General features: G+C 68.2%; 56 protein-coding genes (2 of these 56 running past the window's edge). 16 read left to right on the top strand and 40 right to left on the bottom strand.

Features of this window, described 5'->3' with window-relative positions; translation table 11 throughout:
* The 4 genes in view from AU195_RS17605 to AU195_RS17590 are tightly spaced (at most 20 nt apart) and all read right to left on the bottom strand, a layout consistent with a single transcriptional unit that may run on beyond the window.
* Positions 1-507, bottom strand: the 5' portion of a protein-coding gene (locus AU195_RS17605) for an acyl-CoA thioesterase (RefSeq protein WP_059160337.1). The gene continues 309 nt to the left of window position 1, outside the view; the window shows 507 of its 816 coding nt (coding positions 1-507); its start codon is at positions 505-507; its stop codon lies beyond the left edge, outside the window.
* Positions 504-1,724, bottom strand: coding sequence for a CoA transferase (locus AU195_RS17600; protein WP_059160336.1), 1,221 nt, complete (start codon positions 1,722-1,724; stop codon positions 504-506). Before AU195_RS17600 ends, AU195_RS17605 begins: the two co-directional genes overlap by 4 nt.
* Positions 1,725-1,744: 20 nt before the next feature.
* Positions 1,745-3,943 (bottom strand): thiamine pyrophosphate-dependent enzyme, encoded by a 2,199-nt coding sequence (locus AU195_RS17595; RefSeq protein WP_059160441.1) that lies wholly within the window; start codon positions 3,941-3,943, stop codon positions 1,745-1,747.
* A 4-nt stretch (positions 3,944-3,947) separates the two neighbouring features.
* Complete coding sequence (locus AU195_RS17590) at positions 3,948-4,721, bottom strand: HAD-IIA family hydrolase (RefSeq protein ID WP_059160335.1); 774 nt, start codon at positions 4,719-4,721, stop codon at positions 3,948-3,950.
* A 76-nt stretch (positions 4,722-4,797) separates the two neighbouring features.
* Between AU195_RS17590 and AU195_RS17585 the strand changes: the two genes are divergently transcribed.
* Entirely contained in the window at positions 4,798-5,967 is a 1,170-nt protein-coding gene (locus AU195_RS17585) for a serine hydrolase domain-containing protein (protein WP_502687356.1), read from the top strand.
* A gap of 12 nt (positions 5,968-5,979) precedes the next feature.
* Here AU195_RS17585 and AU195_RS17580 read toward each other — a convergent pair whose 3' ends face one another.
* The 4 genes from AU195_RS17580 to rplS all read right to left on the bottom strand — a co-directional run bounded on the left by AU195_RS17580 (position 5,980) and on the right by rplS (position 8,407).
* Positions 5,980-6,285 carry a DUF2469 domain-containing protein gene (locus AU195_RS17580; RefSeq protein ID WP_011559372.1) on the bottom strand — a complete coding sequence of 102 codons (306 nt, stop codon included), beginning with the start codon at positions 6,283-6,285 and terminating at the stop codon, positions 5,980-5,982.
* Positions 6,286-6,360: 75 nt separating this feature from the next.
* Positions 6,361-7,080, bottom strand: a complete 720-nt coding sequence (locus AU195_RS17575) for a ribonuclease HII (RefSeq protein ID WP_059160440.1) — start codon at positions 7,078-7,080, stop codon at positions 6,361-6,363.
* 88 nt (positions 7,081-7,168) lie between these two features.
* Positions 7,169-8,014, bottom strand: a complete 846-nt coding sequence (lepB, locus tag AU195_RS17570) for a signal peptidase I (protein WP_059160333.1) — start codon at positions 8,012-8,014, stop codon at positions 7,169-7,171.
* A 51-nt stretch (positions 8,015-8,065) separates the two neighbouring features.
* Positions 8,066-8,407 carry a 50S ribosomal protein L19 gene (gene rplS / locus AU195_RS17565; RefSeq protein WP_059093674.1) on the bottom strand — a complete coding sequence of 114 codons (342 nt, stop codon included), beginning with the start codon at positions 8,405-8,407 and terminating at the stop codon, positions 8,066-8,068.
* Between the two features lie 321 nt (positions 8,408-8,728).
* Between rplS and AU195_RS17560 the strand changes: the two genes are divergently transcribed.
* Complete coding sequence (locus AU195_RS17560; protein ID WP_059160332.1) at positions 8,729-9,655, top strand: hypothetical protein; 927 nt, start codon at positions 8,729-8,731, stop codon at positions 9,653-9,655.
* Here AU195_RS17560 and trmD read toward each other — a convergent pair.
* The 4 genes from trmD to rpsP are packed head-to-tail and all read right to left on the bottom strand — an operon-like array spanning position 9,652 to position 11,647.
* A complete protein-coding gene (trmD, locus tag AU195_RS17555; protein WP_059160331.1) occupies positions 9,652-10,335 on the bottom strand; it encodes a tRNA (guanosine(37)-N1)-methyltransferase TrmD in 684 nt (227 codons plus the stop codon). The two genes, AU195_RS17560 and trmD, sit on opposite strands and share 4 nt — an antisense overlap.
* 13 nt (positions 10,336-10,348) lie before the next feature.
* Positions 10,349-10,870, bottom strand: a complete 522-nt coding sequence (gene rimM / locus AU195_RS17550; protein ID WP_059160330.1) for a ribosome maturation factor RimM — start codon at positions 10,868-10,870, stop codon at positions 10,349-10,351.
* Between the two features lie 16 nt (positions 10,871-10,886).
* Positions 10,887-11,129 (bottom strand): RNA-binding protein, encoded by a 243-nt coding sequence (locus tag AU195_RS17545; RefSeq protein ID WP_005148848.1) that lies wholly within the window; start codon positions 11,127-11,129, stop codon positions 10,887-10,889.
* Positions 11,130-11,137: 8 nt separating this feature from the next.
* Complete coding sequence (gene rpsP, locus AU195_RS17540; protein WP_059160329.1) at positions 11,138-11,647, bottom strand: 30S ribosomal protein S16; 510 nt, start codon at positions 11,645-11,647, stop codon at positions 11,138-11,140.
* Positions 11,648-11,829: 182 nt separating this feature from the next.
* Between rpsP and AU195_RS17535 the strand changes: the two genes are divergently transcribed.
* On the top strand, positions 11,830-12,468 hold the full coding sequence (locus AU195_RS17535; protein ID WP_059160328.1) for a class I SAM-dependent methyltransferase: 639 nt from the start codon (positions 11,830-11,832) through the stop codon (positions 12,466-12,468).
* Positions 12,469-12,484: 16 nt separating this feature from the next.
* Here AU195_RS17535 and AU195_RS17530 read toward each other — a convergent pair whose 3' ends face one another.
* Positions 12,485-12,904, bottom strand: coding sequence for a nuclear transport factor 2 family protein (locus AU195_RS17530; protein WP_059160327.1), 420 nt, complete (start codon positions 12,902-12,904; stop codon positions 12,485-12,487).
* Between the two features lie 32 nt (positions 12,905-12,936).
* On the opposite strand from AU195_RS17530, the gene AU195_RS17525 reads away from it, so the two are divergent.
* Positions 12,937-13,812 (top strand): D-alanyl-D-alanine carboxypeptidase family protein, encoded by an 876-nt coding sequence (locus tag AU195_RS17525; RefSeq protein ID WP_059160326.1) that lies wholly within the window; start codon positions 12,937-12,939, stop codon positions 13,810-13,812.
* 142 nt (positions 13,813-13,954) lie between these two features.
* Positions 13,955-14,749: a D-alanyl-D-alanine carboxypeptidase family protein gene (locus tag AU195_RS17520; protein WP_059160439.1), complete on the top strand. Its 795-nt coding sequence runs from the start codon at positions 13,955-13,957 to the stop codon at positions 14,747-14,749.
* Between the two features lie 14 nt (positions 14,750-14,763).
* Here the strand turns inward: AU195_RS17520 and AU195_RS17515 are convergent, their stop codons facing one another.
* From AU195_RS17515 to ftsY, 6 genes are all read right to left on the bottom strand, one after another.
* Entirely contained in the window at positions 14,764-15,870 is a 1,107-nt protein-coding gene (locus AU195_RS17515) for an amidohydrolase family protein (RefSeq protein WP_059160325.1), read from the bottom strand.
* Positions 15,870-17,432: a signal recognition particle protein gene (gene ffh, locus AU195_RS17510; RefSeq protein ID WP_059093725.1), complete on the bottom strand. Its 1,563-nt coding sequence runs from the start codon at positions 17,430-17,432 to the stop codon at positions 15,870-15,872. The genes AU195_RS17515 and ffh overlap by 1 nt, the downstream gene beginning before the upstream one ends.
* A gap of 63 nt (positions 17,433-17,495) precedes the next feature.
* Positions 17,496-20,006 (bottom strand): [protein-PII] uridylyltransferase, encoded by a 2,511-nt coding sequence (locus AU195_RS17505; RefSeq protein WP_059160324.1) that lies wholly within the window; start codon positions 20,004-20,006, stop codon positions 17,496-17,498.
* 67 nt (positions 20,007-20,073) lie between these two features.
* On the bottom strand, positions 20,074-20,412 hold the full coding sequence (locus AU195_RS17500; RefSeq protein ID WP_011559357.1) for a P-II family nitrogen regulator: 339 nt from the start codon (positions 20,410-20,412) through the stop codon (positions 20,074-20,076).
* A 33-nt stretch (positions 20,413-20,445) separates the two neighbouring features.
* Complete coding sequence (locus AU195_RS17495; protein ID WP_059160323.1) at positions 20,446-21,786, bottom strand: ammonium transporter; 1,341 nt, start codon at positions 21,784-21,786, stop codon at positions 20,446-20,448.
* Between the two features lie 176 nt (positions 21,787-21,962).
* A complete protein-coding gene (ftsY, locus tag AU195_RS17490; protein WP_059160322.1) occupies positions 21,963-23,390 on the bottom strand; it encodes a signal recognition particle-docking protein FtsY in 1,428 nt (475 codons plus the stop codon).
* 73 nt (positions 23,391-23,463) lie between these two features.
* Here ftsY and fni point away from each other — a divergent pair, with 73 nt between their 5' ends.
* Positions 23,464-24,465 carry a type 2 isopentenyl-diphosphate Delta-isomerase gene (gene fni, locus AU195_RS17485; protein ID WP_172800619.1) on the top strand — a complete coding sequence of 334 codons (1,002 nt, stop codon included), beginning with the start codon at positions 23,464-23,466 and terminating at the stop codon, positions 24,463-24,465.
* A gap of 108 nt (positions 24,466-24,573) precedes the next feature.
* On the opposite strand, the gene smc is transcribed toward fni, so the two are convergent.
* From smc to AU195_RS17415, 14 genes are all read right to left on the bottom strand, one after another.
* The gene (gene smc / locus AU195_RS17480) at positions 24,574-28,161 is read right to left on the bottom strand and encodes a chromosome segregation protein SMC (protein ID WP_059160320.1); all 3,588 of its coding nucleotides are present in this window, start codon (positions 28,159-28,161) and stop codon (positions 24,574-24,576) included.
* A 15-nt stretch (positions 28,162-28,176) separates the two neighbouring features.
* Positions 28,177-28,464, bottom strand: coding sequence for an acylphosphatase (locus tag AU195_RS17475; RefSeq protein WP_059160319.1), 288 nt, complete (start codon positions 28,462-28,464; stop codon positions 28,177-28,179).
* Positions 28,448-28,864 carry an OsmC family protein gene (locus tag AU195_RS17470; RefSeq protein WP_059160438.1) on the bottom strand — a complete coding sequence of 139 codons (417 nt, stop codon included), beginning with the start codon at positions 28,862-28,864 and terminating at the stop codon, positions 28,448-28,450. Before AU195_RS17470 ends, AU195_RS17475 begins: the two co-directional genes overlap by 17 nt.
* Positions 28,865-29,003: 139 nt before the next feature.
* Positions 29,004-29,864: a bifunctional DNA-formamidopyrimidine glycosylase/DNA-(apurinic or apyrimidinic site) lyase gene (mutM, locus tag AU195_RS17465; protein WP_059160318.1), complete on the bottom strand. Its 861-nt coding sequence runs from the start codon at positions 29,862-29,864 to the stop codon at positions 29,004-29,006.
* Positions 29,865-29,870: 6 nt separating this feature from the next.
* Positions 29,871-30,575 carry a ribonuclease III gene (gene rnc / locus AU195_RS17460; RefSeq protein ID WP_059160317.1) on the bottom strand — a complete coding sequence of 235 codons (705 nt, stop codon included), beginning with the start codon at positions 30,573-30,575 and terminating at the stop codon, positions 29,871-29,873.
* Positions 30,572-31,138 carry a YceD family protein gene (locus AU195_RS17455; protein ID WP_059160316.1) on the bottom strand — a complete coding sequence of 189 codons (567 nt, stop codon included), beginning with the start codon at positions 31,136-31,138 and terminating at the stop codon, positions 30,572-30,574. The genes rnc and AU195_RS17455 overlap by 4 nt, the downstream gene beginning before the upstream one ends.
* Positions 31,139-31,194: 56 nt before the next feature.
* Positions 31,195-31,932: a cell division protein SepIVA gene (sepIVA, locus tag AU195_RS17450; protein ID WP_059093655.1), complete on the bottom strand. Its 738-nt coding sequence runs from the start codon at positions 31,930-31,932 to the stop codon at positions 31,195-31,197.
* Between the two features lie 144 nt (positions 31,933-32,076).
* On the bottom strand, positions 32,077-32,643 hold the full coding sequence (locus tag AU195_RS17445; protein ID WP_059160437.1) for a hemerythrin domain-containing protein: 567 nt from the start codon (positions 32,641-32,643) through the stop codon (positions 32,077-32,079).
* Positions 32,644-32,722: 79 nt separating this feature from the next.
* Positions 32,723-33,199, bottom strand: a complete 477-nt coding sequence (gene coaD / locus AU195_RS17440) for a pantetheine-phosphate adenylyltransferase (protein ID WP_059160315.1) — start codon at positions 33,197-33,199, stop codon at positions 32,723-32,725.
* Between the two features lie 36 nt (positions 33,200-33,235).
* Positions 33,236-33,793 (bottom strand): 16S rRNA (guanine(966)-N(2))-methyltransferase RsmD, encoded by a 558-nt coding sequence (gene rsmD / locus AU195_RS17435; RefSeq protein ID WP_082703108.1) that lies wholly within the window; start codon positions 33,791-33,793, stop codon positions 33,236-33,238.
* Positions 33,790-37,173: a pyruvate carboxylase gene (locus tag AU195_RS17430; RefSeq protein ID WP_059160313.1), complete on the bottom strand. Its 3,384-nt coding sequence runs from the start codon at positions 37,171-37,173 to the stop codon at positions 33,790-33,792. The genes rsmD and AU195_RS17430 overlap by 4 nt, the downstream gene beginning before the upstream one ends.
* Positions 37,174-37,207: 34 nt before the next feature.
* A complete protein-coding gene (locus AU195_RS17425) occupies positions 37,208-37,840 on the bottom strand; it encodes a vitamin K epoxide reductase family protein (RefSeq protein ID WP_059160312.1) in 633 nt (210 codons plus the stop codon).
* Positions 37,837-38,595 carry a DsbA family protein gene (locus AU195_RS17420; RefSeq protein ID WP_059160311.1) on the bottom strand — a complete coding sequence of 253 codons (759 nt, stop codon included), beginning with the start codon at positions 38,593-38,595 and terminating at the stop codon, positions 37,837-37,839. Before AU195_RS17420 ends, AU195_RS17425 begins: the two co-directional genes overlap by 4 nt.
* A gap of 24 nt (positions 38,596-38,619) precedes the next feature.
* Positions 38,620-39,759 (bottom strand): alpha/beta hydrolase, encoded by a 1,140-nt coding sequence (locus tag AU195_RS17415; protein ID WP_059160310.1) that lies wholly within the window; start codon positions 39,757-39,759, stop codon positions 38,620-38,622.
* On the opposite strand from AU195_RS17415, the gene AU195_RS17410 reads away from it, so the two are divergent.
* The 9 genes from AU195_RS17410 (at position 39,758) to AU195_RS17385 (ending at position 49,245) form a co-directional block, all read left to right on the top strand.
* Positions 39,758-40,588: an aldo/keto reductase gene (locus AU195_RS17410; protein WP_059160309.1), complete on the top strand. Its 831-nt coding sequence runs from the start codon at positions 39,758-39,760 to the stop codon at positions 40,586-40,588. The two genes, AU195_RS17415 and AU195_RS17410, sit on opposite strands and share 2 nt — an antisense overlap.
* 5 nt (positions 40,589-40,593) lie before the next feature.
* Positions 40,594-41,445, top strand: a complete 852-nt coding sequence (locus AU195_RS17405; protein ID WP_059160308.1) for an aldo/keto reductase — start codon at positions 40,594-40,596, stop codon at positions 41,443-41,445.
* 1,035 nt (positions 41,446-42,480) lie between these two features.
* On the top strand, positions 42,481-43,884 hold the full coding sequence (locus AU195_RS17400) for a toll/interleukin-1 receptor domain-containing protein (RefSeq protein ID WP_059160307.1): 1,404 nt from the start codon (positions 42,481-42,483) through the stop codon (positions 43,882-43,884).
* Complete coding sequence (locus AU195_RS25285) at positions 43,871-44,890, top strand: AAA family ATPase (RefSeq protein WP_082703101.1); 1,020 nt, start codon at positions 43,871-43,873, stop codon at positions 44,888-44,890. Before AU195_RS17400 ends, AU195_RS25285 begins: the two co-directional genes overlap by 14 nt.
* Positions 44,891-44,899: 9 nt before the next feature.
* Positions 44,900-45,859 carry a hypothetical protein gene (locus tag AU195_RS17390; RefSeq protein ID WP_059160305.1) on the top strand — a complete coding sequence of 320 codons (960 nt, stop codon included), beginning with the start codon at positions 44,900-44,902 and terminating at the stop codon, positions 45,857-45,859.
* Positions 45,860-46,137: 278 nt separating this feature from the next.
* A complete protein-coding gene (locus AU195_RS25765) occupies positions 46,138-47,904 on the top strand; it encodes a hypothetical protein (protein WP_157531168.1) in 1,767 nt (588 codons plus the stop codon).
* A 275-nt stretch (positions 47,905-48,179) separates the two neighbouring features.
* Positions 48,180-48,323, top strand: a complete 144-nt coding sequence (locus tag AU195_RS25760) for a hypothetical protein (RefSeq protein ID WP_157531167.1) — start codon at positions 48,180-48,182, stop codon at positions 48,321-48,323.
* A 221-nt stretch (positions 48,324-48,544) separates the two neighbouring features.
* Positions 48,545-48,799: a hypothetical protein gene (locus AU195_RS25755; protein WP_157531166.1), complete on the top strand. Its 255-nt coding sequence runs from the start codon at positions 48,545-48,547 to the stop codon at positions 48,797-48,799.
* On the top strand, positions 48,769-49,245 hold the full coding sequence (locus AU195_RS17385) for a C40 family peptidase (RefSeq protein WP_082703107.1): 477 nt from the start codon (positions 48,769-48,771) through the stop codon (positions 49,243-49,245). The genes AU195_RS25755 and AU195_RS17385 overlap by 31 nt, the downstream gene beginning before the upstream one ends.
* 524 nt (positions 49,246-49,769) lie before the next feature.
* On the opposite strand, the gene AU195_RS25750 is transcribed toward AU195_RS17385, so the two are convergent.
* Together AU195_RS25750 and AU195_RS26385 are read right to left on the bottom strand one after the other, a co-directional pair.
* Complete coding sequence (locus tag AU195_RS25750; protein ID WP_157531165.1) at positions 49,770-50,384, bottom strand: hypothetical protein; 615 nt, start codon at positions 50,382-50,384, stop codon at positions 49,770-49,772.
* A complete protein-coding gene (locus AU195_RS26385; RefSeq protein ID WP_082703100.1) occupies positions 50,371-50,850 on the bottom strand; it encodes an HIT family protein in 480 nt (159 codons plus the stop codon). Before AU195_RS26385 ends, AU195_RS25750 begins: the two co-directional genes overlap by 14 nt.
* Before the next feature lie 270 nt (positions 50,851-51,120).
* On the opposite strand from AU195_RS26385, the gene AU195_RS17380 reads away from it, so the two are divergent.
* Positions 51,121-51,621: a TIR domain-containing protein gene (locus AU195_RS17380; protein WP_059160436.1), complete on the top strand. Its 501-nt coding sequence runs from the start codon at positions 51,121-51,123 to the stop codon at positions 51,619-51,621.
* Positions 51,622-51,629: 8 nt separating this feature from the next.
* Here the strand turns inward: AU195_RS17380 and AU195_RS25275 are convergent, their stop codons facing one another.
* From AU195_RS25275 to AU195_RS17360, 5 genes are all read right to left on the bottom strand, one after another.
* The gene (locus AU195_RS25275) at positions 51,630-53,408 is read right to left on the bottom strand and encodes a TIR domain-containing protein (RefSeq protein WP_082703099.1); all 1,779 of its coding nucleotides are present in this window, start codon (positions 53,406-53,408) and stop codon (positions 51,630-51,632) included.
* A 65-nt stretch (positions 53,409-53,473) separates the two neighbouring features.
* Positions 53,474-53,893, bottom strand: coding sequence for a TIR domain-containing protein (locus AU195_RS17375; RefSeq protein ID WP_059160303.1), 420 nt, complete (start codon positions 53,891-53,893; stop codon positions 53,474-53,476).
* Between the two features lie 108 nt (positions 53,894-54,001).
* On the bottom strand, positions 54,002-54,712 hold the full coding sequence (locus AU195_RS17370; protein WP_059160302.1) for an HNH endonuclease family protein: 711 nt from the start codon (positions 54,710-54,712) through the stop codon (positions 54,002-54,004).
* Entirely contained in the window at positions 54,709-56,934 is a 2,226-nt protein-coding gene (gene recG, locus AU195_RS17365; RefSeq protein ID WP_059160301.1) for an ATP-dependent DNA helicase RecG, read from the bottom strand. The genes AU195_RS17370 and recG overlap by 4 nt, the downstream gene beginning before the upstream one ends.
* A gap of 1 nt (position 56,935) precedes the next feature.
* Positions 56,936-57,671 carry the 3' end of a DAK2 domain-containing protein gene (locus tag AU195_RS17360; RefSeq protein WP_059160300.1) on the bottom strand. Its footprint extends 881 nt past the window's final position, so only the last 736 of its 1,617 coding nucleotides appear in the window; its start codon lies off the right edge, out of view; its stop codon occupies positions 56,936-56,938.

Raw genomic sequence — 57,671 nt, 5'->3', positions numbered from 1 at the left:
CAGGGCGACCGTGGCGCGCCACCAGAACCGGCGCACGAAACCCTCGCCGGACCCGTCGTCCTCGACGCGGATGTCGAGTTCGTCGAGCGGCACCGACGGCGCCGGGCCGGGCGGTCCGGTGGGCTCGAGATCCTCGGGGCCGGGTGTGGTCAGCGGACGGTGGCCGTGTTCGGGACCGGCCATCGGCACCGCGAACGACACGGTCGCGGTGGTCAGCAGCCGGCCGGCCTGGCGCGATTCGACCCGCCGGGACGCCGTGGTGCGGCCGTCGTACACCGCGGTGACGTCGTAGCCGACCGCGTCGCCCGCCTCACCACCGCGCAGGAACTGCAGGTGCATCGCGGTCGGCGGGCGGTCGGAGTCCACGGTGCGCGCGGCCGCGGCCAGGCTCTGCGCGGCGAACTGGCCGCCGTAGGCGCGTTTGCCCGCCGGTCCGCTCGGCGGTCCCACCCAGGTGTCGGCGCGCCCCCCCGCGGCCACGTCGAGGAGCTCGAGCAGGCGGCTCACGCGCCGCCCGATCCTGTTGCGACCGAACCGGATTCGGCGAGGCGGGAGACCTCATCGGCGGAGATGCCGAGCCACTCGGACAGGACCGCAGCGGTGTCGTCGCCCAGCGCGGGCGCGGCGACCGCGGGCGGGTAGGCGCCGTCGAACGAAACCGGCAGACCGGGCGCCAGGTGACGACCGACGCGAGGCTGGTCGAGTTCGGTGAACAGCGGGTTGGCGGTGACGCGGGCGTCGCCTGCCACGTCGGCGAAGCTGCGGTAACGCTCCCACAGGACCGACGTACCGGACAGCGCCGACGCGACCTCGTCGGCGGTGTGCGCACTGAACCAGACCGTGAACAGCCCGGTCAGCGCGTCGCGATGACGGTAGCGGTCCCCTTCGTCGGTGAAGTCGGCGCCGAGCGCCTCACCCAGTGCGGCGACGGCCTTGGCGGTTCCGGTCAGCTCGGTGAGGTCACGGAAGTGCCGATTGGTCAGCACCACCACCATGAACGCGGCGCCGTCGCCGCTGACGAAGTTCTGGCCGTAGGTGCCGTAAAGCGAATTCCCCAGGCGCGGACGGGATTCCCCGGTCACCATCGCTTCGGTGAGGAACGCGAGATTGCCCGCGGTGGCCAGCGCCACGTTCTCCAGCGGAATACTGATGCGGGCACCGGCGCCGGTGCCGTCGCGGTGGCGCAGCGCGGTCGTCACCGCGAGCGCGGCATACAGACCGCAGGACACATCCCACGCCGGGAGCACGTGATTGACCGGGGTCGCCAGCTCGGGCGGCCCGGTCACCAAGGGAAATCCGGTGGCGGCGTTGACGGTGTAATCGACCGCGGTGCCGCCGTCGGCGCGCCCCGACACCTCGACATGGATGATGTCCGCCCGGCGCGCGGACAGCGTGTCGTACGAATGCCACTCCCGCCCTGCGACATTGGTGATCAACACCCCTGCGTCGACGATCAGGCGGGTCACCAGATCCTGCCCCTGGGCACTGCGCATGTCCACGGCGACCGATCGCTTGCCCTTGTTCAGACCGGCCCAGTAGATGCTGTCGCCGGCGTCGGTGAGCGGCCAGCGCCGGTAGTCGGCGGCGCCTCCGACCGGGTCGACCCGGATGACCTCGGCGCCCAACTGCGTCAACGTCATCCCCGCCAGCGGTACGGCGACGAAGCTGGAGATCTCGACGATGCGTACCCCGGCGAGCGGCCGGACCGGATCCGTTGCAGGCATCCGCTCAAGTTAGCAAGCGCTCAACCGCCCGCCGTGCGGGCCAGCTTGATCGCCGCCGCCTCGATGGTGTCCTCGCTCAGCAGTACCTGGAGTGCGGCGTCGCCGAGCGGTATGAAGCTGTCACGGCCGGCCACCCGGTCGACCCGGCCGGTGTATCCGTGGGCCAGCAGCTCGGCGAGTACGCCTTCACCCACCCCACCGGTCTCGCGGGTCTCGTCGACGATGAGCACCCGCCCGGTGGCCTGCGCCTCGCGGAGCATGTCCTCGACGGGCAGCGGCGCGAGCCAGCGCAGGTCGACGACGCGGGTGGTGATGTGCAGGCGTTCGAGCCGCCGCGCCACCCGCAGGCTCATCCACAGCCCGTTCCCGAAGGTGAGGATCGTCAGGTCGGCGCCGTCGCCGTGGGTACGCGCCCGGCCGATCGGGGCTGCCGTCCCCGTCAGCGGCGCCAGCCACTGTTCGTCGCCGTCGATGTGCAGATCCTTGGTGTGGTACAGCGCGATCGGCTCGAGGTAGAGACACACCGCCCCCGCCGTCTTCGCCGCGGCCACGCACGCCTGCATCATCGCCGCGGCGTCGTCCGGACGTGCCGGAGAGGCGATCACCACCCCGGGAATGTCGCGCATCGCCGCGATCGAGTTGTCGTTGTGGAAGTGCCCGCCGAAGCCCTTCTGGTACCCGTAGCCGGCGACGCGCACCACCATGGGGTTGCGGTACTGCCGGTCGGCGAAGAACTGCAGCGTGGCGGCCTCGCCGCGGATCTGGTCGGCGGCGTTGTGGAAGTACGCCAGGTACTGGATCTCGGGAATGGGCAGCAGGCCGGACACCCCGGCGCCGAGGGCGAGACCGAGGATGGCCTGCTCGTCGAGCAGGGTGTCGAAAACCCGCGCCTGACCGGCCTTCTGCTGCAGGCCGCGGGTGACGCCGTACACGCCGCCCTTGCGCGCCACGTCCTCGCCGAAGATCAGCGTCTCGGGGTGGCGGGCCAATGTGTCGGCCAGGGCGCGGTTGATGGCCTGCGCCACCGTCACCGGCGAGGCGGACGGTTCCCACGGCGCGGGAGCGCTCGACGCGGCGACCGCCTCGTCGAGGGTCTCGCGAAGCGGCCGTTCGACGGCGGCCGCGCTGTCGAGTTGCGGCGCGTCCATCACCTCGCCGGCCAGGTCGAGCACCTCGCGGCGGGTGGCCTCGTATCGCTCGAGCACCTCCGCCGGTGACAGGACACCGTGGGCGACAAACGCTTTCGCGGCACTGAGCACCGGGTCGCGCTCGAAGTCGGCGAAGATCTCGTCGGGACGTCGGTAGCCCGGTTCGTAGTCGGATCCCGCGTGGCCCATCAGCCGAACCGTGGTCAGGTGCAGGAACGCGGGACGACGGTGACTTCTCACGTATTCGGCTGCGGCTCTGGCAGTCTCGAGACTGTCAACCAGGTCTGACCCGTCCGCGGCGAAATACTGCAACCCTTCGCGCCGCGCATACGTGCGGGCGACCCAGCCCCGCGGTGTCTTGGTGGAGATGCCGATACCGTTGTCCTCGCAGACGAACAGCAGGGGCATCGGCATGCCCTGATAGGCGGTGTGCATGGCGGTGTTGAGCGCGCCGACCGCGGTCGAGTGGTTGACCGAGGCGTCGCCGAAACTGCACACCGTGACCGCATCGTCCGGCCAGTGGCAGGCCACGTCGAGTTTGCGGGCACGGGCCGTCGAGAACGCCACCCCGACGGCACGCGGCAGGTGTGAGGCGATTGTGCTGGTCTGCGGGATGATGCTGAGGTCGGCGCGGCCGAACACCTTGTGCCGACCACCGGAGATCGGCTCGCCGGTGGCCGCGACGAGCCCAAGAAGCACGTCCCGGATCCCGCGGGTGAGCCCGCCGTCGACCTGCTGGGCGCGGGCCATGAAGAACCCGCCCGAGCGGTAGTGCAGCAACGCCGGGTCGGTGGGCCGCAGCGCCGCGGCAACCGCGGCGTTGCTCTCGTGGCCGGACGATCCGATCGTGTAGTAACCGCGGCCCTGCGCGCGCAGCCATCGGGCGGCGAGGTCGAGGTGCCGGCTGGCGAGCGCGGCACCGAACAGCGCACGCGCCTCGCGCACCGTCACCGTCGAACCGTCACGCACAGGGTCGTCGTCGCCGCGCCGCGGTGCGGTGGGCTCGGGCAGGGCCGAGATCGTCGTCGTGAAGTGTTCGTCGAGGGCTTCACGTTTGGTGCTGTCAGCCATCACGTCACACCAGGTCGATGGCCTCGGCGATGGAGGGCAGCACCCGGCTCGGGCGGAACGGATACCGCTCGACGTCCTCGACGCTCGTCGACCCGGTCAGCACCAGAATGGTCTCCAGACCCGCCTCGATGCCCGCGACGACGTCGGTGTCCATCCGGTCGCCCACCATCACCGTGCTCTCCGAATGCGCCTCGATGCGGTTGAGCGCGCTGCGGAACATCATCGGATTCGGTTTGCCCACGAAATACGGCTCCCTGCCGGTGGCCTTGGTGATCATGGCGGCCACCGATCCGGTGGCCGGCAGCGGCCCCTCCGCGGAGGGGCCGGTCACGTCCGGGTTGGTGGCGATGAACCGGGCACCGCCGAGGATCAGCCGGACGGCCTTGGTGATCGCCTCGAACGAGTACGTGCGGGTCTCCCCCAACACCACGAAATCCGGTGCGACGTCGGTCAGCGTGTACCCCGCCTCGTGCAGCGCGGTGGTCAGACCGGCCTCGCCGATGACGTAGGCCGACCCGCCCGGCAACTGGTCGGCCAGAAACGTCGCGGTGGCCAGCGCCGAGGTCCAGATCGACTCCTCCGGCACGATGAGCCCCGACCGCGCCAGCCGGGCCGCCAGGTCGCGCGGGGTGAAGATCGAGTTGTTCGTCAGCACCAGGAAGGGTCGCTCGCGTTCGACGAGTCGGGCGAGGAATTCGGCGGCGCCCGGAAGGGCGTGCTCTTCGCGGACGAGCACGCCGTCCATGTCGGTGAGCCAGCATCTGGCGGTGGATCGCACGCGTTCAGTGTGTCAACTGTGTCGCACGTGCACCGCCCGAACGTCGATGCCGGCAGGCGCGGTTAGGGTCTGCGGTGTGAGCGAGCCCGGACACGTCCCACCCGGTCTGACCCTGCAGAACTGGCAGACCGTTCCCCATCTGCACTGGGCTTTCCAGCACCTCGCCGACTTCCTGCCCACCGCGCGGATCTCGCGGGGCACCGGCCCCGTCGCACAGATGCCCGCACGGGCTGCTGCACTGTCGGACATCGTGTTACCGGGCGGGACGGACACCGTCGGCGACGTGATGGGCGCGACCGCGACCGACGGGTGGATCGTCACCCGCCACGGCGAGGTCCTCGAGGAGCGGTATCCGGCGGGCATGCTCCCCGACACCCCGCACCTGCTGATGTCGGTCAGCAAGACCCTGGTCGCCACGGTCGCCGGGGTGCTGATCGGCGAGGGCGCGCTGGCACCCGACGCCCTGCTGAGCACCTACGTCCCGGCGTTGGCGGAGTGCGGCTATGCCGGCGCGACCGTGCGTCACCTGCTCGACATGCGTTCGGGCATCGCGTTCTCCGAGGACTATCTCGACCCACTGGCCGAGGTGCGGTTGCTCGAACAGGCGATCGGCTGGGCGCCTCGCACGGTGCCGGACCTGCCCGACACCATGTACGGCTTCCTGCTGACCCTGCGCCGGAAGAGCCCGCACGGCGGGCCGTTCGACTACCGCTCGTGTGAGACCGACGTGCTGGGCTGGGTGTGTGAAGCCGCGGGCGGCACCCGCATGCCGACCCTGATGTCGGACCTGCTCTGGAGTCGCATCGGGGCGCAGGCCGACGCGGTGATCGGCGTCGACCGCGAGGGCACCGGCATGTTCGACGGCGGGATCAACGCCTGTCTGCGCGATCTGGTCCGGGTGGGCACGTTGTTCCTCAACGACGGAGTCTCGCTGACGGGCAGCCAGGTCGTGACGCCGTCCTGGATCGCCGACACACTCACCGGCGGTGCGGACTCCCGCGACGCGTTCGCGGCGGGCCGCGACACCGCCCGCTTCCCGGGCGGGATGTACCGCAACAAGTGCTGGCTGCCGTACCCGGGGGACGACGTGGTGCTGTGCCTGGGCATCCACGGCCAGATGATCTACGTCAACCGGCCCGCGGGCGTGGTCGCGGCAAAACTGTCGAGCTGGGCGCTGCCCGAGGAGGACGACAAACTGAGGGCCACGATCGCGGCGTTCGACGCGATCGCCGCCGAATTCCGGTGAGAGCGCGGTCGGCTACTCCGGCAGCCGCAGTTCCGGCTTCTCCACCTCTTCGATGTTGACGTCCTTGAACGTGATCACCCGAACCTGTTTCACAAATCGGGCGGGCCGGTACATGTCCCACACCCACGCATCGGCCAACCGCAGCTCGAAGTACACCTCGCCGTTGGCGTTGCGCGGCACCATCTCCACGCTGTTGGCCAGATAGAACCGGCGCTCGGTCTCCACCACGTAACTGAACTGCCCGACGATGTCCTTGTACTCGCGGTACAGCGACAGCTCCATCTCGGTTTCGTACTTCTCGAGATCCTCGGCGCTCATCAGTACTGCAGTCCTTCACGTCGGTATGGCACGGCCGGTCGATGTCCACTCATGCGGCTGATCGCCATCCTCCCCCTACCCGAGTTCACAGCACTGCCCGGGTTCGGCATCGGTCAGCCCCCCGCTGATCTGCGGGGTACCCGCGGTGACCAATCGGCGCACGTTGATGAACGAATATCGGTGCTGCGGGCACGGTCCGAGTTCGGCCAGGGCGGCGGTGTGCGCCGGTGTGCCGTACCCCTTGTGCTCGGCGAAACCGTACCCGGGGTAATCGCGTTCCATCGCCACCATCAACCGGTCGCGGCTGACCTTGGCCAGCACGCTGGCCGCCGCGATACAGGCCGCCGCGGCGTCACCGCCGACCACCGGCAGCGACGGCGTCGGCAGCCCCGGCACGCGGAATCCGTCCGACAGCACGTAACCCGGCCGCACGGACAGACCGGCCACCGCCCGCCGCATCCCCTCGATGTTGGCGACGTGCACCCCGCGCCGGTCCACCTCGTCGGACGGGATGAACACCACGTGGTACGCCAGCGCGTAGCGGCGGATCAGCGGGAACAACCGGTCGCGCTCCTTCTCGCCCAGCTTCTTCGAATCGTCGAGCGCGGCCAGGCTCTCCAACCGGTTCGGCCCGAGCACGCACGCCGCGACCACCAGTGGGCCGGCGCAGGCGCCGCGGCCCACCTCGTCCACCCCCGCCACCGGCCCGAGCCCGTTGCGGTAGAGCGCCGACTCCAGAGTGCGCAGACCGGAGGCCTTGCGGATCACCGTGCGGGGCGGCCAGGACGCCGGCAAGCTCAAGCCCCCGGCTCTTCGCGCAAGCGCTCATCGCAAGCCCCCGGCTCTTCGCGCAAGCGGCTCATTCGCGGTTCTCCTACGGTCCCTACTGGTTCGGATCGGCGGTGGCGGTCTGCGGGTTCACCGACCCGACGCCGCCCCATCTCCCCGGCGGCCAGGCGATGAACCGTGCCTTCCCGATCACATTGTCCACCGGAATGGTGCCCGCTTCCGGGTCACCGGTGCACAGCAGGCCGCGCTGCGCGTCACCGGGCAGGTTCGTGCAGTGCGCGCGCGAGTCGGCCGAATGCGTGCGGTTGTCCCCCATCACCCACAGCTTGTCCTCGGGGACGGTGACCGGCCCGAACTCGTTGCCCAGGCAGGGGTAGACGGCAGGGTCGGCCATCATCGTCTTGGGGTCCAGATACGGCTCCTCGAGCCGTTTGCCGTCGACGGTCAGTCCGGTGGCCGCGCGGCACTCGACGGTCTGACCGCCCACCGCGATCACTCGCTTGACCAAGTCGTTCTCGTCCGGCGGGACGAATCCCACGACGGACAGGGCGTTCTGCAGGAAGCGAACGGCGGGATTGTCCGACCGGATCGACTTGTAGCCGATGTTCCAGTTGGGCGGACCCTTGAACACGATGACGTCGCCGGGTGCCGGCTCGGTGAACCGGTAGGTGACCTTGTCGACCATGATGCGGTCACCGACACAGCCGGGACACCCGTGCAGGGTGGGTTCCATCGACTCCGACGGAATCAGGTACGGCCGCGCGACGAACGTGAGCATCACGTAGTACAGAACGATCGCGATGGTGACCAGGATGGCCAGTTCGCGCAGCGCCGAGTGTTTGCGGCCGGGGGTCTCGTCCTGGTCGTCGGCGTGCGGTTCGGCGTCGGATTCAGGCCTGCCGACAACGTCCTCGGACGACGACTCGGGCTTATCGGTCACGGCTTCAGACTAGCCAGCACACGGACCGATGCCCGTCAGCGCCGTGGCGGGTCAGCGCTTCTCCTTGATCTTCGCCTTCTTGCCGCGAAGCTCGCGCAGGTAGTACAGCTTCGCGCGGCGGACGTCACCACGGGTGACGACGTCGATGTGGTCGATGTTGGGCGAGTGCACGGGGAACGTACGCTCCACGCCGACGCCGTAGCTCTCCTTGCGCACCGTGAAGGTCTCGCGGATGCCACCGCCCTGGCGGCGGATGACGACGCCCTTGAAGACCTGGATGCGTTCCTTCGAGCCCTCGATCACCTTCACGTGCACGTTGACGGTGTCGCCGGGGCCGAAAGCCGGGATGTCGTCGCGCAGCGACGCCTGATCAACGAAGTCCAGCGTGTTCATCGGTGACACTTCCTTGTTGCTTTGCGGCGTGGGCGGGCTGTGCGAACAGCGCGCGCCGGGCCGGTGGGTACGGACGCTTTCGGGGCGTATCCCGCAGCGGACGACAGGGGCGCACCCCACGTCCTGCGCGGACAACTGCTCAATTGTGCCAGACGGGCACCGGTCCAGTGAAATCGCCGCCTCGCACCGCGCTCTGGACGGCCTGCGCTGATCAGCGACGCCACGAGGTACACGTTAGGCTTGGGTTAGTAGTTCGCCGCACCCGGTGCGCCGAGACGATTCCCGCCAGAGGCGCCCCCAGCTATCGAGAGAAGGAGAGCCATGCGACGGCCGTCGGTGCTGTTGACGGCCACCGCGGCAAGCATGGCCGTGGCAGTGGTCGTCTCAGGGTGTGAGGCGCGCGTGTACGGCACGCCGCCACATCCCGACGGCCCGCACCTCACCGTCGTCGCACCTCACGGCGCCATGGCGCCGCTACCCGAGGCATCGCCCGATCAGCCCGCCGCGTCGTTCGAGGGGCTCGACGACCGGGTGCGGCTCGCCACCGATCAGGCCGCCGATGAAGGTGCCGACGTCACCGTGCTGATCAAGGACCGCAACACCGGGCAGCTCGTGTCCAACGGCAACGGCCGCGGGATCGCGATCGCGTCGGTGGTGAAACTCTTCATCGCCGACGATCTGTTGCTCAGCGGTGAACCGTTGTCACCCGAGGACGTCGCGAACTTCCGGTCGATGTTGCGGTCGTCCGACGACAGCGCGGCCGAGGTCTTCTGGAACCGGGGCGGGGGCAGCGCGATCATCACCCGCGTCGCGAAGCGCTACGGCCTCGGCGGCACCCGTCCTCCCGGCGACGGACGCTGGTGGAACACCGTCAGCACGGCAGCGGACCTGGTGCGCTACTACGACATGCTGCTCTCCGGCGCGGGCGGTCTGCCCCGCGATAAGGCGGACGTGATCGTGGACAACCTCGCCGCCTCGACGCCCAACGGCGTCGACGGCACCCAGCCCGGCGGGGTGTACCCGCAGCGGTTCGGCATCCCCGAGGGCCTGTACGCGGTGCCGGTGGCGGTCAAGCAGGGCTGGATGTGCTGCATCGGCTCGGACTGGATGCACCTGTCGACCGGCGTCATCGGCGCGGACCGCCGCTACATCATGGTGATCGGCTCCGATCAGCCGACCGGTGCCGCCGAAGCCCGCGCCACCATCACCCAGGCGGTCAAGACGATGTTCCCGGGCGGCCGGATCTAGTTGTCGCCCAACAGGTCCGGGCGTCTCTCCCGGGTCCGGGCGAGCGACTGCTCGTGCCGCCACGCCGCGACCTTCGCGTGGTCGCCGGACAGCAGCACCCCGGGCACGTCCAGTCCCCGCCAACTCGGCGGCCGTGTGTAACTCGGCCCCTCGAGCAGACCCGCGGAGTGCGAGTCGTCGGCGTGTGAGGCGGGATTGCCGAGCACCTCGGGCAGCAGCCGCACGACGGCCTCGACCATCACCAGCGTCGCGGACTCGCCGCCGTTGAGCACGTAATCGCCGATGGAGACCTCCGCCACGCGCATCCGCCGGGCGGCGTCGTCGACGACCCGCTGATCGATGCCCTCGTAGCGCCCGCAGGCGAACACCAGATGGCGCTCGGTGCTCCACTGCTGTGCGGTGGCCTGGTCGAACAGCCGCCCCGCCGGGGTCGGGACGACGAGCAGCGTGTCGTCGCTGCAGACGTCGTCGAGCGCCGCCCCCCACACCGGCGCCTTCATCACCATGCCGGGACCGCCGCCGTAGGGGGCATCGTCGACCGAACGGTGCACATCGTGGGTCCACGCGCGAAGGTCGTGGACGCCGAGCTGGATGCGCCCGGAGTCGATCGCCTTGCCGGGCAACGACTCTCGGAGAGGATCGAGGTAGCGCGGGAAGATGGTGATCACGTCAATACGCACGGCTGCGCACCCTCTACTCCGGGTCCAGCAGACCCTCGGGCGGATCGATCTCCACCAGACCGTCGGCCAGCGACACCCGGGGCACGATCGCCGTGACGAACGGCACGAGCACCTCGGCTCCCTCCGGGGTGTTCACCGACAGCAGTTCGCCTGCCGCGGTGTGCAACACCTCGGCCACCCTGCCGACGTCCGCACCGTCGACCGTGCGCACGAGCAGTCCTTCGAGTTGGTGGTCGTAATACTCGTCGGGGTCCTCGATCGGCGGCAGGTCTTCGCTGTCGACGAGGAACACCGTTCCACGCAGCGCATCGGCGGCGGTCCGGTCGGCCACCCCGTCGAGGCGCAGCAGCAGCCGGCCCCCGTGCGGCCGAACGGATTCGACGACATAGCGGCGCTCGGCGCCACCCCTGGGGGCGCGGCCGCGCAACTGGGCGCCCGGCACGAACCGGGCGTCGGGATCGTCGGTGCGGACCTCGACGACCAGTTCACCGGTGACGCCGTGCGCCTTGGCGACCCGGCCGACTACGAGGTCCATGAACGGTGTTCGTTCGCTACTGGTCGGTGTCCACCACGTCGACGCGGATGCCCCGCCCGCCGATGCCGGCGACCAGGGTGCGCAGCGCCGTCGCAGTGCGACCGCCGCGACCGATGACCTTGCCGAGGTCTTCGGGGTGCACATGCACCTCGACCGTCCGACCGCGCCGGTTGGTCACCATGTCGACCCGCACATCGTCGGGATTGTCGACGATTCCGCGGACGAGGTGTTCGACAGCGTCGACGACGACTGAGCTCACGGTGCCGCTCAGCTCTCAGTGGCGCCGGCGACCGTGGCGTCCTCGCCCTCAGCGGCGGGCTCGGACTTGTCGGCGTTACCGGCCGGATCGGCGGTCGCCTCGATGTCGGAGGCCGCCTTCTTGGCTGCGGGCGCCTTCTTCTTCTTCGGCTGGGTGGCCTCGGTGCTCGGCCCGCCCTCGGCCTCGGCCAGAGCGGCGTTGAACAGATCGAGCTTGCTGGGCTTGGGCTCCTTGACCTTGAGCGTGCCCTCCGCGCCCGGCAGACCCTTGAACTTCTGCCAGTCGCCGGTGATCTTGAGCAGCTGCAGCACCGGTTCGGTGGGCTGCGCGCCGACGCCGAGCCAGTACTGGGCGCGCTCGGAGTCGACCTGGATCAGGCTCGGCTCCTCCTTGGGGTGGTACCGGCCGATGACCTCGATGGAGCGGCCGTCGCGGCGGGTGCGCGCGTCGGCGACGACGATGCGGTACTGGGGGTTGCGGATCTTGCCCAGACGGGTCAGCTTGATCTTGACAGCCATGGTGAAGCGATACTCCTCATGCGTTGCCACGCTGCAATTCAGCGATGCGGGCGGGGTTGCCCGATCCGGTTTTGCCTCGCGTGTGTGACCACCGCGCGGCCGGAGTCGCGGGCGGACAGCGGTCCATTGTGCCAGACCGGCGGGCCCGGTCGGAAATCGCTCATACCGGGCACACTGGTGCCATGCCACTACGTCAAAGACTGCTCACCAGCATGGCCGAACAGCTGGGCCGCCCGCACGGACGCCTCGGCGGAGTCGTCGCCGGAGCCCTCAACCGCGGTAACGGCCAGGCCATCGCGACGGCGGTGGCCGCCGCGCAGGTGCCGGCCGGCGGGGTTGCCGCCGACATCGGATTCGGGGGCGGCGCGGGCCTGCGCCTGCTCGTCGACGCGGTCGGCACCGGCGGCACGGTGCACGGTGTGGAGCTCTCCGGCGACATGCTCGACCGGGCCCGGCGGCAGTTCCGCCGCGACATCGACAGCGGCCGGCTGCAGCTTGCAGAGGGTTCGCTCACCGCGCTGCCGCTCGGCGACGCCACGCTCGACGCGGCGATCACCGTCAACACCCTGTACTTCGTCGACGATCTGGATGCCGTGTGCACCGAATTCGCGCGGACCCTGCGGCCCGGCGGCCGCGCCGCCATCGGCGTGGGTGATCCGGAGGGGATGCGCCGGCTGCCCGTGACGCCGTACGGTTTCCGGCTGCGTCCGGTGGACGACATCGTCGCCGCGCTGGAACGGGCCGGGCTGACCGTCACCGTGCAGACCCGGGCCGACGGTCGGCTCCCCCGCCACACGATCACCGCCCAGCGACCGGCCTGACCCTTCGTCGCCGCGCTCACACCAGCTTGTCGAAGCACTTCTCCTCGACGCGGCGGGTCATCCGCCACCCGTCGGCGGTGCGGGCGAACTCGTCGACGTACCAGATGCCGACGAAGTACACCTGTCCGCTGTCACCGCCCATCACCATCGGGTTGAAGCAGATCGTGCGCGAGGTCGCCGTGTCACCGGACACCCGGACGTCGAAGTTGCCCACCAGGTGTGAGTAGGCCGGGAAGTTGGGCAGCACGTCGGCCAACCACTTCTTCACCTCGGGGTACGGACCGTCCACGCCGCCCGTGGCGCGGTAGTCGATGTAGGCGTCCGGGGTGAACACCCGGTCGAGGTCGTCGAACCGGCGCTGGTCGATCGCCGAGGAGTAGTCGACCATCAACTGCTGGATCTCCAGCCGGTCCGAGATTTCCGCCAGGCTCAACATGGATCGATTGAACACGATTAGGCTCACCCGCCATGGGGAGGCTCGTCACTCTGCTCGCAATCCTGCTCACCGCGCTGGGGCTCGTCGCCGCACCCGCCGCGACCGCCGACATCGACATCCAGCCCGCTGGGTCGGTCCCGATTCCCGCCGGTCCGGCGGAGGCGTGGATCGTGGCGGACATGGACACCGGCCAGGTGCTGGCCGGCCGCAACGACAACACCCGCTACGCCCCCGCCAGCACGATCAAGACGCTGCTCGCCCAGGTGGTGCTCGACGAGGTGCCGCTGGACACGACGATCGTGGCCGAGGAGGCGGACACCAGGGTGGAGTGCAACTGTGCCGGGGTGGCCCCGGGGCGCGAGTACACCGCCCGTCAGCTGCTCGAGGCCCTGTTGCTGGTGTCGGGCAACGACGCCGCCAACACGCTGGCCCGCATGCTCGGCGGTATGGACGCCGCCGTGGCGAAGATGAACGGCAGAGCCGCCCTGCTCGGCGCGTACGGCACCAATGTGGCGACCCCGTCGGGATTGGACGGGCCCGGGATGCCGTTCTGGTCCACCCCCCACGACCTTGCCGTGATCTTCCGGGCAGCGATGGCCGATCCGGTGTTCGCCCAGATCACCGCCATGCCCTCGACGGTGTTCCCGACGAAGGCCGGGGACGCCGTCCTGGTCAACCAGAACGAGCTGTTGCGCCGCTACCCCGGCGCCATCGGCGGCAAGACCGGGTTCACCGACATCGCCCGCAAGACGTTCGTCGGCGCGGCCCAGCGTGACGGCCGGCGGCTGGTGGTCGTGCTCATGCACGGGCTGGTCAAGGAGGGTGGCCCCACCTACTGGGATCAGGCGGCCGGCCTTCTCGACTGGGGTTTCGGGCTGGACCGCAGCGCGAGCGTCGGAGCTCTGTAGCGGCCGACCGAAACACGATGTCATTGACTCGCAACGGTTTCGAGACCGATCCGAGGCGTAAGCGCCGTTAGGCTCTGGCGCCGTGGCCTGTTCGCGTTCGCGGTGGTGGTCGCGGACGCTCATCGCGGGATGCGCGCTCGTGATGACGATGTCGTCGGTCGGCGTGGTGACGGGATCGCCTGCCGCCGTTGCCCAACCGCAACCGGCGGGCGCCGTCACCCTGCCCGAGGGCCCGGCACAGGCCTGGCTGCTCGCGGACCTCGACTCGGGCCGGGTCCTGGCCAGCCGCAATCCCTACGAACCGCACGCCCCCGCGAGCACGATCAAGGTCCTGCTCGCCATGGTGGTGCTCGACCATCTCTCGCCGGACAACTTCGCGCGGGCCAACGCGTCGCACACCCAGGTCGAATGTTCTTGTGTCGGACTCGAACCCGGCCAGGCCTACACCACCCGCCAGTTGCTGGCGGCCTTGCTCATGGTGTCGGGCAACGATGCGGCCAACATGCTCGCCGACATGCTGGGCGGCCAGCGCGCCGCGGTCGCGGCGATGAACCGCAAGGCCGCGCTGGTCGGCGCGAAGGCCACCAGGGCCTCGTCGCCGTCCGGGCTCGACGGACCCGGTTGGGAGTCGATCACCACACCGCATGATCTGGCCGTGATGTTGCGGGCCGCGTTGAAGTATCCGTTGATCGCGCAGATCATGCGGTCGCCGTCGGCGTCGTTCCCGGGTAAGACGCTGACCAACCAGAACGAGTTGCTCAGCCGCTACCCCGGCGACATCGCAGGCAAGACGGGTTTCACGAACCTCGCCCGCAAGACGTATCTCGGTGCGGCACAGCGTGGTACCCGCCGCCTGGTCGTGGTGCAGATGTACGGCACCGGCGATCTGTACGGTCAGGCGATCGGGTTGTTCGACTGGGGCTTCAGCCAGCCCTGACCTACGGCCGAGCGCTAGAAGACCCGGCCTCGCAGGATCACCATGGCCGGGTCGTTGACGACGGCGGCACCGCGGCGCGGATCGTCGGCGTAGCAGACCAGATCAGCGGGCGCGCCGTCGACCAGAGCCGGCCGGCCCAGCCAGGCGCGCGCATCCCAGCACGCCGCCCCCAGCGCATCGGTCGCGCTCATCCCGATTCCGCGCAGGGCGTCGATCTCGTCACCGATGCGGCCGTGGGCGATCGTGCTGCCGGCGTCGGTGCCCGCGTAGATGGGCACACCGGCTTCGCGGGCGGCGGCCACGCGTGCATAGCTGCGCCGGTGGAGGTCGCGCATGTGGGCGGCGTAGGTCGGGTACTTGCCCGCCGAATCGGCGATGCCCGGGAAGTTCTCGAGGTTGATCAGAGTCGGCACGAGCGCGGTGCCGCGTTCGACCATCATCTCGATGGTGTCGTCGGTGAGGCCGGTGCCGTGTTCGATGCAGTCGATCCCGGCGCCGATCAGCCCGGGCAGCGCATCCTCGCCGAAGACGTGCGCGGTCACCCGGGCGCCGTTGGCGTGGGCTGCGTCGATCGCCTGCTTGAGGATCTCGTCGTCCCACAGCGGCGCCAGATCGCCGATCGACCGGTCGATCCAGTCGCCGACCAGCTTCACCCAGCCGTCGCCGCGGCGCGCCTGCTCGGCGACGATCGCGGGCAGGTGCGATTCGTCCTCGACGTCGACGGCGTAACCGGCGATGTAGCGCTTGGGTTTGGCCACGTGCCGCCCGGCGCGGATGATCCGCGGCAGATCGTCGCGGTCGTCGAGGCTGCGGGTGTCGGTGGGCGAACCGCAGTCGCGCAGCAGCAGCGCGCCGACGCCGCGTTCGGTCTCGGCCTGCGCGGCCGCCTCCTCGATGCCGACCGCACCTCCGGGCACCGGCCCGAGCCCGACATGGCAGTGCGCGTCGACCAGTCCGGGCACGATCCAGCCACCGTCGAAGACGGTGTCGGCGCCGGCGACGGGTTCAGCGCGCAAGACGCCGCGGGATCCACCCTCTTCGGGCGAGCCCTCATCGACCACCCACCACTCGACCGGCTGCCCGTCGGGCAGTCCGCGGCCGCGCACGTGCAGCGCGCGCATCAGTTCTTGGGGAACTTCAGCTTGCTCAGGTCGAAGTCGGCCAGACCGGGCGGCAGCTCGTCGAGGCCCTTGGGCATGTTCGACAGGTCGGGGAACCCGGCGGGCATCCCGGGCATGCCCGCGCCGAGCGGGTTGCGGTTCTTCGGCGGTGTCGGACCCCGACCCTTCTTGCCCTTCTGCTTGTTCTTGCCCTTCGCGGCCTTACGGGTGTTCTTGCCGCGCCCGAACGGCATGCCCATCTGGCCTGCCATCTGCGACATCATCTTGCGGGCCTCGAAGAACCGGTCGACGAGCTGATTGACCTCGGACACCGTCACGCCGGAGCCGTTGGCGATCCGGAGCCGGCGGGAGGCGTTGATGATCTTCGGATCGGCGCGTTCGGCCGGTGTCATACCGCGGATGATGGCCTGCACCCGGTCGAGTTGGCTGTCGTCGACGGCGGCCAGCGCATCCTTCATCTGGCCTGCGCCGGGGAGCATGCCGAGCAGGTTGCCGATCGGGCCCATCTTGCGGATGGCGAGCATCTGCTCGAGGAAGTCCTCGAGGGTGAGCTCGCCGCTGCCGATCTTGGCCGCGGTGGCCTCGGCCTGCGCCGCGTCGAAATGCTGTTCGGCCTGCTCGATGAGGGTCAGCACGTCGCCCATGCCGAGGATCCGGCTGGCCATCCGGTCGGGGTGGAAGACGTCGAAGTCCTCGAGCTTCTCCCCGGCCGAGGCGAACAGGATCGGCACGCCGGTGACCTCGCGGACCGACAGCGCGGCGCCGCCGCGGGCGTCGCCGTCGAGTTTGGTCAGCACGACGCCGGTGAACCCGACGCCCTCCCGGAACGCCTCGGCGGTGGTGACCGCGTCCTGGCCGATCATCGCGTCGAGGACGAACAGCACCTCGTCGGGGTCGACGGCGGCGCGGATCGCGGCGGCCTGACCCATCAGCTCCTCGTCGATGCCCAGCCGGCCCGCGGTGTCGACGATCACGACGTCGAAGTGCTTGGCCCTGGCCTCGGCGAGGCCCGCGGCGGCCACCGCGACCGGGTCAGCGGTGCCCTTGACCTCCGGCGCGCCGGGCGCGGTACCGGGGTGCGGCGCGAACACCGACACACCGGCGCGCTCGCCGACGATCTGGAGCTGGTTGACGGCGCCGGGACGCTGCAGGTCGCAGGCCACCAGCAGCGGGGTGTGGCCCTGCCCGCGCAGCCACTTGGCGAGCTTTCCGGCCAGCGTCGTCTTACCGGAACCCTGCAGGCCGGCGAGCATGATGACCGTCGGCGGGGTCTTGGCGTAGGCCAGCGGGCGGGTCTCCCCGCCGAGGATGCCGATGAGCTCCTCGTTGACGATCTTGACGACCTGCTGGGCGGGGTTCAGCGCGGCCGAGACCTCGGCACCCTTGGCGCGTTCCTTGATGCGCGCGACGAACGCGCGCACCACCGGCAGTGAGACGTCGGCCTCCAGCAGCGCCAGCCGGATCTCCCGGGCGGTCGCGTCGATGTCGGCGTCGGTCAACCGGCCTTTGTTGCGCAGCCCCTGCAGGGCACCGGTCAACCGGTCGGACAAGGATTCGAACACGGTGTCCACCTTAACGGTCGAGGTCTGATTCCCCGCCGGGCGGCGCTCGGGCGCCGGCCCCGCTCAGCTCGCCTGTTCGGCGGGCTTGGGGGGTGGTGGCGGGGTGGGCAGCACCGCGTAGAGGTCGCGTTCCAGTTCGGCGCGGATGGTCTGGCGGTCGGCGTCGCTGCCGGTGGCCAGGGCGGGCACCGCGATGCCGAACACGTCGACCACCGACGATCCCAGCGTGGTGACCTTCGCCCAGGCGATGTCCACCCCGTCGCGTTCGAACACCGCGGTCAACCGTGCCAGCAGCCCGGCCCGGTCGATGGTGCGGATCTGCACGACGACTTCGCCCGGTGACGCACCGCCCGACCACAGGACGCGCGGTGGGGCCGGGACGTGGTTCGCCGGCACCGCGGCGAGGATCTCCCCCGCCCGCGAGGTGCCGTACTGGGCGGCCTCGCGTTCGCGCCGCTCGAGCGCCGCGAGCACGTCGAGTTCACCGTCGAGGGCGAGCATGAACTGCTGGCGCAGCAGCCCGGCCGCGGGCGGCGCACCGAAGTGCGGGGACACCACGAAGGTGTTGATCGCCGAACCCTGATGGCTGTTCACCGAGGCGGAGTGCACGCGCAGCGAGTTCAGCGCCAGCACGCCCGCGGCCTTGGACAGCAGCCCGCGGCGGTCCGGGGCGATCATCGTCACCTGGTGGATGTGGGGACTGTCGGTCGGGGTGAGCTCGACGTGGACGCCGACCGCACCGGCCAGTTCGAGATGCCGGGGGTCGATCGGGTCCGGATGCGGCAGCGGTTCGCCCGCCATCACCAGCCGGCACCGCCGTACCAGGTCACCGATCAGCGAGGCCTTCCAGTCGCCCCACACCCCCGGGCCGGTGGCCAACGAGTCCGCCTCGGCCAGCGTGTGCAGCAGTTCCAGCAGCACCAGGTCGCCGCCGAGCTTGTGCACCACCGCGTCGATGGTCTTGGGGTCCTGAAGGTCGCGGCGCGTCGCGGTGTCCGGCAGCAGCAGGTGATAGCGCACCATCTTCGACAGCAGCTCGATGTCCGACGGCCACAACCCCAGCCGGGTGCCGATCTGATCGGCGAGCTCGGCGCCGATCACGCTGTGGTCCCCGCCGCGCCCCTTACCGATGTCGTGGCACAGCGCGCCCAGCACCAGAAGGTCCGGCCGTGAGACCCGGGTGGTGAAAGCACTTGCGCGCGAGACGGTTTCCACCGAATGACGGTCGACGGTCCAGATGTGCACGACGTCGCGCGGCGGCAGGTCCCGCACCGCCCCCCATTCGGGGAAGAGCCGGCCCCACAGCCCGGTACGGTCCAGCGCCTCGATGGTCGGCACCACCGCCGGACCCACGCCCAGCATCACGAGCAGATCCTTGAGCGCCTCCCGCGGCCACGGTGTCCGCAGTTCGGGCGCGTTCTCGGCGAGCCGGCTCAGCGTCGACACCGCCATCGGCAGCCCCGTGGTGGCCGACGCCGCGGCCACCCGCAGGATCAGTCCGGGATCGCGCTCCGGGCGGGCGTCGCGGGCGAGGATCACCTCCCCGGCGTATTCCACGACCCCTTCGTCGAGCGGCCGGCGCACCGGCCGGCGCAGCGCGGCGAAACCGCGGCGCGGCAGCGCGTTGGCGGCCGTGCGCAGGCCGGCGTCGACGTAGTAGCTGATGGTGCGGGCGGCGTCGGAGAGCATGCGGGCCAGGTCGAACCGGTCACCGATGCGCAGCGCGGCGCCGATCTCGTCGGCGTACTGCGCCAGCAGCAGGTCGCGACCGCGGCCCGACACCCGGTGCAGTTCGGTGCGCACGTTGAGCAGCGCCAGGTGCGCCCCGCCGAGCGTGCCCGTCGGCGAGGCCAGTGCCGGGCTCGGGTACACGTCGGCCAACTGAGCGATCGCCAGCGCGTTGAGCAGCTGCACGTCGCGCAGCCCGCCCCGGCCGGATTTGAGGTCGGGCTCGGCCCGGTGGGCGATCTCGCCGCTGCGCTGCCAGCGCGCCTGGGTGTGCTCGACGAGTTCGGCGAAGCGCGGCGCGATGCCGGTACGCCACTGTCTGCGGGCTCCGCCGACGAGCAGGTTCGACAGGTCCGCGTCGCCGGCGATGTGGCGCACCTCCAGCATCGCCAGCCCCGCCGCGATGTCCTCACCGGCGACCTTCAGCGCCTCGGGCACCGTCCGCACGCTGTGGTCGAGCCGAATGTTGGCGTCCCACAACGGGTACCACAACAGCTCGGCGACCTGGCTGACCACATCGGCGGGCATGTTGTCGTGCAGCAGCATCAGATCGAGATCCGAGTACGGCAGCAGTTCGCCGCGGCCCAGCCCGCCCGTCGCGACGATCGCGAAACCACTGGTCGCGGTGATGCCGATCTCGTTCGCCTTTGTGCCGAGCCAGAATTCGTGCAGATCGAGCAGCGCGTCACGCAGCGCTGCGGTGTCGAGGGGACGCGGCCCGCCGGTGAGCAGCTGTTGAGTCGCCTTGACGAGATCGCTGGCGGGGCGCAACGAGCCCGCCGCCGGCGCCGTCCATCTGGGGGCGCCGGCGGCGGGATCGTGTTGTCTGCCTGGTGGTTGTGTCATATCGGAAGTCCTCCCCCGGACCAGTGAACGCTTACGGTGTTGACCCGGGAGACGACCCCCTCGTCGCTCAGAGGGCGTCGGCCCCCCGCTCGCCGGTGCGCACCCGGACGACGGTGTCGACCGGGCTCACCCAGACCTTCCCGTCGCCGATCTTGCCGGTGCGGGCCGCCTGGACGATGACGTCCACGACCTTGTCGACGGCCGAATCGTCGACGATCACCTCGACCCGCACCTTGGGCACGAAATCCACGGAGTACTCGGCCCCGCGGTACACCTCGGTGTGGCCCTTCTGCCGGCCGTAACCCTGGACCTCGCTGACGGTCATCCCGAGGATGCCCGTCTGCTCGAGTCCGGTCTTGACGTCTTCGAGCGTGAACGGCTTGACGATCGCAGTGATCAGCTTCATTTCGTCGGTCCCTTCCAAGAAAATTGTTGCCGATCAGACGAGTTCATAAGCCGTTTCCGCATGCTCGGTCTCATCGATGCCGGTGTCCTCGTCTTCCTTTGTCACACGCCAACCCAACGGCTTGACGATGAAGGCGATGATGACTGTCATCACGCCCGTAAAGACCACTGCTACCAGAGCGATCACGACCTGCACCACCAGTTGCTGGATCCCGCCGCCGTAGAACAGGCCGGTCTCGGTGGCCAGGAAGCCGATGCCCACGGTGCCCCACAGGCCCGCGACCAGGTGCACACCGACCACGTCGAGCGAATCGTCGTAGCCGAACTTGTACTTCAGGCCGATGGCCAGAGCCGACAGGATGCCCGCGATCGCGCCGAGGATGAGCGAACCGATCGGCGAGAGCGATCCACAGGCCGGGGTGATCGCGACCAGGCCGGCCACGATGCCCGACGCGGCGCCGACGCTGGTGGCGTGGCCGTCGCGGATGCGCTCCACCGCGAGCCAGCCCAGCATCGCCGCGGCGGTGGCGGCCGTGGTGTTCACCCAGACCAGACCGGCGAGCGCATCGGCGGCGCCTTCGGATCCGACGTTGAAGCCGAACCAGCCGAACCACAGCAGTGCGGCGCCGAGCATCACGAACGGGATGTTGTGCGGACGGAACGGGGTGCGGCCGAAGCCGGCACGCTTACCGATCAGCAGGGCCAGGACCAGGGCCGCCATACCGGCGTTGATGTGGACCACCGTGCCGCCGGCGAAGTCGATCGGCGGGACGTTGGCCGCGCCTTCGTCGGCGTTGTAGCCGAACAGCCATGAGGCGAAACCGTTTTCGTCACCCGAGAGCAGGCCGCCACCCCAAACCATGTGCGCCAGGGGGAAGTACACCAGCGTCACCCAGATGCCGCCGAACACCAGCCAGGTGGCGAACTTCATGCGCTCGGCCACCGCGCCGCTGATCAGCGCGACGGTGATCACGGCGAAGGTCAACTGGAAGGCGACCCACACGATCGCGGGCACCGAACCGAAACCACCGATCGGGTACAGCTCCTGACCACCGATCTCGCGCGACTCCAACAGCGGGCTCAACCCGAACAGCGAGAACGGGTTGTCGAAGATGCCGAGGATGTCGTTCTCACCGGTGTGCGCCGAGGAGAACGACATCGAGTAGCCCCAGAGCACGTAGATCACGCTCACGACGCCCAGCGCCCCGAAGGACATCATCATCATGTTGAGGACGGACTTCTGGCGGGACAGGCCGCCGTAGAAGAACGCGAGAGCGGGTGTCATCAACAGCACCAGGGCGGCGCTGGCGAGCACCCAGGCGGTGTCGCCGCTGTTGAAGGCGGCGAACGCTTCGTCCGGTAAGGCTAAGACCACTTTGTGTGAACCTCCTTGGGAAATGCGCCGACGGATCGGCCTCCCGAGAAGACTCTTGTGCGCGCGTTTCGCTGGTGATGCGTGGGCGTTTCCGCAATGTGAACGCAGAGGCCCACCGGGTTACGCTCATGTTTCCGCATGGCTGACCCGGGTCGGACGGGCCTTCATCGGACCGGTCAGCCGAGCAGCGCGTCGACGAATGCGCCGGGTTCGAACGGTGCGAGATCGTCGGGCCCCTCCCCGAGGCCGACGAGCTTGACCGGGACGCCGAGCTCCTGCTGTACCCGGAAGACGATGCCACCCTTGGCGGTGCCGTCGAGTTTGGTCAGCACCACACCGGTGATCTTGACGACCTCGGCGAAGACCCGCGCCTGCGGCAGGCTGTTCTGGCCGATCGTGGCGTCGAGCACCAGCAGCACCTCGTCCACCGCGGCGCGCTTCTCGACCACCCGCTTGACCTTGCCCAGTTCATCCATCAGCCCGGTCTTGGTGTGCAGCCGGCCTGCGGTGTCGATGGCGACGACGTCGGCGCCGTGCTCGATGCCCTTGGAGACCGCGTCGAAGGCCACCGACGCCGGGTCGGCGCCTTCGGGTCCGCGCACCACTTCGGCGCCGACGCGCGAGGCCCACGTCTGCAACTGATCGGCCGCCGCGGCACGGAAGGTGTCGGCGGCGCCGAGGACCACCCGGCGGCCGTCGGCCACCAGCACGCGGGCGAGTTTGCCGACCGTGGTGGTCTTGCCCGTGCCGTTGACGCCGACGACCAGCAGCACCGACGGTTTGTCGGCGTGCGGCAGCGCGCGGATCGACCGGTCCATCTCGGGGTGCAGTTCGGAGACGAGCACATCGCGCAGCACCGCGCGGGCGTCGGCCTCGGTGCGCACGGATTCGCTGGCCATCCGGGTGCGCAGGGCGCCGACCACCGATTCGGTGACCACCGGGCCGAGGTCGGCGATCAGGAGCGTGTCCTCGATCTCCTCCCACGACTCCTCGTCGAGGTCGCCGCCGCCGAGCAGGCCGAGCATGCTGCGGCCCAGCGCGTTCTGGGACTTCGCCAGCCGGCCCCGCAGGCGATCGAGGCGGCCGTGGGTGGGGGCGATGACCTCGGCGGGCGCCTCCGGTGCGGTCTCCGGCTCCGGTTCGGGTTCGAGCACCGGCACCGCCTCCGGCGCCGGTTCGGGCTCGGCTTCCGGGACAGGAGCGGGCTTCGGGGCCGGCGCCGGTTCGGGTTTCTCGGGCGTACGCGGTGGGGCGGTCGCGGTGGGCGGCTCAGGGAGCCGCACGTCGGCGATCGGGCGTTTGGGCGCGTCGCGCGGGATCGTGGCGTCGTCGCCGACGGCGGGCAGACCGCTGGTGTCGATGCGGTCCTTCGGGCGGACCGGCGGCGCCACCGGCGGCGTTGCGGTCGCTGACGATTGTGTGAACGTGATCCCGGAACTGGCCGTGTATCCGCCGGAGCGGTCGACCGGTGTGGCAGTGTCGGATTTCGAGAGTCTGATCCGCCGGCGCCGGTACCGGACCAGGCCGACCACGAGCGCAACGACGAGAAGAACGGCGATGACCGCGATTGCGATCCACACAGCCAGCGAGAGATCCAGGGTCACCCGGCCATTGTCTCAGGGCGGGTAGCCGGTGACATTGCGGCCTCACAGCAGCCGAAGTGGCAGCGCGATCGGGATGGAGACCCGCAAGCGCCGCCACATCGACGTGTGCCTGAACGGGCCGGTGGAGTACGAGACCGTCACCACCGGGCTGGAGAACTACCGGCTGCCGTACAACGCGCTGACCCAGACCTCGCTCGGCCGGGTGCGGCTCGACACCTCATTCCTCGGTAAACCGCTGGCCGCGCCGGTGCTGATCGGCGCGATGACCGGCGGCGCCGAACTGTCCGGCACCATCAACCGCAACCTCGCGGCGGCCGCGCAACGCCTCGGCGTCGGCATGATGCTCGGGTCCCAGCGCATCATGTTCGGCAACGACGCGGTGGCGCGGAGTTTCGCCGTCCGCGACATCGCCCCGGACGTACTGCTGATCGGCAACGTGGGCCTCGCACAGCTGTCCGAACCCGTGATGCCCGCGCTCGAGTGGGCGCTCGAACGGGTGGGCGCCGACGCGCTGGCCGTGCACACCAACCCGCTGCAGGAGGCCATGCAGCGCGATGGGGACACCGACTTCACCGGGTCGATCGACCGGTTGCGTGTTCTCGCGGACACGCTGCGCCGGCCGGTGATGCTCAAGGAGGTCGGCCACGGGATCGGTGCCGCGGCCGCCGCCGAGTTGGCCGGCAGTGCGCTGGCAGCGGTCGACGTGGCCGGTGCGGGCGGCACGTCCTGGGCGCGGGTCGAACAGCTGGTCCGCTACGGCGAGATCCGCTCCCCCGCACTGGCCGAATGGGGTATCCCGACCGCACAGGCGTTGCTCGAGGTGCGCCACACCCTGCCCGAGGTGGCGTTGGTGGCCTCAGGCGGCATCCGCACCGGGATGGACGCCGCCAAGGCGCTGGCGATGGGCGCCGACGTGGTGGCCGTCGCCCGTCCGCTGCTCGCGCCCGCCATCGAATCGGCCGATGCGGTGGAGGAGTGGCTGCGGGAATTCATCGACGAACTACGGGTGTGCCTGCACGGGTGCGGCGCCGCTGACCTGACCGCGCTGCGCCGCGGCGGGGTCCGCACCGCCTGAGTTCGCCGAAACGAACACACGGGCGCGAAAGTGCGAGACGAACCCACCATTACGTCGATCTCGGCGGCCAGGACGGCCAGGACGGCCTCGGCGGCCAGGCAGTTACTGCTACGACTGGGTACCGACCAGTTCCTGGCCGCGCAGCCGCTGTGAGATCACCTGCGTGATGCCGTCGCCCTGCATGGTGACCCCGTAGAGCGCGTCGGCGACCTCCATCGTCGCCTTCTGGTGAGTGATGACGATGAGCTGGGAACGTTCACGCAGCTGCTCGAACAGGCTGATCAGCCGGCGCAGGTTGACGTCGTCGAGCGCGGCCTCCACCTCGTCCATCACATAGAACGGCGACGGGCGGGCCCGGAAGATCGCCACCAGCATGGCCACCGCGGTGAGCGACTTCTCCCCGCCCGACAGCAGCGAGAGCCGTTTGATCTTCTTGCCAGGCGGTCGCGCCTCGACCTCGATGCCGGTGGTCAGCATGTCGCCGGGATTGGTCAACAACAGCCTGCCCTCACCGCCGGGGAACAGCGTGGCGAACACCTGGGTGAATTCGCGCTCGACGTCGACGTAGGCCTCGGTGAACACCTGCAGGATGCGGTCGTCGACGTCGGCGATCACGTCGAGCAAGTCCTTGCGGGCGGCCTTGACGTCCTCCAGCTGGGTGGACAGGAAGTTGTAGCGCTCCTCCAGCGCCGCGAACTCCTCCAGCGCGAGGGGATTGACCCGGCCGAGTTCCTTGAGCTCCTTCTCCGCGAGCTTGGCGCGACGCTCCTGTGTGCCCCGGTCGTACGGCATCGGCGCCGGTGTGACCACCTGCTCACCGCGCTCCTTGGCCTGTTCGTACTCGGCCATCTCCAGCTCGGTCGGCGGCAGCGCCACGTGCGGCCCGTACTCGGCGATCAGGTCGGCGGGCGCCATCCCGAACTGTTCGAGCACGGTGGCCTCGAGTTGTTCGATGCGCAACGCGGCCTGCGCCTTGGCCACCTCGTCGCGGTGCAGCGCGTCGGTCAGCGCGGTGAGTCGGGCACCGAGTTCGCCGACCTCCTCGCGCGCCTTGCCCAGCGCCGCCGCCCGCTGCTGGCGTTCGGCGGCCAGGGTGTCGCGATTGCGCGACGCCGCGGCGACGACCGCGCCGAGGCGTGCGGCGACCTGTCTGCCGGATTCGGCGACCGCACCCGCCACGGCGGCCGCGTGTTCGCGGGCCTGTTTCGCGCGTTGCGCCCGCAGCCGCGCCTCCCGTTCGGCCGCCGCCGCGCGGCGCAGCGAATCCGCCCGCCCGCGAACGGCATTGGCGCGTTCCTCCGCGGTGCGCACGGACAGACGCGCCTCGACCTCGGCGGCGCGGGCGGCTTCGGCGGCCGCCACCGAGGCCTGCCGGTCGACGGGCTCGGCGTCGAACATCGGCGCCTGCTGCGCGTTGTGCAGCCGGGTCTCGAGCTCGGTGAGCTCCTCGACGGTGCGCGTGCGGCCCGCCTCGAGTTCGTCGCGCTGCCGGATCAGCCGCTGGTATTCGTCGGCGGCCGCGCGGGCGTCCTGGCCGAGCCGGCCGAGCTGCTCGTAGATGGACGAGATGGCGGCGTCGGACTCGTTGAGCGCGGCCAGTGCGTGTTCGGCGGCGTCCTGGCGGGCGCGCTGTTCGGTCAAGGCACCGGACAGCGCGGCGGCCAGTTCGCCGACCTGTTTCTCGGCGGCCTCGAGGTCGGCGCGGGCCTTGTCGATCTCCGACGCGATCTCCAGCGTGCTGGGTTTGCGGTCCGATCCGCCGCTGATCCAGCCCGCCCCCACCAGGTCGCCGTCGGCGGTCACCGCGCGCAACCGCGGCCGGCCCGCCACCACGTCGAGGGCCGCGGCGAGGTCGCCGACGATCGCGACACCCGACAGCATCGCGCTCACCGCACCGCGCAACCGCGCCGGGACGTCGACCACGTCGACGGCCCACACCGCACCGGCCGGCAGCCCGGGCAGCCCGTCCGACGGGGTCTCCGGCCAGTCGCCCAGGACGATCGCGGCCCGCCCGCCGTCGGATTTCTTGAGCGCGGCGACCGCTGCGCGCGCCGCGCCGGAGTTCTCCGCGGCCAGCGCGTCGGCGGCCGCACCGAGCACCGCCGCCACGGCCACCTCATGCCCGGGGCGCACCTTGACCAGTTCGGCGACCGAACCGAAAAGTCCTGCGCCACTGTGGTTCTGCTGCAACCAGGCAGCCCCGTCACGACGGTCGAGGCCGACGGCGAGGGCATCGATACGCGCCCGCAGCGACGCCACCTGCCGTTCGGCGGCGCGCTCGGCGGTCTGCAGCTCGGCCACCCGCTCGTCGGCCTGGCGCAGCGCTGCCACCGTGCGGTCGTGGTGTTCGTCGAGCCCGACCTCGCCTTCGTCGAGTTCGCCGACGCGGGACTGCACGGTCTCGAACGCGGCCTGCGCGGCCTCGGCCTTGGCGGCGGCCTCCTCGATGCCGACGGTCAACCGCGCGACGGTCTCGTCGATCGACTCGACACGGGTCCGCATGGTGTCGACCTGACCGGCCAGCCGCGCCAGGCCCTCGCGACGGTCCGCCTCGGCCCGGGCGGCGGCCATGTGCGCGCGTTCGGCCTCCGCGGCGACGCGCTCCCGTTCGGCCAGTTCGTCGCGGGTCGCCTCCAGCACCGCGCGCGACTCGGCGAGTTCGGCCAGCAGTTCGGCTTCGTGGGCCGCCATGTGGTCGGCCTCGGCGTCGAGTTCCTCGGGATCGCGGCCGGTCGACGGCTCCGGTTCGGCGTCGAGCAGCTGTGTGCGCTCGTCGGCGATCCGCACGGTGGCGCTGACCCGTTCGGCCAGCGCCGAGAGCCGGAACCAGGTCTGCTGGGCGAGTTCGGCGCGTTCGGTCAGGTCGGCCACCGCGACCTCGTGGCCGTCGAGTTCGGCGGTGGCGGTCTCGAGCCGCGTGGTGATCTCGTCGTGCTCGCGGCGCAGCATGGTCTCGGTCTGGTGGGTGCTGTCGAACTCCGACCGCCGGGTCACCAGGTCGTCGGCGGCCAACCGCAGGCGGGCGTCGCGCAGATCGGCCTGGATGGTCTGGGCGCGTCGCGCCATCTCGGCCTGGCGGCCCAGCGGTTTGAGCTGGCGGCGCAGTTCGGTGGTCAGATCGGTCAGCCGGGCCAGGTTGGCCTGCATCGAGTCGAGCTTGCGGACGGCCTTCTCTTTGCGTTTGCGGTGTTTGAGCACACCGGCGGCCTCCTCGATGAAGGCACGGCGGTCCTCGGGGCGCGATTCGAGGATCTCCGAGAGCTTGCCCTGTCCGACGATGACGTGCATCTCGCGGCCGATTCCGGAGTCGCTGAGCAGTTCCTGGACGTCCATCAGGCGGCAGTGGCTGCCGTTGATCTCGTACTCGCTGCCGCCGTCGCGGAACATCCGACGGGTGATGGACACCTCGGAGTACTCGATCGGCAGGGCGTTGTCGGAGTTGTCGATCGTGACGGTGACCTCGGCGCGGCCCAGCGGGGCCCGCGACGACGTGCCGGCGAAGATGACGTCCTCCATCTTGCCGCCGCGCAGCGTCTTGGCGCTGTGTTCGCCCATCACCCAGGTCAGCGCGTCGACGACGTTCGACTTACCCGACCCGTTGGGGCCGACCACACAGGTGATGCCCGGCTCGAACCGCAGAGTCGTCGGCGCCGCGAAGGACTTGAAGCCCTTGAGCGTCAGACTCTTCAGATGCATGACGTGCCAGACTACCTAGCGCTCGTCGAATCCGGTGATCTGCTCGCGCGCGTCCGACCAGTCGGCGATGACCTTGTCGACCCGTCCCGGTGTGTCACCGCCCTCGAGCTGGCCGAGCAGGCGCTCACACGCCGGGCGCGGCCCCTGGGCGACCACCTGCACCCGGCCGTCCGGTTTGTTGGCGGCGAACCCGCTCAGCCCCAGTTCGAGCGCCCGCGAGCGCGTCCACCAGCGGAAACCCACGCCCTGGACGCGGCCGTGCACCCAGGCCGTCAGGCGGACGTCGTCAGGCCCGGCCGACATTCTTGACCTCGAAGGTGACCTTGGTGCCCGATTTGAGCGTGCGCCCGACGGTGCAGACCTGGTCGACGGCGCGTTCCACGACGGTCAGCAGGCGGGCCACCTCGGTGTCGGACAGGCCGGAGAGGTCGATCTCCAGCGACTCCTCGAGCAACGGATAGCGCTCCAGCTCGCGGTCGGCCGGACCGGAGACGCGGATGGTCGCCGGATAGTCGTCGCCCAGCCTGCGGCGCAGCGGTTGATCGCTGCTCATCCCGCTGCAGGCCGCCAGCGCGATCTTCATCAGCTCGCCGGGGGTGAACACCCCCTCGACGTCCTCCGAGCCGACCAACACCTCCGCGCCGCGTGAGCTGCGCCCCGTATAGCGGCGCACCCCCGTGCGCTCCACCCACAGATCCGTCATGGTCCCCATCTTCGCCCATACGAACAAACGGGCGGAAAAGTGCGAGTCGCTGCGGGCAAAACGTCGATCTCGGCGCGAGGCGCGAGGCGCGAGGCGCGAGGCGCTAAGCGCGAGGCGCGAGGCGCGAGGCGCGCACAAACTAGCCGCGCCGGATCCGCGGGCGGGGCTGGCAGCGTGGGCAGTAGAACGACGAGCGGTTCATGAACTTCTCGCGCCGCATGATCGCCCCGCAGCGCCGGCACGGCTCACCCTCGCGGCCGTAGGCGTCCAGCGACCGGTCGAAGTATCCGGATTCGCCGTTGACGTTGACGTAGAGCGAGTCGAACGACGTCCCGCCCTGACCGAGCGCCTCGGTCATCACCTCGGCCGCCGCATCGAGCAGTTCGGCGAGCTTGGGCCGAGTCAGCGCCGAGGCCAACCGGGCCCCGTTGACCTTGGCCCGCCACAGCGCCTCGTCGGCGTAGATGTTGCCGATCCCCGATACGACGGTCTGGTCGAGCAACTGCCGCTTGATCTCGGAATGCTTGCCGCGCAACACTTTCACGACGGCGTCGCGGTCGAACAGCGGGTCGAGCGGATCGCGGGCGACGTGCGCGACCGGCACCGGGACGTCGGTGCCGGCGACGGTGACCAGGTCGGCGAGCAGCCAGCCACCGAACGTGCGCTGGTCGACGAAGCTCAGCGCGGTCCCGTCGTCGAGCAACGCCGCGATCCGCAGGTGATCGGCCTTCGGGATCGGCCCGAGCAGCATCTGCCCGCTCATCCCGAGGTGCACCACCAGCGCCGCATCCCCGTCGTCGAGGGTCAGCCACAGGTACTTGCCCCGCCGTCCGGTCCCGGTGATGCGCGTGCCCAAAAGCCTGGCCGTCAGGTCGGCAGGCCCCGCTTCGTGGCGGCGTACCGCCCGCGGATGGTGCACCCGCACCGCGGCGATCGTCTTACCGGTGACGTGGGCGTCCAGACCCCGCCGGACGACCTCGACCTCGGGCAGTTCGGGCATGGACGGCTAGGCGTCGACGTCCGTGGCGGACAGCGCGGTCCACGCGGCCGCGGCGGCCTTGAGCTCGGCTTCCTTCTTGGTGCGTCCCACGCCCCTGCCGTATTCGGTGTCGGTGACCAGCACCGTGGCGGTGAACTCCTTATCGTGGTCCGGTCCGGTCGAGGTGACGACGTAGTGCGGTGCGCCGAGCCCGCGGGCGGCGGTGAGTTCCTGCAGGCTGCTCTTCCAGTCCAGACCGGCGCCCAACGTGGGTGCGGTGGCCAGCAGACCGGCGAACAACCGCAGAATGACCTCGCGGGTGACGGTGAGCCCGTGCTCGACATAGATTGCGCCGAGCAGGGATTCGACCCCGTCGGCCAGGATGCTCGACTTGTCCGCGCCGCCGGAGTTCTCCTCGCCCTTCCCCAGCAGCAGGTAGGCCCCCAGGCCTTTGTCGGACAGTGTGCGCCCGACGTCGGCGAGCGCCTGGGTGTTGACGATGCTGGCCCGCAGTTTGGCCAGGTCCCCCTCGGAGCGGTCGGGGTGGCGGTGGAAGAGTTCCTCGGTGATGGTCAGCCCGAGGACCGCGTCGCCCAGGAACTCCAGCCGTTCGTTGGTGGGCAGGCCGCCGTGCTCGTAGGAGTAGCTGCGATGGGTCAGCGCCACGGTGAGCAGATCGTCGGGCAGTATCACCCCGAGCGCCGCCAGCAACGGCGAACGGTCCAGTGTCACTTCTCTTCTCGATCCAGCAACCCGGCGAGCTTCGCCCAGCGCGGGTCGATCGTGTCGTGGTGGTGACCGGGTTCGGCGGTGGCCAGCGCGATACCGCATTCGGCGCACAGTCCCGCACAGTCGGGGCCGCACAACGGCGCGAACGGCAGCGCCAGTCCGACCGCGTCGATGATCGGCTGTTCGAGATCGATCGTGTCGGGCACCCCGTTGGCGCCGACGCGGGCCACCTCGTCCTCGTCGGTGGTGGCGTCGGTGGTGCTGTCGGGATACGCGTACAACTCGGTCAGCTCGATCTCGACCTCACCGGTCAGCGGGGTCAGGCATCGCGCGCATTCACCGGCCGTGGGCGCCGCCACCGTGCCGGTGACCAGCGCGCCTTCGGACACCGACTGGACCTGCAGGTCGAGGGTCAGCGGGGCGCCCTCGGCGATGCCGATCAGGTCGAGCCCGATCCGTGACGGACTCGGGACGGTCTCGTGGAAGGTCATCATCGAGCCGGGCCGCCGGCCCAGCCGCGAGATATCGAGCACGAGCGGCGATCGTGCTGCCCTGTGCGTGGACATCCCTCGATCCTACGGCGCGGGTGTGCGTGCCCACCGGCGCACCGGGGTCGTCCCGCTCAGCGAGCCGCGTAGTCGTGCGTGCCGGCCGCGGTGCGCAGCTGATGGCGGCCGCGGCCGACCGACCGCAGCGTGCCGTTGAGGAAGTCCTCGAACTCGGCGAGTTTGCTGTCGACGTAGATGTCGCATTCGCCGCGCAGCCGGTCCGCCTCGGCGTGGGCGGCGTCGATGAGCCGGGTGGCCTCGGCGGTGGCGGTGGACACGATCTCGGTCTGCGACACCAGGCGCTGCTGCTCCTTGATGCCTTCCTGGACGGCCTTCTCGTAGGCGAGGTTGCCGCTCTCGATCAGCCGGTCGGCCTCGGACTTGGCCCGCCCGGTGCTGGCGTCGTATTCGCGTTTGGCGGTGGCCATCACCCGGGAGGCCTCCTCGCGCGCCTCGCCCACCATGCGCTCGCTGTGCTGACGGGCCTCCCCGACCATCCGGTCGGCCTGGGCCTTGGCGTCGGCGAGCAGGCGGTCGGCCTCGGCACGGGCATGGTTGACCATCGACTCGGCCTCGGCGCGCGCGTTGGTCACCATCGACTCCGAGTGCTCCTTGGCGTCGCGCAGCATGGAGTCGCGGGCGTCGAGCACGTCCTGGGCGTCGTCGAGTTCACCGGGGATGGCGTCTTTGATGTCGTCGATCAACTCCAGGACGTCGCCGCGAGGGACGACGCACCCTGCGGTCATCGGCACGCCGCGGGCTTCTTCGACGATCGCGCCCAGTTCGTCGAGCGCTTCAAAAACTCGGTACACGGCAACACCCTCCAGGCGTAGTTGTTGGTTACCAGTGTGCCTGGTGTTACGCCTGTGACTCGGCTTCCCGCGCCGGTGTGTCGCTCCGGCCAGGCACGTTTGGCACGGGTTGGTACCGAGGTTATGTCAAGTGGTCCGGCACGCTCAGCGCAGTGCGGCCCCGATGATGTCCCTGGCCCGGTCGATCATCGACGCGAAGGGCCCGACCGCGAAGTTCAGCTTCGCCGACTCCACCCCGGGATGCGGCCGGGTCGGGGCGATCGCCTCCGCCGCCCGCACCGCCGACGCCAGCCGCTTGAGATCGTCGGCGTCGAGTTCACGCTGCAGTTTGTCGAACTCCTCGAGCTCTTCGAGCTCGGCGTGCTGAACGACCGCATCGCGGAACGAGGTGAGTTCGGTCAGGAACTCCTGCGAGCCGAAGTCCATCCCCTCGAGTTTGGACAGCTGTTCCTTGGCATCGTGCTCCTCGGCCAGCCTGGCGTCGACGACCTCGTCCCCCGCTTTGATCTCCTGGCGCGCCCGCGGGTGCACCACCATCTCCTCGGCGGTCTCGTGGACGGCGAGGAGCTGGCGCAGTTCGGTGAAGGCCTTCTCCCGCGCCTCGTCCGAGGACGCCGAGAACACCTCCTCGAACAGGTCCTTGATGAGGTTGTGCTGATCTTTGAGGAACCGGACGACGTCGTCGGTCGACTGAACGAACGTTTCAACCATGGCGAAAACCTCCGAAGTGAGCTGGGCGGCGCTGATGGGCTGGCGCGCCACCCGCAGTCCTACCCCTGGCGGATTCCGCTCAACCCCGCAGTTTCGCCCGCAACCGCACGTTCACGGCCTCCGGCAGCAGCGCCGACACGTCACCACCGAGCGTGGCGACCTCCTTCGCCAGCGACGACGATACGAACGAGTACTGCGGGGTGGAGGCGATGAAGAAGGTGTCGACGCCTGCGACGTGCTTGTTCATCTGCGCCATCTGCAGTTCGTATTCGAAGTCGGTGCTGCTGCGCAGACCCTTGACGATCGCGGTCAGCCCGCGTGCCCGCACGAAGTCGACGACGAGTCCCTGACCCGACTCGATCCGCAGATTCGGCAGATGCGCGGTCGACTCGGCGATCATCTCGATCCGCTCGTCGAGATCGAACATGCCCTTCTTGTTCGGGTTGACCAGCACCGCGACGACGACCTCGTCGAACTGCGCCGCGGCCCGCTCGAAGATGTCGACGTGGCCGAGGGTCACCGGGTCGAACGAGCCAGGACACACCGCGCCACTCATGGGTGACGACGGTACCTGATCACCACAGGCGTCACATCAGTCGCATTCGGCCATGTCCAGCCGGGTATCGCCGTAGCGCCGCGACGGCCACGGCGACCAACGCGGGGGCCATCGCAGGTCGGTGCCCGACGCCCGCCGCTCGATGACGGCGACCGTGCCGTGATGCGCCCAGCCGTGCGCGTCGAGCGCCGCGAGCAGCGCCTCCACCTCGCTGTCGGGCACGTCGTAGGGCGGGTCGGCCAGCACCAGGTCCACCGGCCGGTCCGCACCGCCGGCCAGCACGGCCGCCACCGGGGCGCGCCGCACCTCGACCGCGGCGCCGACCCCGAGTTCGGCGACGTTGCGGCTGATCGTCCCGGCTGCGCGGTGGTCCTGCTCGACGAGCACCGCGTGCGCGGCACCCCGCGAAATCGCCTCCAGCCCAAGGGCTCCCGATCCGGCGTACAGGTCGAGCACCGTGATGCCGTCGAAGTGCAGCCGCGCGTCGAGCACGTTGAACAGCGCTTCGCGCACCCGGTCGGACGTCGGACGGGTTCCCCTGGGCGGCACCGAGATCCGGCGGCCCCCGAGTGCCCCGGCGATGATCCGGGTCAGCTGACGACCACCAGCAGGTCGCCGCCCTCGACCTGGGCGGTCTCCGAGACCGCGACCCGGTCGACGGTGCCCGCCTTGGGTGCGGTGATCGCGGCTTCCATCTTCATCGCCTCGATGGTCGCGATGGTCTCCCCGGCGCTCACCGTGTCGCCGACGTCGACACCGACCGTCACCACCCCGGCGAACGGGGCGGCGATGTGGTCGGGGTTGGTGCGGTCGGCCTTCTCCGCGGTCGGCACGTCGCTCGCGACGCTGTGGTCGCGCACCAGCACCGGGCGTAGCTGCCCGTTGAGGATGCACATCACCGTGCGCATCCCGCGTTCGTCCGGATCGGAGACGGCCTCGAGCCCGATGAGCAGTTCCACGCCACGTTCGAGTACGACGCGGTGTTCGTCACCGTGACGCAGGCCGTAGAAGAACTGGTTGGCGCTCAACCGCGACGTGTCCCCGTAGGTGTCGCGGTGCGCCTCGAACTCCTTGGTGGGGCCCGGGAACAGCAACCGGTTCAGCGCGGCCTGCCGCTTGACGCCCGGTTGGGCCAGCACCGCCTCGTCCTCGACGGACAGCTCCTCGACCGGTTTGGCCGGGGCGCGTCCCGCCAGCGCCTTGCTGCGCAACGGTTCGGGCCACCCGCCCGGCGGGTCACCGAGTTCGCCTCGGAGGAAACCGATCACGCTGTCGGGGATGTCGAACCGCGCCGGGTCCTCGGCGAACTCCTCGGCGGTGACGCCCGCACCGACGAGGGCCAGCGCCAGGTCACCGACCACCTTGCTCGACGGGGTCACCTTGACCAGCCGGCCCAGGATGCGGTCGGCGGCCGCGTAGGCCTCCTCGATCTCCTCGAACCGGTCTCCCAGCCCCAGGGCGATCGCCTGCTGGCGCAGATTGCTCAGCTGGCCGCCGGGGATCTCGTGCCGGTAGACCCGCCCGGTCGGCGCGGGAAGCCCACTTTCGAAGGGCGCGTACACCTTTCGCAGCGCCTCCCAGTACGGCTCGAGTTCGCAGACCGCTTCCAGAGACAGCCCGGTGTCGTACTCGGTGTGGGCCGCCGCGGCGACGATCGAACTCAGCGCCGGCTGGCTGGTCGTCCCCGCCAGCGGAGCCGCGGCGCCGTCGACCGCCGACGCACCCGCCTGCCACGCCGCCAGATAGGTGGCCAGCTGACCGCCGGGGGTGTCGTGGGTGTGCACGTGCACCGGCAGATCGAACCGCGAACGCAACGCCGAGACCAGTTTCGCCGCGGCCTGCGGGCGCAGCAGCCCCGCCATGTCCTTGATGGCGAGCACATGCGCGCCGGCCTCGACGATCTGGTCGGCCAGCTTCAGGTAGTAGTCCAGCGTGTACAGATTCTCCGCCGGATCCGACAGGTCGCCGGTGTAGGACATCGCGACTTCGGCTATGGCCGTTCCGGTTCCGCGCACCGCGTCGATGGCCGGACGCATCGACTCGACGTTGTTGAGCGCGTCGAAGATGCGGTAGATGTCGATGCCGGTCGCCGTCGCCTCCTCGACGAACGCCGTGGTGACGGTCTCCGGATACGGCGTGTAGCCCACCGTGTTCCGGCCGCGCAGCAGCATCTGCAGACAGATGTTCGGCACCGCCTCGCGCAGGGCGGCCAGCCGCTCCCACGGGTCCTCCTTCAGGAAGCGCAGTGCGACATCGTAGGTTGCGCCGCCCCAGCACTCGAGCGAGAGCAACTGTGGCGTCATGCGGGCGATGTGCGGAGCGACCATCAGCAGGCCGGTCGTGCGGATGCGGGTGGCCAGCAGCGACTGGTGGGCGTCGCGGAAGGTGGTGTCGGTCACCCCGACCGCCGGTGAGTCACGCATCCAGCGCGCGAAACCCTCGGGCCCGAGCTCGACGAGCCGCTGTCTGCTGCCCTGCCGGGGCGGCGCCGCGGGGTCGATCTGCGGGAGTTTGTCCTGCGGGTACACCGTGGACGGCCGCGGCCCGTGCGGCTGGTTGACGGTCACGTCGGCCAGGTAGTTGAGGATCTTGGTGCCCCGGTCCGCCGGGGTGCGGGCGGTCAGCAGGTAGGGCCGCTCGTCGATGAACGACGTGGTCACGCGGCCCGCGCGGAAATCCGGGTCGTTGACGACGGCCTGCAGGAACGGGATGTTCGTCGACACCCCGCGCACCCGGAACTCGGCGAGCGCGCGCCGCGCCCGCGCCACCGCGGTGGAGAAATCGCGGCCCCGGCAGGTCAGTTTCACCAGCATGGAGTCGAAGTGGGCGCTGATCTCCGCGCCGAGCACGGTGCCGCCGTCCAGCCGGATCCCCGCGCCGCCGGGCGAGCGGTAGCCGGTGACGCGCCCGGTGTCGGGGCGGAAGCCGTTGGCCGGGTCCTCGGTGGTGATCCGGCACTGCATCGCCGCCCCGCGGATCTGCAGCGACTCCTGGCTCAGCCCGAGGTCGGCCAGCGTCTCCCCGTCGGCGATCCGCATCTGCGACGCCACCAGGTCCACGTCGGTGATCTCCTCGGTCACCGTGTGCTCGACCTGGATCCGGGGGTTCATCTCGATGAAGACGTGCCTGCCGCGCTCGTCGAGCAGGAACTCGACCGTGCCGGCGTAGCTGTAGCCGATCTGACGCGCGAAGGCCACCGCGTCGGCGCAGATCCGTTCCCGCAGTTCGGGATCGAGGTTGGGCGCCGGGGCCAGCTCGATGACCTTCTGGTGGCGCCGCTGCACACTGCAGTCGCGTTCGAACAGGTGCATGACGTCGCCCTGCCGGTCGGCGAGGATCTGCACCTCGATGTGGCGGGGACTGACGACCGCCTGCTCCAGGTACACCATCGGATCGCCGAACGCCGACTCCGCCTCCCGGCTGGCCGCCTCGATCGCCTCGGCCAGCGCGTCGGGGTCGGTGACCCGCCGCATACCGCGGCCACCGCCGCCGGAGACGGCCTTGACGAACACCGGGAACTCCATGTCGGCGGCCGCGGCGACCAGCTCGTCGACCGAGGACGACGGCGCCGAGGATCGCAGCACCGGCAGGCCGGCGGCGCGTGCGGCCTCGATGGCCCGCGCCTTGTTGCCGGTCAGCTCCAGCAGTTCGGCCCGGGGGCCGATGAAGGTGATGCCGGCTTCCGCGCAGGCGGCCGCGAGTTCGGGGTTCTCCGAGAGGAATCCGTACCCGGGATAGACCGCGTCGGCGCCCGCGTGCCGGGCGACCCGGATGATTTCGTCGACCGAGAGATAGGCGCGGACGGGATGTCCCATCTCGCCGATCTGATACGACTCGTCGGCCTTGAGGCGGTGCAGCGAGTTGCGGTCCTCGTAGGGATACACCGCGACGGTGGCGATGCCCATCTCGTATGCGGCGCGGAACGCTCGGATCGCGATCTCGCCACGATTGGCGACCAGGACTTTGGAGATCACGCGTTTACCTAACCGCCACGTTGTTTCCGGAGTGTTACACGAGGGTGGACCAGTAGTCCCAGAAGCGGACCAGAATCAGCAGGATCAGCGCGGTGAACCACAGCGCGGTCAGCGACCAACGCCACTGGTACACCGCACGGGCGGCGGCGTTCCCGGCCAGGGGGCGCAGCGCGATCGACGACGTGACCACCAGCAGCGGGACCGTCACCGCCCAGACCACCATGCAGTACGGGCAGAGCGCCCCGATGCGGTAGAGGCTCTGAAAGATCAGCCAGTGCACGAACACCGTGCCGAGCAGCGTGCCGACGGCCAGGCCGGACCAGTACCACCGCGGCAACCGCACGTTGGCCACGGCCAGCACTCCGGTCACCGTGACGACCGCGAACGCGGCGATACCGATCAGCGGGTTCGGAAAGCCGAACAGTGCGGCCTGCGGAGTCACCATCACCGACCCGCACGACAGCACCGGGTTCAGCGAGCACGACGGGGTGTACGAGGGATCGATCAGCAGCTCGATCTTCTCGATGGTGAGCGTGGCCGCGGCGACAAGACCCACCACGCCGGCGATGAGCACCCACACCGCGCTCGGTTTCCGCACCGCGAGCCCGGCCGTCCGGCCGGCCGGCGAAGCGGTCGACGAGGCGGTGTCGGGTGCGGTGGCGGTCATGACGTGGGAGCCGGCGCCGCACCGTCCAGGCCGGGCACGTCACCGACGATCTCCTTGATCTTGGCCACGAGCGCGTCGGGGGTCGACGGGTCGTAGTCCTCACCGTTGATGCGCACGGTCGGGGTGGCGCGGATCTCGGTGGCCTTGGCCATGCCCTTGACCATGTCGACGTAGCGGCCCTTCTTGATGCAGTCCGGCACGGTTCCGCCGGCGCCGGCCTGGCGCGCCAGCTCGGTCAGCTGCTCGTCACCGGGGTAGGTGCCGCCACCCTCGGCGGGCTGGATGCCCTCGGTGTACAGGGCGGCGTGGAACCGGCGGAAGGCGTCCTTGTTCTCGTCAGCGACGCAGTACGCCGCGCTGCCTGCCCGCGACGAGTAGCCCTCACCTTGCGCATCGAGGATCGAGACCATGTAGTAGTCCGCGGCGACCGCCCCGGTGTCGATGAGCTTGTTGATGGTCGGGCCGAACTGGCGCTCGAAGTTGCCGCAGGCGGGGCACAGGAAATCCTCGTAGAGCGACAGCACCGCCTTGGGTTCGCTGGTGCCGTCCTGGGTGACCACCTTCTCCGAGGCCACCCGCACCGCGGTCGCCTCGCCGGAGCCCGGCTTGTCCTCCGCCGACATCACGATGTAGAGGACGAGCGCGACGGCGAACACCACGACAACCGCCGTCAGACCGATCTGGACGAACAGATTGCGCTTGCGATCGGCCGCCTTCAGGTCGTAGCGGGGCGTCTTCTTCGGTTTCGTGGCCACGCGACAAGAGTACCGGCGGCCCTCCTAGCCCCGGCTGAGGTGGGCGCGCAGCGCCGAAATCATCGCCGCGGTGGCGGTGGCGCTGTCGCCCCCGAGCGGGAAGAAGTTGGCGAACGCGTGGATCAGCGAGCCCTCCTCCCGCAGGTCGACGGGCACACCCGCGGCCCGTAACGCCTCGGCGTACCGGTTGCCCTCGTCGCGCAGCGGGTCGAAGCCGCCGGTGAGCACGAGCGCGGGCGGCAGCCCCGACAGGTCGTCGGCCAGCAGCGGCGACACCTCGGGGTGCGTACGGTCCACCGGCGCGCCCTCGAGGTAGAGGTCCATGAACCAGTCCATGTGGCGGGCGGTGAGGAAGTAGCCGTCGGCGAACAGCGTCTTGGAGCGGGTCTCGCTGCACACGTCGACGACGGGGTAGATCAGCAGCTGCAGGGCGGGCAGGCGGGCGCCGTCGTTGCGGGCCCGCTGAGAGACGACGGCGGCGAGGTTGCCGCCCGCGCTGTCGCCACCGACGGCGATGCGGTCGGCGTCGACACCGAATTCGGCGGCGTGCTCCGACGCCCAGCGGAACGCCGCGTAGGCGTCGTCGGCCGCGGCGGGCGCCTTGTGCTCGGGCGCCAGCCGGTAGTCCACCGAGAGCACCGTGATCCCACCGTCCCGGCAGATCAGCCTGCACAGGTCGTCGTGGGTGTCGAGGTCCCCGATCACGAAGCCGCCGCCGTGGTAGAAGACGAGCAGGGCGGGTTCGGGGTCCTCGATCGTCGGGCGGTACAGCCGGGCCGGGATGGGCCCGGCCGGGCCGGGGATGGCCAGCTCCGTCACGTCGGAGACGATGCCGGCGGCGAACATGGCGGCGGTGATGCGCAGCTGGCGCCGGGAGACCGCGACGTCGTCGCTGGCGACCAGGCCGTTGATGCCTGCGGCGCGCTGGGCCGCCAGGAGCATCTGCAGCGTGGTGTCGAGGGTGTTGCCGTCCACGGTGACCGAGCGGAAACCCAGCAGCGCCCGCTTGACGGGTTCGGGCAGCAGCGGAAGGGCGCGCAGCGTCACCCGGGTCGCGGCGTTGACGACGGCGTCGCGAGTCCGGCTCCTGCCGCGGGGAGCCGGGTCGCCGTCCTCGACGGTCGGTCCGACGGGCGGTGCGGTGGCTGGCAGACTCGGCGGCATGGGTGCTCCTCTGATCAGGTTGAACGACGGCAATTCGATACCTCAGGTCGGCCTGGGGGTCTGGCAGACACCGCCCGAGGACACCGAACGCGCGGTGGCGGCGGCGCTGGCCGCCGGCTACCGACACGTCGATACGGCCGCAGCGTACGGCAACGAGAAAGAGACGGGCAGGGCGATCGCACTGTCGGGGCTGGATCGCTCGCAGGTGTACCTCGTCACCAAACTGTGGAACTCGGAGCAGGGCTACGACGCGACGCTCACCGCCTTCGACGCGAGCGTCGACCGCCTCGGCGTCGATCATCTGGACCTCTACCTCATTCACTGGCCGGTCCCCGAGAAGAACCTGTTCGTCGACACCTTCAAGGCCTTCGCCCGGCTCCGTGAGGACGGTCACATCCGATCGATCGGTGTGAGCAACTTCGAACCCGAACATCTGCGGGTCCTGGTCGACGCGACCGGCATCGTGCCCGCGGTCAACCAGATCGAGTTGCATCCGCTGCTGCCCCAGCGGGAATTGCGAGAGGTGCACGCGCAGTTGGGGATCGCGACCGAGGCGTGGAGCCCACTGGGCCAGGGATCGCTGCTGACGAACCCCACGGTGACCGCCGTCGCCGAGTCACACGGGAAAACCCCAGCGCAGGCGCTGATTAGGTGGCATATACAACTCGGTAATATCGTCATCCCCAAGTCGGTGAACCCACAACGGATCGAGAGCAACTTCGACGTGTTCGACTTCGAGTTGAGCGAGCGGGACATGGCGTCCATCTCGTCTCTCGAGGACGGCTCCCGCCTGGGGCCCGACCCCCGAACCTTCAACTTCGCAGGATAGGTGACATGACGTCAACGCGCGGTGAGGCAGCCGGCATCCCCTCCGTCTCCCTCAACGACGGACACTCGATCCCGGTCCTCGGGCTCGGAGTCGGCGAGCTCTCCGAGGCCGAGGCCGAGCGGTCGGTGGCCGCCGCGCTCGAGGCGGGCTACCGGTTGATCGACACGGCCACGGTCTACGGCAACGAGGCCGCGGTCGGCCGCGCGGTCAACGCTTCGGGCATCCCGCGCGACGAGATCTTCGTGACCACCAAACTGGCGGTCGCCGACCTCGGCTTCGGACGCTCGCAGGACGCCGCGCGCGCGAGCCTCGAGCGCCTCGGCCTCGACTACGTCGACCTCTACCTCATCCACTGGCCCGCCGGTGACCACGGCAAGTACGTCGACAGCTGGGGCGGGCTGATGAAGCTCAAGGAGGACGGCGTCACCCGTTCCATCGGGGTCTGCAACTTCAACGCCGAGCACCTGTCGAACATCATCGACCTGTCGTTCTTCACCCCGGCCGTCAACCAGATCGAGCTGCACCCGTTGCTCAACCAGGCCGAGTTGCGCGAGGTCAACGCCGGCTACGGCATCGTGACCGAGGCGTACGGTCCGCTGGGTGTCGGCCGGTTGCTCGATCACGCAGCGGTCACCGATGTCGCCGGGGCCCACGGCAAGACGCCCGCACAGGTCCTGCTGCGCTGGAGCATTCAGCTGGGCAACGTGGTGATCTCGCGCTCGGCTGACCCGGAGCGGGTCAAGTCCAATCTCGAGGTCTTCGATTTCGAGTTGTCCGACGACCAGATGGCCACCCTCAACGGCCTCGACGAGGGCACCCGCTTCCGCCCCGACCCCGAGACCTATACCGGCCCCTGACGGAGCCACCCTCTCTTCGCGAAACGGCCGGCGCCTTGCGCCGGCCGTTGCGTTGTGCGCAGCCCCCCGCCGGGGCCAGCACGTTCGCCGGATCGGTGGCGACGCATGACCGCAGTTCGTCGTCACCACGACGATCCTCCCACCCGTCATGCGGCTGGACGAGAATGGCGATTGGTGGCGGAACCGCTCGAAAGACATCAAATTGGCTGCGCCAGACCCGAATTCCTCTATCCGCGGCCGGAGGAAAGACCGACGACTCGCAGAGCGGCTTCACTCCGCCGATGTCGGTGTTCGTGGTACTGCTGCTGTCCTTCAAGTACCTCGATCTGATCGCCAACTTACACAGACAGCCTGATGTGGCGCTGTGCGTGCGCCGTCTGCGGTGGCCGCAGCGTCGACTGGATCACCACGGCCGTCGACCGCGACACTGCCGCCTACGAGCACTCCGTGACGGCGTTGGCACTCGCTGCGAGCGACCTTGTGGCCGACCCGACACCGACGATCCGCTGGCCGTCGATGTGCGCCGAGGCCAACTGGCCCACGACGAGATTCCAATCGCCCCGGAAAAGCCGCGGCGCTTCCCGCCCGATCTGCGGGCCTGGGTGCGCTCAACCCGCAAGGCGCTGCTCGCTGGTTCCACCAGCTGTGACCGCAGGGCGTGGGAGAACAGCAGTTCCCCCTTGGCGCGTTGCCACCGTCCTGCGTGCGGTCGTGATCGCCCCCTGCCGGCCCTCGACAACGCACTCGCATTGTCGCCACAGGAAGCGGTCGATCCCACCCAGCCGTTGAAGTTCTCGCTGAACTCAGCGAAAGGTCGGAAGACCCCAGCCGCTGTTGGCTGCGGACGTCGTGTTACGCGCGGTATTCACGAACACGTGCAGTGTCTGCACTGTCCATCGAGCTCTTCGTTGCTAGCCTTTGCCATTGATGTACGGCGAGGGGGTAAAGAATGCTGCTAGCAGACATGGGACCGGGGCGCGCCATGCATTCGCAGAGGTGCGCCAACGCAAGTTCTGTCCGAGGCCAGCACAACGCGTGACCGTTTCCCAAAGTGCGGCAATCGTCCCCAGCGGTCTGAGGTCCGGCGAGAACGGCCACGTCTTTCTCAGCCACAGTTCGCGACTGAAGCCGAAAGCCGCGACGAATCAAGAGGTCGACGAACTCGACGAGCATGACACATGGCAGCAGCATCGCCACAGGAAGGCATTCCTCGCCAGTCTCATTCCCAAGCTGGAAACGAAGCTATTCGACAGAGCCTTCGATGTGTGGGTTGACAAGACGTTCCTGAGCGGGGGCTCGTCGACCGACACGGTGATCGCCGAGGCGATAGCGAAATCCACCGTCGTGGTGTTGCTCATCGACCGTGATGCGTTGCGCGCCGATTACTTGACCCGCGAAGCCAGCATTGCGATGTACCGCCGCACAATCGAGGACGACGTACGCGTCATCCCGGTGCTTCTCGGCGGCGTTTCAGATGATGATCTGAAGGCGAGTCCACTCGCAAAGAGGTCGGGCGTCGACGTACTACTGCCCTTTCGGCCGTCGTCGAAGAAATGGAACGCCAAGACGGCAGACGACGTTGCGGAGCAAATCGCCCGGGAAGTAGCGGACACGACGTTCAACCGCACCGCTCGCGGCGATTCGCTGACCCGCCGGTGGATCGAGGACGTCACCTACCTTCTGTCGGAAGTGCCAGAGTTATTCTTGGGGCGCGCGGCAGACGAATTGGGCATCGATAGAAGGGTGTGGTTGAAGCACCCGAACAAGCCGCGCGTGCTCGCGTCACAACTGTTCGCCACCACCGATTTGGATGCTCTACACAAGGCCTTTCGCGAGGTTTTCGCCTATCTGAGACCCGATCTTTCGAATTTGGCGCTCGACCGAACCCTGCCGCTGTGGGTGCCCCATCGCGCTGCGCGAACGATGGCTTCCGTCAACTCTATGCCCGCAGACGCCCGAGTCGTGGGAGTGTCGACGAGCGCTTATCGACTCGGGCGGCACATCGTGAAGAGGGCGACACTGTGCTCGTCGGAGTACAAATGTTTCCGACTACCCGACGTGGTGGGTGAAGCCCCAGCAGAGGAGGCGTTGCGCCGTTACGAAGAGACCATCCGCGAGGAATTGGGGCTTTCGGAAGGCGATGGCCCGGACACGGTAATCGACTACTTCGACAACCGTTACCGCGGCGCGTACGCGCTAGTGCGGACAGACGCATTCGACGTCGCCACCGCCGACTACATCACGGATACACTGCATGGCCTTTTTCCCGGATTGACGATTGTCATGTTGAACAGGAGGCGAATGTTGGGAGCAACGATCTCAGGTCTCATCCATTCACTAGTGGAACTTAGCGACTTCGAAGACCTCGAAGCCAGGCGATTCGTCAGTCAAACGATGGCCCTGTGCGATCAGAGTCAACCCGTCGATGCTGATGACTGAGGCGTCTATTGAGCTCGTTGACGTGCTCGCCCGCATTGCGGGCATGCAGAACGCGGAACTGCCGGATGACCACCGATATGCCGCCGATCGGCGCGATGGGCGTCTGTACGCGTATACGGACGAAATAGTCTTAGGCCTACAGGTCTCCGTAATCACCTCCCGGCCACTGCTACTTTCGGGCCCGCCGGGATGCGGAAAATCAAGTCTCGCCGGTTTCGTCGCGAGAAACCTCGGATACTCTTATTACGAGTACGTGGTGACCGAAGACTCCGACCCCGCCGACCTGCTCTGGAGGCTTGACGTCATCCGCAGACTCAACGACGCGTCTGGCGGTTCGTTGCGGAAGAACGAATCTGGCCAGGCGCCGCTGCTCGACTATCTCGAACCAGGCCCGCTCTGGTGGGCACTGAACCCCGATTCTGCGGCAACGAGAAACCTCGACGCTGACGACTTCGCGAAGCTGGGGCAAGCGCCGCTTACCCCGCCTCAACACCTGGCTGGATACGAGCCTTCCCGCCGGGGCGCGGTTTTGCTCATCGACGAGATCGATAAGGCAGACAGCGCTTTCTGCAATGGACTTTTGGTTCCTTTAGGTAGTCGTCAGTTTCCAGTGGCAGAAGTCGATACGAAGGTGTTCGTATCGCCTGATCAGCCGACGTTCAGCCCGATAGTGATCGTGACGACCAACGATGAACGGGATCTACCGGAGGCGTTCATTCGCAGGTGCGTGTCGATGCCGATTTCGCGGCCGGGCAAGGATCAGCTGCTCGCGGCGGCGCGCTTGCACTACCCCACGCTGTCGTCGGAGAGCGGCTTCCGCGATCGAGTCGACGCACTCGCGGAGCGATTCGCCGCCGGATCGGGCGGCACCGTGCACGCGAGCACAGCCGAGTTCCTGGACTTGATCGGCACTCTGCTCGCCTTGGACATGAGCATCGACTCGCCTGATTGGTCGATCATCGAACGGCTCGTGGTCGAGAAACCGGCTGCGCGCAGGGAATGGTGAGACGCCCGCGTGACGTATAAGGAGGCCGTCGAGTTACTCGCGTATCGGGACCATATCGTCGACCTGGAGCGGGCACTGGCGCTGATCGGCTTTCGGGTCGAGCCGCAATCAAGTTCCACCGTCACCGACGCAGATGCCACGGACGACCCTGAACTCGACGTAGAAGTAGCCGAAGGCTCGGTCTCTGGGATCGATTCATCGCGGCACGGGCACGGATCGCGCGGAGAGGCGAACGCGTCGCCCACCAATCCTCTCTTCGACGGCGGCGATTCGATCGACGATCCCATGTGGTTCAACTCCGTGCAGCTCGCCAGCCGAACGATGACGCGGAGCGGAGCGTCTGCGGCAGGCCTCGGCCCGGAGGACGCGCCGTCAACCGACTGGCAACGGTACTTGCAGTCAGTTGAGAGCGAGGTCATGCCGTCGACGGCGGAGCTGGCGGCGCTCGTCACTCAATCGACGCTGCGCGACGAACTTCGGCCGAGATCGGCGGCGAAGTCCATCGACGTCATGCCAACGGTCGAGCTGATGGCCCGCAGGAAGGTAATTCGACGAGTTCCTCGCCAAATCCGGCGGCGGCGTCCCACGCATGTCCAGCTCGTGCGCGATATCGCGATCGCGGTAGGTCCGTTCAGACAAGACGCCGATGCGTTGTCCCGTCAAATCTCGCGTCTATGGCCGTCGGCGATCTGCTCGGAGGTGAATGCTGATGTTTCGCTGTACTCGGGCATCAACGTCACTGCGCAGGATGGTTATCGATATCATCCACCTGCTGGAACTCGTCTGGTGCTCGTCTTCGTGTCGGGCGGGTCCGGAGAGACTCCGGGATTGCGTTTCGATGCCCTCGACGCGGCTATCCGTAGAGCCCGCAGGCGCGGGCACGTTTGTGTGGGTGTGTGGTTCGGCGATCACGCAGCGGCCAAACGCGTCGATGACGTCAGGAGTCGATGGATCGCGGTAACGCGTTGACCGGCCTCGAACTAGATCGGAACGTGCGAGAGTTATTGGGCGCGGGTGCCGGGAGTACCTCGAGGGACGTCGGAGCTGTCGCCGCGTTGCTCAGTACGGAGCCCTTCATCCCCTTTCCCTTACTGCGCCGCGTCCGACGGGCAGCACTACCATGCAGCTCGCTGCAACTAGAGGCGGATCTCTGTTCTTCGGATCTCGTAGAGGCCGTTGCGTTCGACGGCTTCACGATCGAACCAGAGGTGGCAAACGAGCTTCGGCGTCGCCTTCGCGAAGCAGTCGTGATTCTGGGCGTCGACGGATTGGTGCAATTCCAGCCGCTCATCCATTCGATGACCGGCGACCTCCCGGCTCTAGTGCAGTTGGAATCGCGGATAAATTGGATGTACGTCACACGCGAGTCGTATGAGTCGGCGGTAGACGAGGTGCTGCTATCACTGGTTGCAGACATCACGCAACATGGCCGCGCCAATCTCCTCACGTGGGCCGCCGGAGCGCTGAAAAGATTGCCGGAACCGATGCTTCGCCTTTCTGGCGCATGGAGCTTGGCGCAGATGTGTGCTGCCTTGGGGTTCGGCGCTCCTGACGTGAGTCAATTCGAGCCCACCCAGGTTGACCGGAACTTCCTATCCAGCGGTGTTCTATCGAAATGGCGGCTTGGCTTCGCCCGCGACGGCACGACGATCGAATTCGGTCGAATCGGCGAACGCCGGCGATTCTCAATCGCCGTTCCTGCAACGAATCCCGTTCTCGTCTGGTTGTCGAGCTCCGCCGACGACTTCTCCAAAGAGACCCTAGTTCGGATCAACGTGCGCGCAGAGTCACCCGTGCAAATCCCCGTAGGCCGCAGCGCTTTGCGGTTGAGGACACTGGGCAATGACGTCACGGAATTAGCTGCCATCGAAGGTCCGAAGCCACCGGAAGCGCGAGAGTTGGACGAGACGCTAGACCGGTTGGAGGGTGCTCGAAGCGGTCGCGAGGAGCTCTTTGCAACAGTGGTGCGGGGCGGTGCTGACGGTACTGTCGTCGTTCGAATCGATGAGGAGGCGATCCTCAACGCAGTGATGCCTCGATCGTTCAACGGAATGCCTCACCTCACGGCGAGTGGGCTCGCAGGGTGCCTCGGCGAACGCGTGATAGTTCGGGTGGACCGAGTAGACCGTGCGCGCCAAAGAGTTGCCGTTCGGCGGGTGACGACGGAGTGGAGCGCCGGCTCGTTGAAGGTCGGTGATCGGGTTACCGGGCGTCTGGTGGCAAAGGAACAGTCGCTTTTGATCTTCCGTCTCAACGAGGCGGCGGGTGTCCCTTCTCCGAGGTTCGAACCCCTGCTAGCCATAGCCAGAGTTGGGCAAGTCTTGTCAAGCAGCGATTACCGAGTAGCCGCCAAAACGTCGCTTCGGAGTCTGCGTAGTTATCCCCTCGCTCTCGAAGACGACGTCCAGTTGACGATCGATTCGATCGATACGGCATCGAAGCGGATTCGCGTCACCTTGCTGCCTCGTGAAGATGGAGTTGCCGAACTTCCCCTCTGGCTGAGTCCGGGGCTGCGCGCGACGGCGGTCGTCACGACCAAGTCGTACGCCGAGATCGGGGTCGACATCATTGCGCCGCAACAGGTCTCGCCTCCGTCTCGAGCATCTGTGCGTGGGTCCATACTGAACAGCGAATTGTCGTGGCTGTCGGACTGGACGCGTTGGGGGGATGCGTCCGCTTTTCCGCTCAAGGTCGGGGAACACGTCAGTGCGGTCGTGCTCGGTGTCGATCCTCTGCGGGATTGCGTCCGCATGTCCTTGAAGAGAGTGCGCTCCGACCCTGCCGAACGCTTGAGGTCGACGCTCCGCGTCGGAAACAAGATTGCCGCAACGCTTTGTTTGCGACCGAAGCAAAAAGGGCACTGGCTGGTCAACATCGATCCTTGGATGATCGATGCGAAGGTGTCGTTCGACGACTTCGCCGCAGAGGACGGACATCCCCGGATGAGGGTGTATGCAACGATCAAGTCGATCGACAATGACGACATCTACCTGCACGAGCTTCACCGGAGGTAGTCGGATCTCGGTCTTCGCCCAGCGCCAAAGCCCGCGTCGGGCTTCGTTAGCCGGCGCTGAGCGCCACGGCGTGGATCAGGGCACGAAATGGCATACGTCGATCGAGGCAGAGGATAGAAGACGCTGCCAGATCTGTCGGCACGTGATCCCGTCGCACTGGCCACTTAGGCGGGCGAAAACGATCGATGAAGGCGTTTGGCAGACCTCCGCGGAGACGCGGGAGACGTCGGCACATTCTGTCTCACCGTGCCGCCCAGCGGCCCGACAATCGATGGGTGACGGTTAACGCGATCATCGAGCAAGTCGGCGGCGTGATGTGCCGCTCGCACGCGCTGTCTGGCGACCCACCAGAATCGGGCGCCGCGTCGGGGCCGATGCTGCCGCCGACGCACTCGGTGGTGCAGCCAAGCGATGAGTGAGATCCGCGATGTTGCGGCGGGACTGTCGGGCGAGTTCGCCTCCCGCTACGGCACGTTCGTCGATGACGCCTCGACGGGGTTGCGCGGGCTCGCCGACCTCGACCGTGACGTCGGCCGGAGGTTGCAAGACGCGGCAGGTTCCGACCGTGACGGGCGGACCCAGTCCGCCAGCGCCCACGACGGTGCTGCGGCTGACCACTGCACTCGTGCCCTAAACCGGCATGCCGGCGGGAGAGCGAGCCCGGGTGATCGCGCTGCGGCGCCGCGTCGCCCAGCAGCAGGGGGTGGTGACCGCCCACCGGCTCCGTGACGCCCGGATGGCGGCGCTGGTGCGCGCCATGAACTACAGCGGCCGGGCGGTTCGCCGTTGGGTGCCGATCCGATGTCGTTCGGCGGCAGCCGATTCGGCGGCACGCCAGCCCGCGGTACAGGGCCGTGGTCGCCGATGGCGGCGGCCCAGCGGCGGACGGTGCTGACGAGGAGCGTGCGCGCGGCGCCCGACGCCGACGTCGACGACGACGACGACGAGCGGGCTGCCTCGGTACCCGGCGGACCCGGCGCCGAGGCCGTGCGGGCCGACTTGAGCAAGCGCGGGGTCGCCTACGTCTGGGGCACCAAGGAGCCGAACGAGCTCGACTGCTACGGGCTCACGCAATGGGCCTGGCGGCAGGCCGGCGTGCAACTCGGCGGCGACACCTACACTCAAGTCACGCAGCCCGTTTCGGCGCCACCCGGCGAGGTCCGCGCAGGCGACCTGGCCTTCTCTAGGTCGTCCTACGACGGCCGCGGCCGCGGCCACGTCCGGCTGGCCATCTCCGCCACCCAGGTCGTGCACGCCCCGCAAACCGGCGACGTGGTGCACATCGCGCCGATGTCGTCGAGCTACGTGGCGCGCACCTCTGTCGCTTCGACGCCCCGCTAGCCGCAGTTGCCCGGGATCGGTCTGCTGCACGAATAGGTCAACCTGTCACCTATCGTGCAGCAGACCCAACCTCACGAACGAAATCAAGTTCTGACCGGCCAGGTACTGGCCGATGGTGGCTGCCCGCGCCGCCCCTTCCGTGTTGCCGGTCGCGAAGTCGACACCAGGGATCACCGCGTTCGCCAGGCCGCAGGCCATGAACACTTCCGAGGGACCCACTATCGCGGGGCTCTTGGCGACCTTGGAATCTGGCCGGGCACGTAGTCGACGACTTCTGCTGCGTTCGTGGCATTCTCGACGCCCTGGGCATCTGGTCGTCCTTTGGCACGGCACATCTTGGCACACGGGGATTTCGACCTCGGCGCACTGCCTTATCCGGTGCGCGAGCTGATCCTCCCCAGCCACACCCAACCTTTGGCTTCACGCACCCAGCACGCGCAGTAGAACGGACCAGCCCCTAAGCGCCGCCCTATAGATCCTCAACTCTAACTTGCGCAGCACAGCCTCCCCGTGGCTTTGTCGTGTCACTTGTCGGGCTGGGTTCGAGCCGTCGGACTTGGCGCGGTTTGATCTATTGGAGTCGGGGGCAGTGGAGGGTTGGGCGGGCCGACCTGAGCCGGCACGGGTGAGCTGTGTGGCGGGGTAGACACGGCAGGCGGCGTATAGCTAGGCACGTTCACGACCACGTTCGTTTTTGTATCCTCGGCGTTCGGATTCGCGCATGAGTAAGCCAGCAGGAGCACGCCCGCCGCCATCAGGGGCGCGTAGAACCACTTTATGGACCACGACGAATACGAGGGGTTCGATGGCCGGCGTGGCACTTGGCTCGTTTCCATCGACAACGGCTTTACTTGGTTGTCGCGCACTGCTTCGTGGAGATCACGAAAGTCTTTCTCCACACTTAGGTAGTGGGCATCGATCTTCGCGAACACCGCAAGGACTAGGACTCCGAGGACAATGAGAGGCCAGGCGTTCTCGCGAAGAACTGCCACACCAAAAGCTGCCCCGGCAAGGGTAATTGACCAACCTTTTGCCTGCGCCGAGGCAGTGCCCATCCGTCCGATGACGGCTGCAATTAAATCCAGATGCTTACGTCGGTCATCGCGGTCGTTCTGGTTGTTCAGGTCATAACCCGTCACCCTGCACCTCCAAGTCAGACCTCATTTTGGCAAGAGCACGCTCGAGTGGTTCAGAATCGACAGTGGCTTCTAGTGGCCAATTCGGTCCGATGCCATCGTCGACCCACCGCGGCAGGACATGGATGTGAAGATGGGCAACGGTCTGCGTCGCAGCTTCGCCATTTGACTGAATGACACTCAATCCCTCTGGATTCACCGCGTGCTTCACAGCGTGAACGAGCGCCATGGTCGCTTGGCAGAGGGACGCGGCCGTAGTCGCGTCAAGAGACCAAACTTGTGCTAAATGGCGTTTCGGTACAACCAGGGTATGGCCCACGGCCGCTGGGCTCGTTGGGAAGAATGCAATCGCCAATTCGAAGTTCGCGACAACTCGCGCAGGCGCAGCCCCGGCGATTATGTCGCAGAAGGGACACGTGGGCTCAAGCACGTCACTTACCTCTCTTGCTCCACCGGACGCATGCGACATCGCTACCTAAATCCCAAATACGAAAGGTCGCCACTCGCCACACCGATAGCTGCACGCACGGGCAATTGAGCATCGGACGCAAGCTGCATGCTTGGACCTTAACGCTGGCGGCGCGAACAAGTCCGATGCTCGCCTGGTTCCGACACAGCAGCCGCTCCTTACGCCAGAGAATCGTTGCAGCCACACGGCCTCGACCGCCGTGTCCTATGCGACGTTGTCAGCCCTGCAGACTAGCGTGACGACGGAAGCGATGATTTCAGGGAGCAGATGATGGCGCGCAAGGTTTACTACACGTTTCACTATACGAACGACAGCCATCGGGTTCAACAGGTGAAGAACATGGGTGTCGTCGAAGGGCAGCCCCTGCTATCCGCGAATGGTTGGGAAGACGTGAAGGCCGGTGGCGACTCCGCCATCCAGCAATGGATCGACGACAACATGAAAGGCAAGTCTTGCGACGTCGTCCTCATTGGCAGTGCTTCCGCTGGTCGCAAATGGGTCAAGTACGAGATCAAAAAGGCCTGGGACGACGGGCGAGGGCTGGTTGGCATCCACATTCACAACCTCAAGGATTTGAGTCAACAGCAATCGACCAAGGGGCGAAATCCCTTCGATGACTTCACTATTGGATTGGATAAGCTCCCATTAAGCTCAGTCGTGAAAGTGTACGATCCACCCTACTCGACGAGCACGAATGTGTACTCGTACATCAAGGGCAACATCGCCGACTGGGTCGAAGAAGCGATCACGATTCGCAACGACTTCAGTTGACAACCGCATCAGTGCGACCAAAGTTTCCGCGCTGTTCCTTCGTAATCTTCGCTTGTAGCGATCTCTTCATTCTCTGCGTCCGACAGTCGGTTGCCCAACGTAGCCCAACCGCCGGCCCTGGCCTCGCCGGCAATCAGAGACGCTTGTCCTCCCGCGGCACCGAGAGCAAACACTGGCAACCCGGCGGCACGAGCCAAGGACGTCTCCTCGACAAGCCCCGGCGAATGCTGGCCCATTTCGCTTGTTCGCCCTCCAACAGCTAGCACAATCGCACGGCCCGAAACCGAGATGAGCTTATTGCGCATGAGCGTAAGTGATACGGCCTTATCGCCGATCACACCATCGACTGGCACCACGACAGCCTGTGTCCTGAGCGCGTCGATGCTGTCATCGCTCGCGTAGAAGCGCGACCAAACGACAGTTAAGTGATCCGGCGGCAAACCGCGTAGGCGTACCGCCTGGGTTAGGAGCGGCACGAACGTTGGATGTCCGCCGCACACGATTCGCCCGCCCAGGTCGAGCCACGTCCCCGCTGTAGCTTGCACCGCCTCGATGACCGCTGCGTGAGTCGAAACTGCCGACGGGAACGCGCCCAACAACAGAAGCGTCCCGTCATGAGTGGAACCTCGCACAGCAGTCGGCTCCGCTAGCGATGTCAGGTAGTCCTGGGCAGGTTGCACCACGCCGAAGTCGCCGAAAACAAGCGAGCCGCCCGGGAACGGACTCAACATCACCGCTGCGTCGAATGCCCGGCACTCGGCCTCGTGAGGCCCGTATCCGTTTTCAGATAGCCAGCGGATTAGATCATCCTGGTCCTCTGCTGTCGGATTTCGCGCGAATACCTGCAGGATGTGGACGGTCGGGCGGGTTGGGTACGGCTGGTCTTCAGAGTCTTGCCGTGTGCTGAAGATCTGAAGGCGGGCGTCAAGGGTCTGAACGTCCCGTCCCAGTTCCCTAGCTTGGCGTCGAATGCGTGCAAATGTCTCGCGCGCCCGCCGAAAATGGCTGTAATTAAGAGCGTCCGCCTCGATGAGTATCTGCTCAGCGAGTGCCCGCATCACCCCATCGCCCGCCAACGCTGCGGCAAGATTTTCGATGACGATGTGTGGAGTCCCGCTTGGCCAGACCGGAAGTGGTGCGCGACCGGGTAGCTCGCCGATCCGGACCCATACCACAGGTATGCCCCGACCCAGGGCTGCGCCGAGTTCACGTGCTACCCAAGCAGACTCGCCAGCATCTGGTGTATCGAAGAAAACCAGAACATCGGCAGTACTAAGCGCTTCATCGATCTCATCCTGTGCGGCGTCACCCACCTGAATGTTCATAAGGTCTCGGAAGAACGGCTGATGAATAGTCGCGAGTTCCTTATCGACGGCGGCCACGAAGTCTTCGCCGTCGCTTCGTCGATGACACAGAAACAGCCGCAGTCGGCTGGTCGCCATCGTCGGTACGACTCGAGCTAATGCCTGCCTAGAGAAGGCGTGCGCAACGTTGATGTGGTCGCCGGCTGGAATGCCACGCTGCCGTGCCGCGTCAACGCAATCGAAACTTTGCGCTTCTGCCGCCGCATCGGGCGGTCGGCGGGCGTCGACCGTCATCGCGACTGGCAGGATGACTGCGCCTGCCCGAACCGCTTCCTCGACAGCCGAAATTCCGGCCTCAGACAAGGATCCGCCGGGGCCTGGGTTGGCAAGTATCAAACCGTCGCCGTAGACGAAGGCGGCTCCATAGGCGGCGCTCTCGTCGTTTAGCCAACTAACGTTCGCGAGTTCCAGATCCGCGGCCACTACGTCAAGGAATCTTTGGGCTGCGTGTGGAGCGCCACTCAACCCGGCACTCAGGATGTAAATAGTCACAGTCGACCTGCGCGCAAAGCTGCCGCCTCGACCCAGGTGGCGAAACGCTGCAAATCGAAGCTGAACAGCGGTGCACCCACTCTCTCGAGCGCGCTTGGTTTGGGATGCCCCGACTCGCCAGGCAAGTACACCCCCAACAAGCCATTACCGCGAGCAATGCTCGCGTCGAGCTCGTAGCGGACCCACTCGCGGGATGCAGTACGCGCACCCACGACGACGACCGTCACTGAGGTGTTGATCAAACTTGCGTCTATGGTGCGCTTGATAACAGCTCGGTTCAGCAGCTTCAACTTCTCCCACTGCGATGCGTCGAGAAAGCCGGCCCGCGCGATTCCGACGAATTGGCCCGCTCGTCGCACCTGGTTGACCTTGAAAACGTCCTGATAGTCGAATGCAAAATAAACGTGCCGCGCCACCGTGCCTCCCCGCTATGTCGGTGCCGTCCATGCCCGAGTCTACGTAGGTAGTAGACACCGTTGAGGCCTCGCACCTCCTTGTTGCTCGTTACTACCCGCAGTAGTACCTCACCCGCTCGGGCAGGTGTCGGCGGCCCGCCGCAGCGCGGGCACCGAGGGCGCGTCGACCGGTAGCCCGTAGCCGCGCAGCACCGCGATGAACTGCACCGCGTACTGGCAGTGGAAGGCCGCGTTGGGCGGCATCCAGCGCGCCGGCTCCTGGTCACCCTTGTCCTGGTTCACCTCCCCTTGCACCGCAAGGAGATTGGCCGGGTCGTTGGCGAACCGCACCCGCATCTCGTCGGTCCAGTTGCGCGCACCCTGGTCCCAGGCGTACGCCAGCGGGACGATGTGCTCGATCTGCACGGCCGCACCGGTCTGGTTGCCGCGGGTGAACGAGATGACGACGTTGGTGTAGGGGTCGTGCAGGACTCCGGTGGCCACGGCCGTGGGGCATCGGCTGATCGAGACGTACGTCTTCTCCACGAGGTCGCGGTCGAGGATGTCGTTGCGGGTGTCGCAGCCGTTGCGGCCACCGGGCGCGCTGTTGTCGTCGGTCCACGCGTCACCGAACGCGGCCCGCCGGTAGTCGTGGCCGCGGATCCGTGCCGGCACCGTCGCCACGCCGGCGAGGACGTCGACACCCGGTGCGACGGTGGGCACGTCGGCGTCGGCGACGAACTGCGCTGAGCGCTCCGCCGTCGACGACACGGTCTGATAGGCGACGAGCACCGCGAGCACCGCGGCGAGCACCACCCACAGTGTCCGCGGACGGCTCACGACTTCTCCAGGTACTCGACGCGGTCGGTGTCGGTGAACGGTGCGGCGAGCGTGGCCATCCCGGGGTGGTCGGGCGACTTCTCGTAGAGCGTTTCGCAGAGCTCACGCGCCGCGACGATCACCTCGAGGTGTTCGGACAGCGACAGGAAGCGCAGCGAGTTCACGTTCCCCGACTGGTGCAGCCCCAGCACGTCACCTTCCCTGCGCTCACGCAGATCGAGGTCGGCGAGCGCGAACCCGTCGAGCGTGCCCGCGACCGCCGTGAGCCGTGCCCCCGCTTTCGAGGTCTCCGGCAACCGGGTGGCCAGCAGGCACAGGCTCGGGTGGCTGCCGCGGCCGATCCGGCCACGGAGTTGGTGGAGCTGGCTGATGCCGAACCGGTCGGCGTCCATGACCACCATCATCGTGGCGTTCGGCACGTCGACACCGACCTCGATGACCGTCGTGCAGACCAGCACGTCGATCTCGCCGGCCCGGAAGGCCGTCATCACCGCGTCCTTCTCGTCCCCGGAGAGCCGTCCGTGCATCAATCCGACGCGCAGACCGGCCAGCGGCCCGGCGCGCAGCGTGTCGTAGAGCGCGACGACGGTCACCGGTGGCGGGCCCTGCTCGTTGCCCTGCGGTATGTCGGTCTCGTCGATGCGCGAGGCCACCACGTAGGCCTGCCTGCCGTCGCGGACCTCCTCGACGATGCGGGCCCACGCCCGGTCCAGCCATGTCGGGTGCTGGGTGACGAAGATCGTGTTGGTGGTGATGGGCTGGCGGCCGCGCGGCAGCTCCCGCAGTGTCGAGGTCTCCAGATCCCCGTAGACGGTCAGCGCCACCGTGCGCGGTATCGGGGTCGCGGTCATCACCAACAGGTGCGGTGTGACGCCGCCACGAGCCTTGGCCCGCAACCGGTCCCGCTGTTCGACACCGAACCGGTGTTGTTCGTCGACCACCACCATGCCGAGGTTGTCGAATTCGACGGCGTCCTGCAGCAGCGCGTGGGTGCCGATCACGATCCCGGCCTGCCCGGTGGCCACGTCGTTGCGCACCTGCCGCTTCTGCTGCGGGGTCATCGACCCGGTCAGCAGCGCGACCCGGGTCGCAGACTCCGCGCCGCCGAGCTGACCGGCCATCCCCAGCGGGCCGAGGATCTGACGGATCGAGCGGTCATGTTGCGCGGCAAGCACTTCGGTGGGCGCGAGCATGGCGCACTGGTAGCCGGCGTCGACCATCTGCAACATGGCCAGCACGGCGATCACCGTCTTACCGGAGCCCACCTCGCCCTGCAGCATGCGGTTCATCGGGCGGGTCCCGGCCAGTTCGGTGGCCAGCACGGCGAGCACCTCGCGCTGACCGTTGGTGAGCTCGAAGGGCAGACGCTCCGGCATCCCGGCGACCAGACCGTCCTCCCGCAGGGGCGCCGGGGGGCCTGCCTCGGTCAGTTCCCCGTAGCGCCGCGACACCAGCCCCCATTGCAGGCCCACGGCTTCGTCGAACGTCAGCCGGTCCCTGGCCCGGTCCCGCTCGAGTTCGTTCTCGGCGAGGTGGATCGCGCGCAGTGCGGCGTCCTCGGCGATCAGACCGCGTTCGCGCACAACGGTTTCCGGCAGGGGCTCTTCTACCGGGTCCAGCACGTCGAGGACCTGCCGCACACAGGCGTAGATGTCCCAGCTCTGCACCTTGGCGCTGGCCGGGTAGATCGGGAAGAAGTCCCGCTCGAATGCGGCGAGCAGATCGTCACCGGTGGCGCCCGACGACGCCGCGATGGTCTTGAGCGATTTGGTGCCGATCGTCTTACCCGCGGGGGATTCGAGGACCAAGAACGCCGGGTGCGTCAGCTGCAGGGTGTTACGGAAGTACTTCACCTCACCGGAGAGCATCAGCCGGGTGCCGACGGGCAGTTTGTCGATCATCCAGTCGGCGTTGAAGAAGGTCGCGGTCACCGCGGGTTTGCGGCTGCCGAGTGTGACCCGCAGATACTTTCGGGGCCGCTTACCCGGCAGCGGTTTCATCTGCCCCGGCTTGGCGTCGGTGATGACGTCGACGAAGGTGACGTGCTCGCCCTCCTCGAGGTCGAGCGTCTCCCCCTCGCCCCGCACGCTCATCCCGTCGCTGTACTTGCGCGGATAGTGGCGCAGCAGATCGTTGACGGTGCGGATGCCGAAGTGCTCCTCCAGCGCCGCCGCGGACTTGCCGCCGATGACGAAGTCCAGCCGGTCGGTCAGGGCGACCATCTCACTCGACCCCGATCAGCAGCGCATCGCCGCGGTGGCCGGTGTGATAAGTGACCAATTCGGTGCCGAGGTGGCGCCGGTGGACGTGCTCGCGCAGCGCGTCGCCCACCGCGCCGTCGACCCCCTCGCCGGTGAGGACCGTGACCAGTTCGCCGCCGGCCAGCAGCAGCAGGTCGATCAGCCCGGCGGCCGCCGCGGCCACGTCGGGGCCGACGATGAGCACCTCGTCACCGGAGATGCCGAGGCCGTCGCCCGGGTTGCAGGCGCCCGCCCAGGTGAGCGCCTCCTCCGTGGCGACGCGGACGGCGCCGTGCCGTGCGGACGCGCCGGCGCGGGCCATGGTGTAGCCGTCGTCGACGGCGTGCCGCGCGGGATCGTGGACGGCCAGCGCCGCCAGTCCCTGCACCATCGACCCGGCCGGTACCGGCACGACGTCGATGCCCCGGCCCATCGCGGCGGTGCACCCGGCGACGAGTTCCTCGGCGGCCACGTAGCCGTTCGGCAGCACCATGACCTGCCCGGCCCCGGTGTCGACGAGGCCGCGCAGCAGCTGTTTGGCGGTGACCTGCGAATCGGGTTCGGGCCGCAGGACGTGCGCACCCTCACCGGCGAACAATTCGGCCGCGCCGGATCCGTCGACGACGGCGAGCACCGCGCGTTCGCGGGTCCAGGTGCCCTGCGGGCGGGCGGTGGTCGCACCGGCCAGCGCGGTGATCTGGATCCGGCTGGGGACGCCG

Origin of the sequence: Mycobacterium sp. IS-1496 (assembly GCF_001499995.1) — a bacterium.
Taxonomy (GTDB): domain Bacteria; phylum Actinomycetota; class Actinomycetes; order Mycobacteriales; family Mycobacteriaceae; genus Mycobacterium.
This window is presented reverse-complemented; position numbering and strand designations above follow the sequence as displayed.

Bases quoted from the DNA above. Each gene is read 5' to 3' on its own strand.
- AU195_RS17600 (WP_059160336.1), bottom strand. From the start codon at position 1,724: ATGCCTGCAACGGATCCGGTCCGGCCGCTCGCCGGGGTACGCATCGTC.
- AU195_RS17595 (WP_059160441.1), bottom strand. From the start codon at position 3,943: ATGGCTGACAGCACCAAACGTGAAGCCCTCGACGAACACTTCACGACG.
- AU195_RS17580 (WP_011559372.1), bottom strand. From the start codon at position 6,285: ATGAGCGCCGAGGATCTCGAGAAGTACGAAACCGAGATGGAGCTGTCG.
- rplS (WP_059093674.1), bottom strand. From the start codon at position 8,407: ATGAACACGCTGGACTTCGTTGATCAGGCGTCGCTGCGCGACGACATC.
- AU195_RS17560 (WP_059160332.1), top strand. From the start codon at position 8,729: ATGCGACGGCCGTCGGTGCTGTTGACGGCCACCGCGGCAAGCATGGCC.
- rimM (WP_059160330.1), bottom strand. From the start codon at position 10,870: ATGGACCTCGTAGTCGGCCGGGTCGCCAAGGCGCACGGCGTCACCGGT.
- rpsP (WP_059160329.1), bottom strand. From the start codon at position 11,647: ATGGCTGTCAAGATCAAGCTGACCCGTCTGGGCAAGATCCGCAACCCC.
- AU195_RS17535 (WP_059160328.1), top strand. From the start codon at position 11,830: ATGCCACTACGTCAAAGACTGCTCACCAGCATGGCCGAACAGCTGGGC.
- AU195_RS17530 (WP_059160327.1), bottom strand. From the start codon at position 12,904: ATGTTGAGCCTGGCGGAAATCTCGGACCGGCTGGAGATCCAGCAGTTG.
- AU195_RS17525 (WP_059160326.1), top strand. From the start codon at position 12,937: ATGGGGAGGCTCGTCACTCTGCTCGCAATCCTGCTCACCGCGCTGGGG.
- AU195_RS17520 (WP_059160439.1), top strand. From the start codon at position 13,955: ATGACGATGTCGTCGGTCGGCGTGGTGACGGGATCGCCTGCCGCCGTT.
- AU195_RS17515 (WP_059160325.1), bottom strand. From the start codon at position 15,870: ATGCGCGCGCTGCACGTGCGCGGCCGCGGACTGCCCGACGGGCAGCCG.
- AU195_RS17505 (WP_059160324.1), bottom strand. From the start codon at position 20,006: ATGACACAACCACCAGGCAGACAACACGATCCCGCCGCCGGCGCCCCC.
- AU195_RS17500 (WP_011559357.1), bottom strand. From the start codon at position 20,412: ATGAAGCTGATCACTGCGATCGTCAAGCCGTTCACGCTCGAAGACGTC.
- fni (WP_172800619.1), top strand. From the start codon at position 23,464: ATGGAGACCCGCAAGCGCCGCCACATCGACGTGTGCCTGAACGGGCCG.
- smc (WP_059160320.1), bottom strand. From the start codon at position 28,161: ATGCATCTGAAGAGTCTGACGCTCAAGGGCTTCAAGTCCTTCGCGGCG.
- AU195_RS17475 (WP_059160319.1), bottom strand. From the start codon at position 28,464: ATGTCGGCCGGGCCTGACGACGTCCGCCTGACGGCCTGGGTGCACGGC.
- AU195_RS17470 (WP_059160438.1), bottom strand. From the start codon at position 28,864: ATGACGGATCTGTGGGTGGAGCGCACGGGGGTGCGCCGCTATACGGGG.
- mutM (WP_059160318.1), bottom strand. From the start codon at position 29,864: ATGCCCGAACTGCCCGAGGTCGAGGTCGTCCGGCGGGGTCTGGACGCC.
- AU195_RS17455 (WP_059160316.1), bottom strand. From the start codon at position 31,138: ATGTCCACGCACAGGGCAGCACGATCGCCGCTCGTGCTCGATATCTCG.
- AU195_RS17445 (WP_059160437.1), bottom strand. From the start codon at position 32,643: ATGGTTGAAACGTTCGTTCAGTCGACCGACGACGTCGTCCGGTTCCTC.
- coaD (WP_059160315.1), bottom strand. From the start codon at position 33,199: ATGAGTGGCGCGGTGTGTCCTGGCTCGTTCGACCCGGTGACCCTCGGC.
- AU195_RS17425 (WP_059160312.1), bottom strand. From the start codon at position 37,840: ATGACCGCCACCGCACCCGACACCGCCTCGTCGACCGCTTCGCCGGCC.
- AU195_RS17410 (WP_059160309.1), top strand. From the start codon at position 39,758: ATGGGTGCTCCTCTGATCAGGTTGAACGACGGCAATTCGATACCTCAG.
- AU195_RS17415 (WP_059160310.1), bottom strand. From the start codon at position 39,759: ATGCCGCCGAGTCTGCCAGCCACCGCACCGCCCGTCGGACCGACCGTC.
- AU195_RS17405 (WP_059160308.1), top strand. From the start codon at position 40,594: ATGACGTCAACGCGCGGTGAGGCAGCCGGCATCCCCTCCGTCTCCCTC.
- AU195_RS25285 (WP_082703101.1), top strand. From the start codon at position 43,871: ATGCTGATGACTGAGGCGTCTATTGAGCTCGTTGACGTGCTCGCCCGC.
- AU195_RS25755 (WP_157531166.1), top strand. From the start codon at position 48,545: ATGCCGGCGGGAGAGCGAGCCCGGGTGATCGCGCTGCGGCGCCGCGTC.
- AU195_RS17385 (WP_082703107.1), top strand. From the start codon at position 48,769: ATGGCGGCGGCCCAGCGGCGGACGGTGCTGACGAGGAGCGTGCGCGCG.
- AU195_RS26385 (WP_082703100.1), bottom strand. From the start codon at position 50,850: ATGTCGCATGCGTCCGGTGGAGCAAGAGAGGTAAGTGACGTGCTTGAG.
- AU195_RS17380 (WP_059160436.1), top strand. From the start codon at position 51,121: ATGGCGCGCAAGGTTTACTACACGTTTCACTATACGAACGACAGCCAT.
- recG (WP_059160301.1), bottom strand. From the start codon at position 56,934: ATGGTCGCCCTGACCGACCGGCTGGACTTCGTCATCGGCGGCAAGTCC.